Below are 57671 nucleotides of genomic sequence, written 5' to 3' on the forward strand. Positions count from 1 at the left end.
AGCCGTAGAGTGTGTGAAAAGACTTCAGGCAAGAACTATTAAAGTGATTTCACGAAAAGGTGAGCATAAGTTTGAAGATGTAGATTATTACAAAAACTGCGACGTTCTAATCAACGCAACTCCAGTGGGAATGTATCCGGACAATTTGAAATCAGTTATAAAATTGGGGAAGATCAGACCAGAAGCTGTGTTCGATGTGATTTATAATCCGAATAAAACTTCCCTTTTAATGGATTGCGATAGACTTAAAATTCCTAACGACAATGGTTTGCGAATGCTGGTGTATCAAGCTGTCAAAGCGTGTGAGATTTTTACTTCTAAAAAAATAGACGATGATGTTGTAGAAAATATCGTACAGAAAATTAGAACGAAAAATATGAATATTGCACTAGTTGGAATGCCTGGAAGTGGTAAAAGTACAGTTGCTAAAATTATCGCAAAAAACACTGACAAGAAACTTGTGGATATCGACAAAATCATCACGCAAAGATACGGAAATATTAATGATATATTTGCAGTACAAGGCGAAAAATATTTCAGAAAAATAGAGTCTAAAGTTTTGGAGGAATTTTCGAAAGAAAAGAACTTGGTTATCGCAACTGGTGGAGGAGCTGTAACTGTGAAGAAGAATTTTTATTATCTTCATCAAAACTCAGTTGTTTATTGGATTGACAGACCGAACAGTAAATTATCTAGAAAAAACAGGCCGATTTACAAAACAAATACAATGCGTGAGATAAGAAAGAACAGAAATTATTTGTATCGAAGATTCAGCGACAAGTATTTCAACAATTACAACGCAAAAACAACTGCCAAATTAATCGTGGAGGATTTCAATGAAACTATATATTATTAATGGACCGAATTTAAATATGCTTGGCATAAGAGAGCCTGAAATTTATGGTAAGCTGACATTACAAGACATTGAATCCAAGATAAACTTATACTGTGCAAAAAATCAAATAGATGTAGAGTTTTATCAATCGAATCACGAAGGAGAAATCGTAGATATTATTCAAAGTGCTTACAAAAAAGCAGACGGAATAATCATCAATCCTGCAGCATACACGCATACTTCTGTTGCGATTTTGGATGCATTGAAAGCTGTAGATGTAGACACAGTTGAGGTGCATCTATCAGATGTAGATGAAAGAGAGGATTTCAGAAAACTTTCTTATGTATCACTTTTTGCAAAAAAAGTTATCAAAGGAAAAGGAGCAGATGGATATATCGAGGCTATCGATTTTTTCTTAAATAGAATATAATATAGGTATAAAAAATCAAGGAGGAGCAATGGACGAATTACAAAAACGTGGTTTATTTAATGAACACGGAGATATTGAATTATCAAAGAGAAAAATAATTAATGGCAATACTACTAATTTGAACGATTTTAATAACATAAAATACTCTTGGACAAGTGAATGGTACAGACAAGCTATGAATAATTTCTGGATTCCAGAAGAAATCAACTTGAATCAAGATATCAAAGATTACAGAAATTTATCGGAAGACGAAAAGATTGCTTACGACAAGATTTTATCGTTTTTGATTTACCTGGATAGTTTACAAACTGCACAACTTCCAAATTTGGAAGCATACATCACTGCTAATGAAATAAACTTGTGCTTATCCATTCAAGCATTCCAAGAATCTATTCACTCACAATCTTACAGTTATATATTGGATACGATTTGTTCTCCAGAAGAAAGAACAGATATTTTATACCAATGGAAAGATGATGAGTTTTTGTTAGAAAGAAATAGATTTATTGGAGATCAATACAACGACTTTTTTGAAGAAAAGAGCGAACGAAACTTCATGAAAGCTCTCATCGCAAATTATATCTTGGAAGGAATTTATTTCTATTCTGGATTTATGTTCTTCTATAATTTGGGAAGAATGGGCAAAATGCCGGGAACTGTACAAGAAATCAGATACATCAACAGAGATGAAAACACTCACTTGTGGTTGTTCAGATCGATGATTTTAGATTTGAAAAAAGAACGTCCAGAATTATTTACTGAAGAAAAAAATGCCCAATACAAAGAAATGATAAAACAAGGTTCAGAAGCTGAAATTGAATGGGCAAAATACGTTATCGGTGAAAAAATCCAAGGGTTGTCTATCAAAATGGTTGAAGATTACATCAAATACTTGGGTAATTTGAGATCAACAGGACTTGGTTTTGGAGTTATCTATCCAGGTTATGAGAGAGAAATCCCTTCAATGAAATGGGTAAGCGAATATTCTGACCCAAATAAAATCAAGACAGATTTCTTCGAAGCAAAACCATCAGCTTATTCTAAGTCAGCGATAATAGAAGACGATTTATAAAATATACCCGGCATTTTTATACAGGAAATGCCGGATTATTTAATTTAAGCATATGAAAATACAATTAGAAGACAAAAGATATCAAAAAGAGTGCATAGATATTTTTACGATATTTGATTCCAAACAAAATCTAGAATTTGGTAAAAGTGATTTTGTCGTAGGAAAAGATTATGTGAGAAAAGAGAAAACTTATCCATTTACTACAAGATTAGAATTAAAAAGAATACTATACACCATATTTTCAAGAAGATACAATTATACAAATGATTGGGGAATATTAACTGGAACGAAACCCTCTAAGATTTTGAAAAATCATACAGACGAAGAATTAAAACAAATGTATTTGATTAATGATGAGAATTTGAAATTACTTAGAGACATCGACGAAGTTCAGTCTAGCTTAGATTTTGATGAGAAAAACTACAACATTTACATCAATATTCCGTTTTGCCCAAGCAGATGCGATTATTGTTCCTTTCCTACTATTGTTTACAAAAACAACGACAGAAGAGAAGAATACTTGAGGTATCTATTAAAAGAAATAACCGAAGTCTCAAAAAACATAGACAAAAACATAATTAAAACAATTTATGTTGGAGGTGGAACTCCGACTAGTTTAGACTACACAATGCTTGAGAAATTATTGAAAGTTATTGAAAACTGTTTTGTTTCAGAAAACTTGGTTGAATACACATTTGAAGCTGGACGAGAAGATAGCTTGGACTTTGATAAGCTAAAATTGTTAAAAAAGTACAACGTGACAAGAATTAGCTTGAACCCACAAACTTTTAACGAAAAAGCACTGAAAGCTATGGGAAGGATTCAAAATAATGAGAACTTGCTTGATTTGTACACTAAAGCTAAAGACTTGGGATTTGTGATAAATATGGATTTTATACTTGGATTATTGTACGATGATGTGAACAATACAGAAAAAAACCTCGAAATTCTAAGACAGCTACAACCTGATAATATAACTTTTCACACACTGTCGATAAAAAATGGAAGTAAGTACTCACAACAATACGACAAGGGAAATTTTAAAGAAAATATTGCTGAGAAACAAATGCAATTGATAAAAAAATGGACATTTCAAAATAATTACCGTCCGTATTATTTATATCGTCAGAAAAATATTCTGAATAATATGGAAAATATCGGATATTGCAGAGATATTCCTTCCAGATACAATATCGTAATCAATGAAGAATTAGAAAGCATAATAGGATTTGGAATGACTGCTAATTCTAAAATCATAAAAGATGATATAATAAAATACACAAACTACAAAAATTTAAGAGATTATTCAGAAAAATTAGACGAAATAATAAAAAGAAAGGTGGAAATCATCAATGGGTGAACTAAAGAAAAGAGAAGAATTCAAGTCGGATAAAAGTAGAGTTTTCCAAACGATAAAAGATAGATTGTTAGACAATTCAAAACCAACAGGAGTTGAAAATCAGTACGTAATAGATAACTTGGGAGTTACAATGACCTACACTATAAAAGAAATCGTTGAAAACGAAAAAATGTACATCGATTTAAACTCCAAAAGCATAGATGGATATTTGAATTTTGATTTTGGAGATACAAATTCAGGAAGTTTTGTGGATGTTGATATGAAACTTCACAACAAATCATTATTCGGCGGATTGATGAATTTCGTAATGGATGTGGAAAAACTAGAGAATAAATTAGTGTATGAATTGAAAAAGGAATTGGGTGAATTGTAGAACATCAATGTTTTTAATTGAATAATATATGACATAGTCCTCATGATTGTAATTCAAAATTTCTTGTTTTGGATAACTTTCATGGGGATTTTTTCGTTTTATAATGACAATTTATTCTAAATCTAGTCAAAAGTACTTCAAATATTACAAAAATGTAATATTTTAGACTGTTGTACTCAATTAACAAATGAAATTAAAATTTTCTGTAACCTTTTTGTAACCCTTAATTTTCAAGCATTTAACAATTTTAAAATTTGAGCGAATAGATACAAAGAGTTCTAATGAAAACAAATATCGTTTAAATGGGCAAAAATATGTTCCTTTTTCTTGAATTATTTTTCTCGGTTTAATAAAATAGCCGAGTAGTAAAAATTAAACACAAAAAAATCTAAAAAAGAAAGAGGAGATACAAATGAATTTTAGAAAGTTAATTTTAAATTCTTCGGTTGTCATCATGACAAGTTTATTAGCATTTGTACCATCAAATTCACAAGCAAAAGATTTAAATAATGTTAAAGTAGAACAAAAATCAAGTGAAAATATACAATCAAAAAAATATTGGATAAATGATGATACAGATTTGTTTAAGGAAAAAAATGAACATAGTAAAATAATCGAAGGATTGGAACAAGGTGACAATGTAAAAGTTAAAAAAATCGGAGAAGTTTTTGCGAAAGTAAATTTCACAAAAGATGACAAAAAATTCGTAGGTTTTATTTATAAATCATATTTGTCAGAAAAAGAAGTTAAACCAGATCCAAACAAATTTGAAGGATGGGTTAACGAAGAAACTAAAGTTTTCGATTCAAAAGAAAAAGAAGCAAAAGAATTGGGAGTAATCGACAAAGACTCTGAAATCAAAGGTCATATCGATGAAGATAATTTGAGAATTACTTATTTCGGAAGAACTGCTTATATTGTTGCAAAGAATACAACAAAGGAGTCTCCAGCAGATAGAGACAAAAGATTAGCAAAAGAAAGAAAAATCCAAGCTCAAAAACTTGCAGAAAAAAGAAAAAAAGAACAAGAAGAAAGAGCTAAGAAGGAAAAACAACAAGCACAATCAGCTCCTCAAAATGTTTCAGGAAGAACTATCACAATGAGATCTACTGCTTATACTTCAGATCCTGCAGAAAATGGTGGATATTCTACAACTGCAATGGGAACGGCAATTAGATATGGTGTGGCAGCTGTGGATCCTAGAGTTATTCCATTAGGAACTAGATTGTACATTGAAGGTTATGGATACGCTAGAGCAGAAGATACTGGTGGAGCTATTAAAGGGAATAGAATCGACTTAGTATTTGGTTCAAAATCTCAAAGCAACAATTGGGGAAGAAGAACTGTTAGAGTTACAATTTTAAATTAATTAAATATTATTACTACGATTAATGAAGGCGATGAATTTCATCGTCTTTTTTGATTGACAAATACATAAGATATGATATAATAAAAAGTTTTGTTATTGAATTAAGTTTGTGATTAAGCTATAATATATAGTGAGGTGATAGTATGTTTAAAATAGGCGATAAGATTGTTTATCCTATGCACGGTGCAGGCATAATTACCGAAGTACAAAATAAAGAGGTCTTGGGAGTTAAAAAAGATTATTATATTTTGAAAATGCCAATGGGGGAAATGAAAATCTCGATACCTGTAGATAAGATAAATGATATGGGAATAAGATTTGTTGCAGAAGAAGAAACTATTCATTCTTTAAGAGATATTTTAAAGAATAGCGAAGTTGATTTTCCTTCAAATTGGAATAAAAGGTACAAAGAAAATCTCGAAAAATTGAGAACGGGAGATATAAAAGAAACTGCTATTGTGTATAAGGGTTTGTATGAACTAGATTATTCAAAAGGCCTATCCATGATTGAAAAGAAAGTACTTAATACCTCCAGAAAAATGCTTATTAGCGAAATAGCAAGTGGTTTGAATATTAAACCATCAGAAGCTGAAAGTATGGTGAACGAATTAATCGATTTAGATTAAAATATTTGTGAAAGGAGAAATATTTTGTTCAGACGAGGGATGTCAATACTGATATCTATCATCGGGGCTATTTTAGGAATTATATTTACTAATGTTATTTTCAGTAATTTTATTGAAAAATCAACTAGTGTTATTATTAAGATAGTCGCTATGATTGTAGCGGCAGTCGTATTTGGATTTATATTTTATGCTTTGGCTCCGAAATTCATATCAGTAGAATTAAAATTGATAGAATCTATTGAAGATTCTCTTAAAAAGTTCTCTCTGGTCGATATTGTTATAGGGACAATTGGTCTTGTGGTAGGGCTTATACTAGCATTTTTGATATCGCAACCATTGTTAAAATTAAATATTCCAGGGATAGGAACTGTATTGACTGTTATTTTTGAGATAGTGTTCTATATTGGAATGGGGTTTTTGGGTACAAAGCTTGCTCTTAATTATCATGATGATTTTCTCGCATTTTTCGATAGAATCAAAACTAAAGAAAAATCAAATCTCAAATTTTCAAGCAAAGATAGCAAAGTTAGACCTAAAATCGTAGACACTTCTACTATTATTGACGGTAGGATTATAGATATATTGAAGACGGGATTTTTGGAAGGAAATTTAATAATTCCAATATTTGTCATCGAAGAACTTCAACATATCGCAGATTCGGATAATTATTTGAGAAGGCAAAAAGGAAGACGTGGATTGGATATTTTAAAAACTATGCAAACTGAGTACAAGGACAAGGTTAAAGTGGTTGACAAGAGATATCCTAATATTGACAAAGTCGATTCAATGCTTGTGAAAATGTCAGAAGAATTGAATGCAAATTTACTTACGAACGATTATAATTTGAATAAGGTCGCAGACTTGCAGGAAGTTTTCGTGTTCAACATAAATGATTTGGCAAATGCTATGAGACCTGTTTTTGTAGCAGGTGAGCCGATTAATGTGTCAATCATCAAAGAAGGACGTGAAAATAATCAAGGTATAGGCTACTTAGACGATGGTACCATGATTGTAGTTGAAGATGGCAAAAAATATTTGGGACAAGTTATTGAATGTACTGTTACAAGTGTTCTTCAAACTTCTGCAGGAAAAATGATTTTTGCAAAGAAATCTGAGGGAAAAGATTAGTAGTTATAATATTTTATTTATTATTTGAACTTATTAGAGAACTATTTGTGTAGTTCTCTTTTTTATTGCAATGGCAAATCTTTTTAATTAAATTGATTTTTTGATATAATAATAATGAGGTGTTATATGGATAAATATATTTCAGCTATTATAACTGCGGCTGGATCCTCTCAAAGAATGAATAAAAAAATTCCAAAACAATTTTTGAAAATAAAAGACAAAATGATTTTGGAGATGACTTTGGATGTGTTTCAATCAATTGACGAAATTAAAGAATTCATTCTTGTAATTAGAGAAGAAGACGAAGAATTTGTACGAAATTTTATAAAAGATAAAAATTACAGAGATATAGTAATCGCTATCGGTGGAGACACAAGAGAAAAATCTACATACAATGGCTTGAATAAAGTAAATGAAAATTGTGATTTGATAATAAGCCATGATGCAGCAAGACCGTTTATTAGACGTGAAAAAATACTTGAAGCCATCGAATCTATCGGCGACTATGATGGACTTGTTGTGAGCGTTGGAGCTAAGGATACCATAAAATATGTTGACGATGATATGAGAGTTGTTAACACTCCTAATAGATCACACTTGTATATGGCGCAAACTCCACAAGTTTTCAAGTATAAGTCTATCAAAGATGCATACAAATTAGTATTTGACGAAAAAATAAATGTGACAGACGATTCATCTTTACTTGAAATCGTCGGTAAAAAAGTTAAAATAATTAAGGGCGATTATTCCAATATCAAAATAACAACACAAGAAGATTTGCTATTTGGAGAGTTAATTGCTAGAAAGAGAGAAAACGAATGAGAATAGGTTTTGGGTTAGATGTACACAAACTTGTTGAAGATAGAAAATTGATATTAGGCGGAGTTGAAATTCCACACGACAAGGGACTTTTGGGTCACAGCGATGCTGATGTTTTGATTCACGCAATAATGGATTCGATCTGTGGTGCACTTTGTTTGGGAGATATCGGCAAATTATTTCCAGACACTGATATGAAATACAAAGACATTGATTCCAGAGTTTTGCTCAGGAAAGTTTTTGAAATCATGGATGATATGGGTTATGAAGTTGGAAATATTGATTCTACGATTTCTTGCCAAAAACCTAAACTTAGAGATTACATTGATACAATGCGTGAAAATATTGCACAAGATTTGCACACTAATACTTTTAACATTTCAGTCAAGGCAACTACAACAGAACAACTTGGCTTTGAAGGCAGATGTGAAGGCATTACAGCTAACAGTGTCTGCATATTAAATAAAAAAGCTTTATAGGTGATAATATGAATTTTCGAAGAAAAATAGCAATAGATTTGGGAACTGCGTCTGTTCTTGTGTATTTACCAAACAAAGGTGTCGTATTGAATGAACCTTCAGTTGTGGCGATGAATAGTTTTAATTCCAAAATAATATCTGTTGGAAAAGATGCTAAGAAAATTTTGGGGAGAACTCCAGGAAATATTGTCGCTAAGAAACCACTAAAGGATGGCGTGGTCGCAGATTTTAATTCAACAGAAAAAATCATTTCTTATTTGCTCAGAAAAACTTTGGGCAAATCACTAATCAGACCAGAAGTTTTGATTTGTGTTCCAAGTCAAATCACACAAGTTCAAAGAAGAGCTGTCATTCAAGCTTCAAAATACGCTGGAGCATATAACACATATTTAATAGAAGAACCGTTAGCAGCAGCTATAGGCTCTGGAATTGATGTAACAGATGCAAGAGGTAATATAGTCGTAGATATCGGTGGAGGAACAACAGATGTGGCAGTGATTTCTATGGGAGGAATTGTAATTAATAAATCAATTCCTGTTGCAGGCGATGAATTTGACAAAAAAATTCAAGATTTTGTCCAAACAAAATACAATATGATAATTGGGGAATCTACTGCAGAAAAAGTTAAGATAAATGTAGGCAGCGCATATCCTAGAGATGATGGAGAGTTGTACGAAATCAAAGGTAGAAATCTGGTAAATGGATTACCAATGCACATCTACGTTTCGTCAAAAGATATTTCAGTTGCATTGAAAAAGCCAATAGATAAAATTGTAGACACTGTTCAAGAAGTTTTGGAACAAACTCCAGCTGAATTAGCGGCAGATGTTTACGAAAGAGGAATCATCATGAGCGGCGGTGGATGTCTACTGAAAGGATTGGATAAATTAATTTCTGAAAGAATTGGTGTGAACGCTAGAATTGTAGATGGTCCAATCACGGCAGTTGTTAGGGGAACTGGTAAATCATTAATGTGGATGGATAAATTAAAAGAAGACAGTGATTCTCATCAAGATTTGAGAAGAAAAGTAATTGTTAGCAGAATGAGATAAAATTGTAATTATTACAAATTGTATTCATTGTTTGTTAACGATGTGATATAATATATGTATAAAATAAAATAGGGGGTATTTTGATATGAAAATGATGACACAAGCAAATTTACAATCAGCATTTGGAGGAGAATCTCAAGCAAGAAACAGATACAACATTTGGGGGAATAAAGCTGAAAAAGACGGTTTTAAAAATGTTGCAAGATTGTTCAACGCTACAGCTGACGCTGAAAAAATCCACGCTGCATTACACTTTGATGCATTAAAAGATGTTCACGGTGATTTCGCAGTAACTAGCATGGCTGGTTTCGGAATTGGAAGCACTTCTGAAAACTTAGAAGGAGCTAGAAACGGAGAAATCTTCGAAGCAACTGAAATGTACCCAGCTTACATAGAAGTAGCTGAAATGCAAGAAGAAAAAGAAGCAGTAAGAGCTATGAGATTTGCTGTAGAAGCAGAAAAAGTTCACGCTGAAAGATTCGGAAAAGCAAAAGAATTCGTTGACGGTGGAAAAGACTTAGAAGTAGAAGAAATATTACTATGCCCAGTTTGCGGATACATAGGATTTGAAAAAATCGATGCATGTCCAATTTGCGGATGCAAATCCGAAAAATTCATAGAATATTAATTTTTTGATATAAGCCGGGTAATACCGGCTTATATTTTTAAAATCTGGAGGAAATTATGGTAGAGAAAAAGGTTTGTATAACAAACGAGATAGGACTTCACGCAAGAGCTGCATCCAAATTTTTGAATGAAGCAGTAAAATACAATTCTAATATTGAATTCATAAAAGACAATAAAACATACAGTGCTAAAAGTATTATAAGCATTTTGTCATTATCAGCGCACAAAGGATGTGAGCTTATTTTAAGATGTGATGGTGAAGATGAGCAATCAGCACTTGAAAAATTAAGCGAATTAATTGAAAACGGATTGGATTATTAAAATATAGTGTGAAAATGTTTTTACGAATAAACAGTGCTATAATCGTTTAATTTTGCGAAAAATTAGTGATAATTTATGGTATCATATAATTAAAGAAGCATAGATGGGAATGATTAATTTGGTTTTTTTGGATAAATTTTTTAATATGATCAATACACTAAGATTTTTGGATATCATAGATATCGCTATAGTTGCGGTCTGTATTTATAAATTATATATGATGATAAAAGAAACAAGGGCTGAACAACTCGTAAAAGGATTAGTTATCATATTTATTTTTGTAAAAATTAGTGATTCGTTGAAATTATACACTGTAAATTGGGTTTTGGAGAACATGATGACGGCTTTGGCTATTATGATAATAGTGGTATTCCAGCCTGAACTTAGAAAAATTTTGGAAACAATAGGTAGAAGTAATATTTTGACCAAATCATTTGCAGATATCAGAGGAGAAAAAGTGGATAAGTGCGTGGAAGAAATTGTACACGCTGTATTTTCACTTTCAAGACAAAGAATTGGTGCATTGATTATTTTCGAGAGAAGTACAGGTCTTGGAGACGTTGTAGAAACAGGCACAGTTTTAAATTCTGCGATTTCTAGCGAACTTTTGATAAATATATTCATACCTAATACTCCACTTCATGATGGTGCGGTTGTAATCAAAAATGATACTATCAAAGCGGCGGCATGTTTTTTGCCATTGTCCACAGAACAATCCATATCCAAGGAATTGGGAACAAGACACAGGGCAGCTATAGGAATGAGTGAAAAAAGTGATTGTTTGGCACTTATAGTTTCAGAAGAAACAGGTGGTATTTCAATAGCTGAACACGGTAAAATCAACAGATACGTTGATGAACCAACTCTAACAAAGATTCTGACAAAATTATACAATGATCAAGATTCTTATATTTTCAACAGAAAGGAAATAGAAGATGAAAGATAAAATAAAGAATAATTCATACTTAAAAAATATTGACTTCAAAGGATTTTATTCAAATAATCTTATAATCAAAATAGTCTGTCTTTTTTTGGCGATATTTTTGTGGTCTTTTGTAATGGGAAATAAAAACCCCGTAGTAACAAAAGATATTCCAGTAATAAACGTTGAATATCGTGGCGTAGATAAGTTAAGAGAAAATGGAAGAGTGATAATATCGCCGAAAACTCCTACAATATCTATGCGTGTGGAAGGAAGAAGAAACACAATCACTAAAATGAAAAATTCGGAAATAAAAGCTTTTGTAGATGTTAAATCTATAAAAGTTGATTCTGAAACATTACCCGTAGAGATAAGCCTTCCTCAAGGAGTTAACGTAGCAGATCAATCTGACGAAACTATTTTGGTGAAGACAGAAACAGTTGATACTGTTAAATTTCCTATAAGAATCATGAAAGTAGGAGATTTGCAGGAAAATGTAGAAATTGATTCTATTAAATTAGATCCAAAAGATATAAAAGTATCTGGAGCTAAGACGTATCTCAACTCAATTGATTACGCATCAGTCAAAATTGATCAATCAAATATTGACAAGGATATCAACTTAGATTTACCGATTAATCTAAGCTTAAAAGACGACACTGCAAGATCATACTTGACTAAATCATCTGAAAGCTGCAAAGTAATAATCGATGTATTGCTAAAAAAAGATGTTGAAATCAAACCAGTTGTGACTAATATTCCAGACGGATTGAAAATTAAGAAAGTTACATTCAGTAGACCGACAATAAAGATAAAAGGACAAGATGATGTTATAAAATCACATTCAAATATAACAACAAAAGCCATAGATTTAAAAGGTTTTAAAGAGGGAGAAAACACAGTTGATGTGACATTGGACTTGCCACAATCAATTGTACTTGCAGAAGGCTCCAACGGAAGAATCACAGCAACAGTTGTCCTGGAAAAATAATATGAAAATTAAAAACGAAACTACATTGATAACAAGTGTACTAGGTGCAATTCTAACAATAATTTCATTTTATGTGGAAAAGTTGCTGAAACTTCATCAGACTTATCAAAATTATTAAGCCAAGTAATATTTTTCTCATTGCCAATAACATCTTTTATTGGTGTGTACTTTTCATATAAAACTGAAACTTTTAAAAACTTAATAATAAACACATTGTTCTTGTTACCGATTACAAGTTTTATGTTTATAAAAAAGCGAGTGCAAACTCGTTTTTTTATTTGAAAAAGATGCACATTTTAATTGATTTTTACATTATGTGTTATAATTAGATTATAAAAATAGAGGGGGATATTGATGGGAAAATATTTCGGAACTGACGGTATAAGAGGCGTTGCAGGCGAAGATTTAACTGTTGAATTAGCTTATAAGCTTGCGAGAGCAGCTTGTTATAAATTAAAAGATGTAGATAATAAATTAATTGTTATAGGAAAAGATACTAGAATTTCTGGGGATATGTTGGAAGCGGCTTTGATTAGTGGAATTACTAGCATGGGTTTTGATGTGTACAGATTAGGAGTAATTCCTACACCAGCTGTGGCGTATTTGACTAGATTTTACAATGCTTGTTGCGGAATTGTAATTTCTGCAAGCCATAATCCTTACGAATTTAATGGAATAAAATATTTTTCGAATGAAGGTTTCAAATTAAAAGATAGTCTTGAAGAAGAAATCGAATATTTGATTGATCATCAAGATGAAATCGACGTAAAAATTACAGGAGAAAAAGTAGGTAGAGTTTATGAAGAAGAGTGTGCAAAGGATACATATATCAATTATCTTTTGAGCAGGGTTGATTTGGATTTGACTGGTGTGAAGGTGAGCTTGGACTGTGGTTATGGAGCTACTTCTGAAATCGCACCAATTATTTTCAATAGATTAAATGCTAATGTGACTGTTACAAATACAGAATACGACGGAAAGAATATTAACTTCAAATGCGGTTCAACAAATCCTGAAGTTATAAGTAATTTGGTAAAAATTTCTGAATCTGATATGGGATTTTCGTTCGATGGAGACGGGGATAGGTTGATTGCTTGTGATGAAACTGGTGAAATAATGGATGGAGATCATGTTATTTGTGCAGTTGGACATTTCTTAAAAGAAAACAACAAGCTTAAGAATAACGCAGTTGTAGGAACTGTTATGACTAATATCGGTCTTATAAAAAGCTTGAAAGAAATTGGCGTGGATGTTATCAAAACACAAGTTGGGGACAGATACGTTCTTGAAGAAATGAGAAAAAATGGCTACATTATTGGTGGAGAACAATCAGGACACATTATTTTCATAGAAGATAATACTACTGGTGATGGAATCTTATCGGCGATTAAATTAGCGGAAATAGCCGTGAAATCAAAACAAAAACTTTCGGAAATGAACAAATTGATGACTAGTTTCCCACAAGTTTTGGTGAATGCAAAGGTTAATAATGAATACAAAAAAGTGTATAAAGATGATGAAGTAATCAATCAAAAAATAGCTGAACTTGAGCATGAATTCAAAGATGAAGGCAGAGTTTTGATAAGACCTTCTGGAACTGAGCCTTTGATTAGAGTTATGATTGAGGGGGAAAACCAAGAATATTTAGAGAAAAAAGCTATTGAATTAAAAGATTTGATAGAAGAAAGATGTGAGCTAATATGAAAACAATAGCGATTATTTCGGCATTAGAAAGTGAACAAGAGTATTTCAGAGAACAATTTAAGCCGGTTAAAAAGGACAAGTTCAATCACTATGAAATATATGTTTCGGAATTTGAAGACAAGAAAATTATAAATTGCGTTTGTGGAATTGGAAAAGTAAACTCAGCAGCTTTAACACAAAGAATTATCGATATATACAATCCGGATTTGGTAATAAATTGTGGTGTGTGCGGTGGATTGGACAAATCTCTTACTTTTGATGAGGTAATACTTGCGGACAAATTAAAATACCACGACATAAATTTGGATATTTTTAGCGACAATATTCCTTACACTGACACCTTTGAAGCTGATAGTGAAACTTTGAAAAAATTGGATGAGATTATGACACAAGAAAATTTGAAGCATAGGATAGGCCTTATTGTAACTGGAGATCAATTTATCTCAACGACTGAAAAGCAAGAAGAGTTATTTGAAAAATATCACGCGTTGGGAACGGAAATGGAAGGCTGCTCCATTGCTCATACGTGTTATCTTAACGATGTGAAGTTTTTGGTTATAAGAAGTTTGTCCGACTTTGCAGATGACGATGCGGATGATGAATTTTACAATGATTTAGAAACAAAAACAAAGAAGGCTGCACATAGTGTAGTTGTATTGATTAAAAATATGTAGAAAAGAGCGTAGGATGAATGAGAATTTGTCCTGCGTTTTTATTTTGCTTAAAAATGGGCAAAAAAATACATCTGTACAAAACAGATGTATTTTTTCATAATATCAATAACAAAAGGAAACAAAAAAATCACAAATATAATTTGTGATTATGGTCGGGGTGAGAGGATTTGAACCCCCGGCCCCATGGTCCCAAACCACGTGCGCTACCGGACTGCGCTACACCCCGACGTTTTTATTACTTGCTTATCTCAAGTACTTTATTAGTATACGATAGATTTAGATTTATGACAAATCCATTTATCGATAAATAAACGGAGATAAAAGAGATTACTTTTAATAATCATATTTTATCTCCGTTTTATTAAGATTTTAAATTTTTTTATTTTTTATTTACATTACTTTAATATTCGTAGTAATACTTGAATAATTCGTAGATATATTCGTTATCTTTGCATCCGCCTAATTCTCTTACTGAGTGCATTGACAAAATTGCATTTCCAATGTCTATAGATTGAATGTCCAAGTTAGATACAGTGATTGGTCCAATTGTAGAGCCTCCTCTTTTATCTGATCTGTTTGTGAATTCTTGGCATGGAATATTTTTATCCAAGCATAATTTTTTAAATATTGAAGAGCTAACAGCATCCGAAGTGTACGCTCCGTTTGCAGCGTATTTTATAACAGGACCGTTGTTGATTAGTGGTCTGTTAGTAGGATCTGCCATTTCTGTGTAATTTGGATGCAAACTGTGTGCTTGGTCTGCGCTTATTAGATAAGAATTGTGCAATACTTCGTAGAAGTTTTTATTGTTATCTTCTACGATTTTTTTGAAACAATCGCTAAGAAGTGTGCTGCCTGCGCCTTGTTTTGTTGAAGAACCTATTTCTTCATTGTCAAAAACCATAGCTAAGGCTAATGTGTTTGTAACTTCGGAATCTATTAAGGATTTGATAGAATTAAATGCCATTCCCAAATTATCGATTCTTCCTACTGAATAAAATTCGTCGTTTTCTCCAACAAATTCTCCTTTTTGTCTGTCGTACAAGAATAAATCAAAATCTAAAATGTCTTCTGAATTTATTCCGGTATTTCTTGCCAAAATTTCTTCGAAAGAAATCTTTGAATCTTTTTCTGATAATGCTAAAAGTGGCAATGTGTCCTTTTGTGCATTGAATTTGTATCCGTTATTTACATCTCTGTTCATGTGGATTGCAACGTTAGGAATTATTAATAAATTTTTGTCTACATTGATATGTTTGATTTCAGGTTTGAAAGGATTATCTGATTTCAAAACAACTCTCCCAGCTACAGATAATGGACGGTCGAACCATGTGCTTAGTATTGGTCCACCGTAAACTTCAGTATTTAAAGTCAAAAATCCGTCTTTGTTTACGATAGAATTTGGTTTTATTCTAAAAGTTGGGCTGTCTGAATGAGACCCAATCAATCTGATATTATCGAAATCAGAACTTCCTTTAAAAGCGATAATTGATGAATCGTTATTTGTTACAAAATATCCTTTGCCATTTTCGATTTTCCAATTATCCTTAAATTTTAATTCAGTAAACCCGTCTTCTGTTAGTGTTTTTTTAAAATTATCGATAACGTGAAAAACAGATGGACTGTTATCGATAAAACTCATTAATTCTTTTGTTATGTTCATAAAATCACCTCAATAATAGTATACCCAAAAATAAAAATACTTAATAGCAAAAGTTTACAAAAAATATACTTAGTGGTATAATGAAGTTACTTCAGGGCGAGGTTGATTTCCTCACCGGCGGTTATAGTCCGCGAGCATTATGCATGAATTGGTGTAATTCCAATACCGACAGTAAAGTCTGGACGAAAGAAGTAAATGTAATAATTAACATTTAGCCCTAAATATAAGGGCTTTTTTATTTGCCCTTGAAAATCTTAGGAGGTAGGTTATGGAAACCACAAGAAAAAATTCTAGTACTCAAACTATGGTGAAAATCAGTATTTTAGGGGCAATAAGTGCATTGCTTATGATTTTTAAATTCCCTCTACCATTTGCACCACCATTTATGACAGTGGACATAGGAGATTTGGGAGTATTAATTTCAGGATTTGCACTAGGACCTGTAGCAGGTGTATTGACTTCTGCAGTTAAGATTTTGTTGAACTTTATAATTAACGGAACAACTACTGGTGGAGTTGGGGAATTATCTAACTTTATATTATCATCAGTATTTGTTGTTGTAGCAAGTTCAATTTACAACAAAGGAAAAAGCAAAAAATCAGCAATCACTGGATTAGTTTTTGGTGTATTGGCGTACACAGTAGTTGCTTGTATTTCTAACTATTTTGTAATTTTCCCATTGTACGGAATTAACTTGGTTGATTTTACAAAAGAGTTTGCAAAAGTAAATTCATTGGCAGGCACTCCATTGATGTTCGTGCTTTTCAGTATCGTGCCATTTAACATTGTAAAAGGTATCATCGTATCTGCAGTTACAATCGCACTTTACAAGCCAATTTCAAGATTTTTGAAAAAATAATCAATAACATACATGTAAAAATTCATAAAATATACAATGACTCATTAATCTAAGATAATGGGTCATTTTTGTTGTTGTTCAGTTGTGATATAATTTATTTGGTGATATTTATGGAATATATTTTAAATGATTTAAAAGATACTGAAAAATTTGGACAGCTTTTTGCAAAAGCTTTAAAAAAACAAGATGTTATATCTTTGATTGGTGATTTGGGAGCCGGAAAAACTACTCTTACTAAATCTATTGCAAAAAGTTTTGGGATTGAAGAAAGTGTAACAAGTCCAACTTTTTCATTGGTAAATACATACTACGGTGATGTTGAATTAAATCATATTGATTTGTATAGATTAGAAGATGAGATGGAGATAGAATCCTTGGATATAGATGAGTTGTTGTATCCAGAAGGAATTACTATCATTGAATGGGCAAGTCAAGCACAGTCTTATATGCCTAGAAATTTAATTGAAATTTACATTGAAAAAACTGGTGATGTTTCCAGAAAAATTAGGATTGACGGGAACAACAAAAGAGAAAAAGAAATTATAGAGGAATTAAATGAAAATTTTAGCGATTGATACTTCAACTATGATTAGCTCTTGTTCTTTGATGGAAGATGGACTAATCGTTGGAGATTATAATATAAATCAAAAGAAAACTCACAGCGAAACTTTGGTTTTGATGATTGAGCAAATGCTTGAAAAATTAGATACAGAAATTGAAGATGTGGACGTGTTTGCGGTGTGCAAGGGACCTGGATCTTTTACTGGTCTTAGAATTGGAATGACCACTGCAAAGACTTTTGCGCAAGTTTTCGATAAAAAAATCGTCGGCATATCTACTTTGGAAGCTTTGGCTAATATGATTAGCACTGACAAAATCATTATTCCTATTTTGGATGCAAGAGGTGGGAGAGTTTACTACTCGATGTTCACTAACGATTCAAAATTAGAACGTTTGATGGATGATGATTTGATTTATTTTGAAGATTTGGTTGAACAACTTGACGATGATAAGGAATATATTTTTGTGGGAGATGGAGTGTATTCTTTCTTAGATGAAATCAAATCTAAGAAGAACTTCCACCTTGCAAATTCTTCGTTGAATAATTGTATTACAAGGTCGATTTGTGACTTGGCAAATAAAACCGAAACATTTGATAGCTATTACACTCTTAGTCCAGATTATGTGAGAAAATCACAAGCACAACGAGATTACGAAAGAAGACACAGTAATGATAATTAGACAGATGGATTCCTTTGATTTGGATGATGTTGTAGAAATTGAAAGGGAAAGTTTTTCAGATGCTTGGAGCAAAATAGGATACGAAGCTTGTTTGAAAAATGAATGTAATCATTATTTTGTCGGAGAAAAAAATGGCAAAATCGTGGGAATTATTGGATTTTCAATAGTTGTTGATGAAGCTGAATTACAAACAATTTCTGTGAAGAAAAGTTGCAGAAACTCTGGGATTGGAACTGAATTTATAAAATTTATGTTAGATTTTTGCAAAAAGGAAAATGTCAAAAATATTTTCTTGGAAGTTAGAGAGTCTAACTTTGAGGCAATTAATCTTTACACGAAATTTGGATTTCAAAAAAACGGTAGAATTAACGGATATTACGAAACTCCAAAAGAGGACGCATTGAGGATGATGTTGAATATGGATGATATTAAAGAAAATATAATTACACTTGCGATTGAAACGTCTTGCGATGAAACAAGCGTTGCGATTGTAAAAAATGGAAGAGAAGTGTTGAGTAATGTGATTTCTTCTCAAATAGATGTACACAAAAGATATGGCGGGGTGGTTCCGGAAGTTGCGAGCCGTCTTCACTTGGAAGCGATGAATTCTATCTTGCAACAATCTTTGGACGAAGCAGGTTTATCATTGAAAGATATTGATGTAATTTGCGTTACAAAAGGTCCCGGACTTATTGGAGCACTATTAGTTGGGATTTCTTGTGCAAAATCATTGAGCTATTGTTTAAAGAAGCCTCTTGTAGGGGTAAATCACATGCAAGGCCACATTTGTGCAAACTACATTAGCCACAAAGAATTAGAACCGCCATTTATTTCGTTGGTTGTATCTGGTGGCCACACTTATTTAATAGATGTTGTGGATTATCAAGATTACGAAATAATTGGGTCTACAAGAGATGACGCTTGTGGAGAAAGCTATGACAAGGTTGCACGTGCGTTGGGATTGGAATATCCAGGTGGGCCTGTTATTGACAGGCTCGCAAAACAAGGAAATCCAACAGCGATAGATTTTCCAAGAGTAATGCTTGAAAAAGACAGCTACGATTTTAGTTTTAGTGGATTGAAAACAGCTGTTCTAAATTATTTGAACAATAAAAATCAAAAAAATGAAGAAATAATAAAAGAAGATGTTGCAGCATCTTTCCAAGAAGCTGTCATAGATGTTTTGGTTGAAAAATCTTTTAGATTATTAGAAGAAAAAAATCAAAAAACTTTCGTACTAAGTGGTGGAGTAGCAGCAAATTCTAGATTAAAAGAGAGAGTTTTGGAAAAAGCAGAAGAAAAAGGAATACAAGTGTATTTTCCAGATAAAATCTTGTGCACAGATAACGCTGCAATGATTGCAACTGCGGGATACTATGATTATATCAACGGAAAACAAGATGGACTTGATTTGAAAGTTTATCCTAATTTAGAATTATAAAATGTAGCTATAAAATTAAATATTAACATTAAAAAAGGAGTTCTCACTTTAAAATGAGGACTCCGTATTTTTTATTCAACTGTTACTGATTTTGCTAAGTTACGTGGTTTATCTACATCTAAGCCTTTTTTTAAGGAAGTATGATATCCCAACAATTGTTCAGGGACTACTGAAAGTATTGGATACAATAATTCTAAAGTTTTAGGAATGAAGATGATTTCTTCTGAGAAATCTTTCATATTGTCATTTCCTTCAACTGTGATTGTGAATACTTTCGCTCCTCTTGTCACAACTTCTTGAACATTTGAAATTGTCTTTTCAGCTAATTTTGATTGTGTAATAACTGATAATGCTGGAGTGTTTTGTTCTATCAAAGCGATTGAACCGTGTTTTAATTCTCCTGCAGGGAATGCTTCAGTGTGAATGTAGGAAATTTCTTTTAATTTTAAAGCTCCTTCTTTTACACTCAAGAAGTCCAATCCACGTCCGATAAAGAACATCGATTTATCTTCCTTGATAGCTTCAGCTATTTTTTCAGTTATTGATTCTGATTTTAGTGTTTCATCTATTTTTTCAGGCATTGTTTTTAATTCTTCGATGTATTTTGAATATTCAGAATCTTCAATTGTGCCTAATTTCTTTGCAAAATCCAAAGCCAACATTATCACTGTAACCAATTGTGAAATGTATGCTTTAGTACTGGCTACTGCAATTTCTGGACCTGCCAAAGTGTAGATAACCTTGTCAGCTTCTCTTGCTATTGATGAGCCAACTACGTTTGTAACTGCCAAGATTTTTGCACCTTTGTTTTTGGATTCTCTAAGAGCTGCCAATGTATCAGCAGTTTCTCCTGATTGAGAAATCAAAATCACTAGAGTGTTTTCATCGATAAATGGATCGTTGTATCTGAATTCTGATGCGATATCAGTAATTACAGGTATTTTTGCCAATTTTTCAATAGCAACTTTACCAACTTCACCTGCATGATAAGCTGTACCACATGCAACGATGTATACTTTGTTTATTTTTGATAATTCTTCTTTAGTTAATGAATTTTCTGCAAAATCTATTACGTTATTTTTTACATTAACCTCCAAAGTCTTCTTAACAACTTCTGGTTGTTCGTGAATTTCTTTTAACATAAAATGCTCATAGCCACCTTTACTAGCTTGATCAATTGTCATGTTTACAGTTTTAACTTCACGATCTACTTTTTCGAAATCTTTATCGTAAATTGTGTAATTTTTCTTATCTATTTCTACGATGTCTCCATTTTCCAAATACACGATGTCTCTTGTGTATTTTAAAACAGAAGGAATATCACTTGCTAGAATTATTCCGTCGTCACATTTTCCTAAAATCAACGGAGATTCTTTTCTTACAGCGATTAGTTTGTCTTTTTCGTATTCTGAAACAATTCCTAATGCATAAGCTCCCTTTAATCTTTTGATTGTAGATTTTACTGCTTCTAATAAATCGTCTTTATAGTACTGGCTAATCAATGCAACAACAATTTCTGTGTCTGTAGTTGATTTGAAAGTGTAGCCATTATCTTCTAATTCTTTTTTTAATTCTTTGTAATTTTCGATAATACCGTTGTGAACAACTGAGAATTTACCATCTTCACTTACTTGTGGGTGAGCGTTAATTTCATTTGGTTCACCGTGAGTTGCCCATCTAATGTGACCGATTCCGACACTTGCGTTGTTGTCGATTTCATCGATAGAATCTATTAAATTTTGCAATTTTCCTTTTCTTTTTACTGTTTCGATTTTATCTGTTACTACAGAAATACCGCTTGAATCATAACCTCTGTATTCCAGAGATTTTAATCCGTTTAATATGATTTCTACGGCTGATTTTTCGCCGTTATAACATACTATTCCGCACATATATTTACCTCCAAATTTTTTAGAGATACACTTCATTATTTTTGTTTCAAAATTGCTCTTGAACTTTGTTAAATGCTAAGGCTGTGTTACCTATAGAGCTCCCGCCGAAAAATTCGATAACTCTATCCCTCGTTAACCGTAAAGGTCTGGCGCTTTTTTGTTTTTATCTCTTGAGATATTATATCAAATATAAAATGTAGTGTAAATTTTATTAGCAAATTGCAATAATTTTGTAACAAATGAAAAAATAATAATGATTTTCACTTGACATTAATACTCTTTATCAATATAATATCAATGTAATAGATTTAAACGTTTAAATGAGGGTGATTAAATGAATTTGGCATTAGTGCCACTCAATGAAGATTTTGAAATCGTAAAAATAAAAAAAATAAAAAATGATTCACAAAAAAAACTGTTGAATAATATGGGCTTTGTTGAAGGGGCGCTCGTGAGTGTTGTTTCAGAAAGCCACGGAAATTTGATAGTTAAAATCAAAGGTTCAAGAGTGGCTATAGGAAAAGATATAGCTATGAGAATTATGGTAAATCATATTTAATGATATTTTATCAAGGAGGATACATAAAGTGGATAACGAAATGAATCTTAAGCATGCCGAAGTAGGAAAATACTACAGGATTGTTAAGATTTTAGGAAAAGGTCCTGTTAAAAGAAGAATAATGGATATGGGTATTACAAAAAATGTAGAAATCTATATCAGAAAAGTAGCACCGTTAGGAGATCCAGTTCAAATTAATTTGAGAGGATATGAGTTGAGTCTTAGAAAAGATGATGCAGAAAATATTTTAATAGAATTGATAAATAAATAATTAGGAGGACTTATGTCAATTAGAATTGCTTTAGCAGGTAACCCTAATAGTGGTAAATCTACTATGTTTAACGCATTGACAGGATCCAATCAATATGTTGGTAACTGGCCAGGCGTTACTGTAGAAAAAAAAGAGGGAACCTTAAAAAATAACAAAGATATTAAAATTACCGACTTACCGGGAATTTACTCGCTTTCTCCATATACTTTGGAAGAAGTTGTTAGTAGAAATTACTTAATAAACGAGAAACCAGATGTAATTATTGATGTTGTGGATGCTTCAAATATTGAAAGAAACTTGTATCTTACAACACAATTATCTGAAATTGGAATTCCAATGGTTTTGGCATTTAATATGATGGATGTCGTTAAGAAAAATAACGATAAATTAAACACAAAACTAATATCTGAAAAATTGGGAATTCCAATAGTTGAAGTATCAGCACTTAAAAAATTAAACTTGGATGAATTAATTGAAGTTGCACAAAAACAAGTGAAATCTCATCATGAATCGATAAAATCATTTAGTGATGAAATTGAAAATGTGCTTACTGAAATAGAAAATAGTGTAGAATCCATTAAAAATTCTGAATCAAAAAGATGGTTTGCTGTAAAAGCTTTGGAAAGAGATGAAAAAGCATTACAAGCTGTTCATATCACTGATGAAGAAAAAGCAAAAGTTGAAGAAATTGTTTCGAAAATTGAAGAAGAATACGATGATGATGGTGAATCCATAATTACAGATGAAAGATATACATTCATTACTTCAGTAATTTCAGATTCTGTACAAAAAGGAAGATCGGGATTAACAACTAGTGATAAAATCGACAGGGTGGTTACTAACAGATTTTTGGCATTACCAATTTTCGTATTGATAATGATAGCCGTTTACTTTATTGCGGTAAAGGTTGTTGGTGGTCCTCCATTCCACGATTGGTGGGCAGATACTGTGATGGGAACTGCATTAGCTGATTTAGCTACAAAAGGATTAGAAGCAATCGGAACTAGCGAATGGGTAACAAGCCTTGTTGTTGATGGTATTGTTGCCGGCGTTGGTGCAGTATTGGGATTCTTGCCTTTGGTTGCAACGTTGGAATTATTGTTAGCTATTTTAGAAGATATAGGATACATGTCAAGAATCGCATTTATGTTGGATAGAATGTTCAGAAAATTTGGTTTATCTGGTAAATCATTTATTCCAATCTTAATTGGTACTGGTTGTTCAGTTCCAGGAATTATGGCAACAAGAACTATTGAAAATGAAAACGACAGAAAAATGACTATCATCGTTGCATCATTCATGCCTTGCGGTGCAAAAACAGAAATCATAGCATTATTTGCAGCAGCGATTTTCGGTCAATGGTGGTTTGCTCCATTATTGTATTTTACAGGAATTTTGGCAGTAATAATCAGTGGCCTTATTTTGAAAAAGACAAAAGCTTTTTCAGGAGAACCTGCACCATTTGTAATGGAACTTCCTGAATATCACAAACCAACTGTTTCAAATGTTTTGCGTGTAACTTGGGATAGAACTAAATCATTTATCATAAAAGCAGGTACAATAATCTTAGTTGCATCAATTTGCGTTTGGATTTTACAAAATATTTCTGTTAAGGGAGAATTTGTTCATTTCGCTGATGATAGTACCGATACTATATTGGCGTTCATCGGAAAAATATTCGCGCCATTATTTGCTCCATTAGGATTCGGAAATTGGACTGCAACTGTAGCTTCATTCTTAGGAACTGTTGCTAAAGAAATGGTAGTCAGCGTTTACGGAATAGTTTCTGGTGTAGGTGATGATACAGCTAAAATAGCTGATTTGGTAAAAAGTAACTTCACTATAGCATCTGCTTTGAGTTTCTTGGTATTCAACCAATTAACAGTTCCTTGTTTTGCGGCAGTTGGTGCTATAAAAGAAGAAATGAATTCTTCTAAATGGACAGCATTTGCGATTATTTATCAAATTATATTTGCTTATCTAATTGCATTCATGGTATTTCAATTCTTAAATGTGTTGGTAGTAAAACAACCATTTACAATAATGACAGGAATAGCACTTGTAGTATTTGTTGGAATGTTGTATTTGATATTTAGAAAAGATAAATACAAAAACAATCAATCAAAAAGAGCAGTAGAATAGAGATAGAATTTAAAAGAAGGTGATTTTTTGAATATTGCAGATATAATAATATTAATAATAATTGCGACGGCAGTTGTTTTTGCAGTGCGTCGTATTATTAAAAAAGGTGGCAGCTGTGATTGCGGCTCCAGTTCTTGCCCTCATTCTAATAATTACAATAAACAATAAAAAAAAGCGTGGCCTTAATATAGGTCACGCTTTGTTATTGTTCTAAACTTTTTAGGTGTAATTTGTTTTATATTTTTGAATTGTTGACAAAAATATGAATCAGATTGAAACCCAACTTCCTTTGAAATCTCGCTAACGGATTTGTCGGTGTAAGTCAAAAGCAGTAGACTTTTTTCTATTCTAAAAGTAGTCAAAATATTTGGAAGATTGCTTCCCGTGTTTTGACAAATCAATGTCGACAAATAGCTTTTTGACACGTGCAAGTGATCAGACAGAATATCCAGAGAAATCTTCTGCTCACTGTTATTGTAAATGTAATCCAATGCCCTTCTGATTAATGGGTTTTCACAACCCTTTGTAAATATATTTTGGTTTGTAGTGTAATATTCTACGATTTCGTGAAGTATTTCACTGGTGTTTTCAGATTCATTATTTTCTACTTTATATAATAGTTTGTTTTTTTCATTTTCACAATATTTTAAACTTTGAGAATCGTTTATATTTTTCATCTGATTCCATGAAAATATCGCTAATAACTGAATAATTGTGTTCTTTTGGGATCTAATATTAGTTTCAGAATCTTCCCAATTTTTTAGTATTTCTTCAGCTAAATCATGTGCTTTTTTGTTTGATTTTATCTGAACAGCCTTTATTAACTTTGATTCCAATTCGAACATATAAAATTCCTTTCATTTTTTGAGTGTTACGAATTAATTATATAACTAATTTGCTTGAAATTGCAAGAAATGATACATTTTTGCAATTTGATTTGATTTTAATATATAATTAATGGAGAGGTAATTATGAAAAGAATTTTAATTTTGTGTATGTGTTTGTTGTTTTTATCGACAAAATCACTAGCGAATACGGATGTAGTTCTGGATAAAATAATTGAGAAAGACTGTTCCGATTTGTCAGAAAAATTGACAGAGGAAGTTTACGACAAAAACGCAAACTTAGTCATAGTAAATGAAAAAAAGGAAAGCGACATAATTTCAGCCCTAAGTTTTGCATATAAGAATAAGGCTGCGATTTTGCTTATTCAAAATGATGGAGCATATATAAAGAAAGAAAGTCCGATATTAAATGAAGCTAATAGGTTAAAAGCGAAAAATGTTTATATAATTGGCGGCCCCAAATCAGTTTCAGAAGAAATCTCTGATAATTTGAAATTGAGCGGTTTGTTGGTTACAAGAATTGATGGAAGAGATCGCGTCGAAGTGTCCAAGAATGTAATCAAAGAAAACACGAATTTGAATCCTACGGATACTTTAGTTATTAGCGATTTGTCCAATTTCAATTTTATTCAAGCGAAGATGGGCTATTATTTAAAGAATGGATACGCGATTACATTTGTGCAAGGTAAGAAATTTGAAGATTCAATTACAAAGTTTGCTATTGATAAGGGAATTTCAAATATTTTGATAGATCAACCTACATCGATTATAAGTAGTGAATACGACGAGAAGCTAAAGCAAAATGGCTTCAAGGTTACACGAAATGATTACAAATCGGTCTATGATGCAAATTATGTTCAAAACAGTGATATTAAGTATTCTAAAATTATATTTACTGAATACAAAGATATTAGAACATCTTTATTGGCATCGTATGTTAGTCTACAAAAAAATTACGTAAATATTTTAGTAAATGAAGGCAATGTAGACAAGACTACCAATAAACTTCTTACGACATCTATACAAAATGGTATATATATCGGGAAAAAAGAAGAAAATTTCGAAAAATTAGCAAATAAATTGGATTTATACTACAAAGTTGAACAAAAATAACAGTTTTTTAATCATTTTAGCTAAAAAACTTTAAAAAAAATGGTATTTAGGGTATAATATTAGCTGGAATTTCTATTTTAAGTGAAATTAATTTAAGTTTTAAATAAAAATTAGGAGGAAAGTATGAGCGCAGTGCTTGTAAGTAAAGAAAATAATCAAGCGGTATTCACATGTGAAATACCTGCAGAAGATTTCAATAACGCAATTGAGGAAAGTTATAAAAAGAATAGATCTAAATTTAGTTTAAAAGGATTTAGAAAAGGTAAAGTTCCAAGAAAAATGTTGGAAAGAGCTTATGGTGAAGGTTTATTCTACGAAGATGCTGTAAATCTATTATTACCAGGAATTTACGAAAAAGCTATCGAAGAATTAGAATTAGAACCAGTTTCACAACCAGACATCGATCTTGATGACATTACTGAAAACAATGATGTAAAAGTAAAATTCACTGTTGATTTGAAACCAGAATTCGAATTAGGTGATTATTCTAATCTTTCAGCTGAAATCGAAGAATACAAAGTAACTGATTCTGATGTTGATTTGAAAATCAATCACGAATTAGAATCAAACGCAAGAGTTCAAGAAGTTGAAGGAAGAGAAGCTAAGGAAAATGACACTGTTTCTATCAACTTTAAAGGTTTTGTAGATGATAAAGCATTTGATGGTGGGGAAGCAGAAGATTACGAATTAGTTTTAGGTTCACACACATTTATTCCAGGATTTGAAGAACAAATCGTAGGTCACAATGTTGGAGATGAATTTGACGTTAATGTTAAATTCCCAGAAGATTACCACGAAGATTCTTTAAAAGGACAAGATGCTAAGTTTGAATGCAAAATCAATTCAATCAAAGAAAAAGTATTACCTGAATTAGATGATGAATTCGTAAAAGATGTTTCTGAATTCGATACTCTTGACGAATACAAGAAAGACATCAAAGAACACTTAGAAAAAGACAACGAACAAAGACAATTAGTTGAAAAACAAAACAAATCTGTAGAAGCTTTGATTGATGCTACTGAAATTACAGTTCCAGAATCAATGATTGAGAACGAAGTTAATCGTCAATTCCAAGATTTTGCAAGAAGAGTTCAACAAATGGGCTTAAATACAGATCAATACTTCCAAATCACTAACACTTCAGAAGAAGATGTTAAAAACGAATTAAGAGCTAACGCTGAATTAAAAGTTAAAGGTGATTTGGTATTAGAAAAATATATCGAAAAAGAAGCAATCGAATCAACAGAAGAAGAATTAGATGAACAATTAAAAGAATTTGCAAAAGTATATGGACAAGATGATGAAGAAAAATTCATCGAAGAATTCAAAAATAGTCCAAACGTAGAATTCTTAAAAGAAGACATCAAGAGAAAAAAAGCTTTGGAAAAATTAGTAGAAAATACTAAATTTGAAACAAAGAAAGCTGAAGAAACAAAAGAAGATAAATAATATTTCAATATATTAGAATTAATAATAGGAGGTTATTATTATGCCATCTTTAGTACCAATGGTTGTAGAACAAAGTAATAGAGGCGAAAGATCTTACGATATTTTCTCTCGACTTTTAAAAGAAAGAATTATTTTCGTCACAGGCGAAGTTAATGATCAGATGGCGGATCTTGTTATAGCTCAATTATTGTTCTTAGAAAGTGAAGATCCAAAAAAGGATATTCAATTATATATCAATTCACCAGGAGGTTCTGTAAGTGCAGGATTAGCGATATACGATACTATGCAATACGTTAAACCAGATGTTTCAACAATCTGTGTAGGTATGGCTGCTAGTATGGGAGCAATCCTTCTAACAAGTGGTGCAAAAGGAAAAAGATATGCACTTCCAAATGCAGACACTTTAATCCATCAACCACTTGGTGGAGCACAAGGACAAGCTAGTGATATCGAAATTCACGCTAAGAATATTTTGAAGAAGAGAGAATTATTAAACAAGATATTATCTGAAAGAACTGGACAACCTCTAGAAAAAATTGAAAGAGATACAGACAGAGATTTCATACTAACAGCAGAAGAAGCAAAAGAGTATGGATTGATAGACGAAGTTATATATACTTCTAAATAAGGAAATATTTATGCCAAAGAATGAAAATCAATATAAATGTTCTTTTTGCGGTAAATCACAAGATGAAGTCAGAAAATTAATTGCTGGACCTGGAGTATTTATTTGCGATGAATGTGTTTCATTATGTAACAGCATAATAGAAGAAGAATTCAAAGATATAGATAATACCCAAGAAAGAATTGATTTGCCTAAGCCAATCGAAATCAAGGATGTGCTTGATGATTATGTAATCAAACAAGAAGAAGGCAAGAAAGCCTTGGCTGTTGCAGTATATAATCATTACAAAAGAATTAATTCTAATCTAATGAATAATGATGTAGAATTACAAAAATCAAATATTTTATTGGTGGGTCCAACTGGAAGCGGAAAAACACTTTTAGCTGAAACTTTAGCCAAGATATTGGATGTTCCTTTTGCTATAGCCGATGCAACTAGCCTTACAGAAGCTGGATATGTCGGAGAAGATGTAGAAAATGTAATTTTGAAGCTTATTCAAGCGGCGGATTACGATATAGAAAAAGCAGAACAAGGAATCATCTACATTGACGAAATCGACAAGATTACTAGAAAAAGCGAAAATCCTTCCATCACTAGAGATGTTAGCGGTGAAGGTGTACAACAAGCTTTGTTAAAAATAGTTGAAGGTACAATTTGTAATGTACCGCCACAAGGTGGAAGAAAGCATCCTAATCAAGAATATATTCAAGTTGATACAAAAAATATTTTATTCATTGTCGGTGGAGCATTTGACGGCTTAGAAAAAATAATCGAAAAAAGAACAGAAACAAAATCAATAGGTTTTGGGGCAGATTTGGGAGAAAATGAACACAAGAGAATTTCTGAATTGTTCAAAGATATTAGGCCAGAAGATTTGATTAAATTTGGTTTAATTCCTGAATTTGTAGGAAGAATTCCAGTTTTAGTTACACTTGATGAACTAGATGAACAAGCTTTAATTAAAATACTTTTGGAACCTAAAAATGCAGTTATCAAACAATATCAAGAATTATTCAAAATGGATGATGTTGAGTTGGAATTTGATGAAGAAGCATTGAAAGCTATCGCCAAGTTAGCTTACGATAGAAAAACAGGTGCCAGAGGTTTGAGAACAATAATAGAAAAATCTTTGATGAATATTATGTTTGAGCTACCATCAAGACAAGACATTTCCAAAGTAATTTTGACAAAAGAAAGTGTACTAGAAGGAAAAGACCCAAAACTTGTTTTCAAAACAAATAATAAATAACACAAATAGCTCACTTTAGGTGAGCTATTTTTATCAATAGATTAAATTCGAAAGAGGAGTTTGATGAAAGAATACTATACAATATCAGAAAAGAAACTTCCAATAATCGCGTTGCGTGGTTTGTGGTTGTTTCCAAATAATATCCAACATTTTGAAGTTGGAAGAGAAGTTTCATTAAATGCTTTAAATGCTAGTTTGCTCAGAAATTCTGAGATTTTTATTTGTACGCAAAAAGATCCAATTGTAGAAAACATCACAAAAGAAGATTTTTATCATACAGGAGTTCTTGCAAGTATCAAACAAACTATTAAAATGCCAAACGGAAATGTCAGAGTTTTGGTTGAAGCTTACGACAGAGCAAAAATCGTAGACTTTGTTGAAAACGACAGTTTCTTAGAAGCAAACGTTGAAGTTATGGAATACGATAAAACAAAATATCATCCTACGGATAAATCACTGACTATGATTAGGATGATTATTTCTTCGTTTGAAAGCTTGGCAGAAATTATCAAAAAACCATTACCACAAGATTTGCTTGGGGGACTTTTAAACGAAGAAGATCCAAGTTCTTTGATAGATACAATTTCAATGCTAATTTCATTAAACGATAAGGATTCAATTTTATTATTGGAAACTTTGGATATGGATGAAAGAATTGAGTTGGTGTACAAATTTGTAATAAAAGAAATTGAATTTTTGAAGATAAAAGAAGATATCGAACAAAGAACAAACAAGGAAATATCTGACACACAAAAAGAGTATTTTCTTCAAGAACAATTGCGTCAAATCAAGATGGAATTGGGTGAAGAATACGACATTGAAGACACAGATGATTATGCAAATAGAGTAAAGAAATTAAAACTTAAAAAAGATTCTGAAGAACACGTTTTAAAGGAAATCAATAGATTATCTTCGATGAATCCAAATAATCCCGAAAGCACAGTGATTAGAAATTATATCGATCAAGTATTGGATATTCCTTGGAACAAAAAATCAAAAAGTTCGATTGATTTAAAAGTTGCAGAAAAAGTTCTAAATGATGGTCATTTTGGATTAGAAGATGTAAAGAAAAGAATTTTGGAATATTTAGCTGTTAAGAAGATGACTGGATCATTAAAAGGACCTATCCTTTGTCTAGTTGGCCCTCCAGGGGTTGGTAAAACTTCAATTGCAAGATCTATAGCTGAAGCAACTAATAGAAAATTCGTATCCATGAGACTTGGTGGCGTACGTGATGAAGCAGAAATCAGAGGCCACAGAAAAACTTACATCGGAGCAATGCCAGGAAGAATCATAACTCAATTGCAAAAAGCTAAGAAATTAAATCCAGTTTTCTTATTGGATGAAATTGACAAATTAGCATCTGATTTTAGAGGAGATCCTGCAAGTGCTTTGTTGGAAGTTTTAGATCCGGAACAAAACAGTGAATTTACAGATAATTACATCGAAATTCCAGTTGATCTGTCAGATGTATTATTTATCACTACTGCAAATTCACAAGAACAAATTCCAGATGCATTGTTAGACAGAATGGAAGTTATCAGAGTTACAAGTTATACAGATTATGAAAAATTTGAAATAGCTAACAGATATTTGCTTCCACGTCAATTAAAAGAAAATGGAATGGACAAATCCCAATTCCACATCACAAGAGATGCTATCTATACGATTATAAACAACTACACAAGAGAAAGTGGAGTAAGAGAGCTTGAAAGAAATATTGGAAAAGTTGTCAGAAAAGCTGTCGTTAAAATCGTAAGAGATGATGTTAAAAAAGTTGTCGTCAACAATAAAAATCTAGAAAAATTCTTGGGATCAAAATTAGTTTTAGATGATGTAATTCCAAGGGAAGACACAATTGGAGTTGTGAATGGGTTAGCGTGGACACAAGTTGGTGGAGTTATCCTGACAATTGAAGCGAATGTAATGGACGGTACAGGCAAAACGCAACTTACAGGAAAACTTGGAGATGTAATGAAAGAATCTGCAATGGCTGCAATTTCATACATCAGAAGTAACCAAGAGGATTTGGGTATAAAAGGAGAATTCTACAAAGAAAAAGATATTCATATTCATGTTCCAGAAGGTGCTGTTCCAAAAGATGGACCGTCAGCGGGTGTTACAATGGTTACAGCGCTAGTAAGTGCATTGACAGGAAGAAAAGTAAAACACGATTTTGCAATGACTGGAGAAATCACACTTACAGGAAGAGTATTGGCAATTGGTGGAGTTAAGGAAAAAGTATTGGCTGCTCATAGATACGGAATCAATAAAGTATTCTTGCCAAAGGAAAACAAAAGAGATATCCAAGACATTGATCCTAAAATTAGACAAAAAATCAAATTCTATTTTACAAATAATGTAAAAGAAATTTTGGATGAGGTATTAATATAATGAAAATAGGTGTAATAAGCGATACACATGGCTCTTTAGATAATACGAAAAAAGCTTTGGATATTCTAAAAGATTGCGACACGATTTTTCATTTGGGAGATGTTTTGTATCACGGACCACGCAATGCTCTTCCAGAAGATTACAATCCAAAAGATTTGGCAGTTATTTTCAAATCTATGGATAATGTGATATATACAAGAGGAAACTGCGATAGTGATGTGGATCAAATGGTTATTGAACACGATTTGACACAAAAACATAGAATCATAAATATTGGCAAATTTAGAATTTTCACAATTCATGGATATGAGGAAGATGAAGAAAAGAGAATTAGAATTGCTAAGGCCAATAATTGTGATATCGTAATAACAGGACACACTCATGTAAAAGTTTTGGAAGATAAAGAAGGCGTTATTTTGTTAAATCCAGGTAGTCCTTCTATTCCAAAAGACGGTGTAAAATCAGTTGCAATAATAGATGATGATGAAATCAAACTTATAGATATAGACTCAAACAAAGTTTTGTCATCTTTGAAAATATGAAGTCAATTAACTCAGAATTGAGTTGATTGACTGTTTAGTTAGGAAGTGAAAAAATGATTCTAATAGGTGCAAAAGACATAGAAAAATCTTTCTTAGATAAAAGTATCTTAGAAAATGTTACTTTTAATATTAACGACAATGATAAAATTGGAATCATAGGAATAAATGGTGCGGGTAAATCCACTTTGTTTAATATTTTGACAGGAGAATTGTCTAAAGACGGTGGAGACTTGTTCATCAAAAATGATATGAAAATAGGATACTTGAAGCAACATAATTCATTTGATTCGACTAATACTTTGTACGAAGAATGCTTGAGCGTTTTTTCAGAAGTATTGAGATTGGAGAACAAACTTCGAGAATACGAAAATCAAATGAAGGATACCGAAGATTTGGAAGATTTGATGAACAAATACCACAGAGATTTGGAAAGATTTGAATCAATGGGAGGATATCTCTACGATTCTGAAATCAAAGGCACACTAAAAGGTTTGGGATTTTCGGATGATGATTTGGATAAAAATGTCACTAATTTCAGTGGTGGTCAAAAATCTCGAATAATGCTCGCAAAACTTCTTCTACAAAAATGTGACGTATTGTTACTAGACGAGCCTACCAACCATTTGGATATCAAAGCTATCGAGTTTTTGGAAACTTTTCTGAAAAATTACAAGGGCGCTTGTGTGATAATTTCTCACGATAGATATTTCTTAGATGGAATTGTAAATAGGATTTTTCATATGGAAAATAGAACCATCAAAACGTACGAGACAGATTACACTGGTTTTATGAAACAGAGAAAAATCTATATGGATATCCAACGAAAGACTTACGAAAATCAACAACGTGAGTATAAGAGACAACTTGAAATCGTTGAAAAATACACTAGCACTGATAATGCTAAGAAGAATAAACAAGGACAATCCAGAAAGAAACTCTTGGATAAAATGAAGCTTATGGATAAGCCAACGTATGATGATGGAACTTTTGGAATTAAATTCAAAATATCTTCACCAAGCGGCAAAGACGTTTTGATGGTTGAAGATTTGTCCAAAAAAATCGACGACAAGCTTATTTTTGAGAACTGTAACTTAGATATATATAAGGAAGAAAGAGTTGGACTTATTGGAGCAAATGGAGTTGGAAAAACGACTTTATTCAATATTATAACCAAAAAATTAAAACCAACTTCTGGAAAATTCAGGTTAGGTTCCAATGTAAACATCGGATATTTTGACCAAGAACAGATGTATTTGAACGATAAAAACACAATTATAGATGAAATTTGGGACGAATATCCTAAAATGACTCACTACGAAATCAGAAGTGCCCTTGCTATTATGAATTTCGTGGGAGACGATATTTTCAAACTTATTGAAGATTTGAGTGGTGGAGAAAAGGCGCGTGTATCTTTGCTGAAGTTGATGCTTTCAAAATCAAACTTTTTGTTACTGGACGAACCTACTAACCACTTGGACATTGACTCAAAGGAAAGTTTGGAAGATTCTTTGATAAATTACGAAGGTACTGTTTTTGTAATTAGCCACGATAGATACTTCTTGAACAGAGTTTGTGATAAAATCATTGTGTTGGAAAAAGATAAAACGACTACTTTCCTTGGAAATTACGATTATTATCAAGAGAAAATCAATGATTTAAAAGTGGATAAAACAGAGGAAAGTTTGAACAAAACTGCAGCTTTGAAAGAAAAGAAAAAACAACGTGCTATCACAAATAATCTTAAAAAACTGAGAAAACAAATTGAAACGATTGAATCGACTATAGATAAAATTGACGAACGAATCAAAGAAATTGAAGACCTGTTTTGTCAAAATGATATTTACGATGATCCTCAAAAAATTCTTCAATTAAATGAAGAACTGGAACATCTTAACGCTGACAAAAATTCTTTGTATTCAGATTGGGAAGATAAACAATTGGAATACGAAGATTTTGATAAAAATTAAGGAGGGAAAACTTGGATTTTTTAGAAAAAAAATTTCGTCTATCTGAGAGGAAAACAGATGTAAAGACGGAATTAATGGCTGGATTTACTACATTTATGACTATGAGTTATATCTTGGCAGTCAATCCTCAAATGTTGAGTCAAACTGGAATGGACAAGGGTGGAGTTTTTACTGCTAGTGTAATTGCAAGTATTGTTGCCATGGTTTGTATGGCTTTCTTAGCCAACTTGCCATTTGGTTTGGCACCAGGTATGGGGCTTAATGCATTTTTTACATTTACAGTTGTTAAAACACTAGGCTATACTTGGCAATTTGCTTTGACTGCAGTATTTTTGGAAGGTATTGTATTTTTAATTCTTTCATTATTTAAAGTAAGAGAAATGATTTTTGATGCGATTCCAATTAATTTAAAAAAAGCAGTTAGCTGTGGAATTGGACTTTTCATAGCGCTAGTTGGTTTGGTAAATTCAGGAATTATTTTGCAAGGTGAAGGTACTGTTTTACAATTGGGAAATCTCTTGAGCAGAGAAAGCGTAGTATTTATTGTAGGATTATTCATTATCGCTTTACTTTTGGCTAGAGAAATCAAAGGTGCGTTGATGTATGGAATTTTGGCTTCTACGATTTTAGCTTTAATTTTGGGAGTGTCAAAATACCAAGGCGGATCTCCAATAACATTGCCACCATCATTAGCTCCAGTAGCTTTTAAAATACAATTCGATAAAATATTTACTTTCGATATGTTCACTGTAGTATTCACATTCTTATTTGTAGATATTTTCGATACAGTAGGAACTTTGGTTGGAGTTAGTGCAAAAGCTGGTATGTTAGATGAACAAGGAAAATTAAAAGAAGCATCTCCTGCATTATTAGCAGACGCGATTGGAACAACAATGGGAGCTCTACTTGGTACAAGTACAGTAACTACATTTGTTGAATCGGCATCAGGAGTTGCAGAAGGTGGAAGAACTGGTCTAACAGCTTTGTCAACAGCATTCTTTTTCTTCCTAAGCTTATTCTTGTTCCCTGTATTTGGCATGATTCCTGCACAAGCAACAGGACCTGCATTGGTAATCGTAGGATTATTTATGCTTAGCTCAATCAAAGAAATCGACTTTTACGATTATTCAGAAGCAATTCCTGCATTTATAACAATAATTGCGATGCCATTTTGTTATTCAATTGCAGAAGGAATTTCTTTTGGAATGATAAGCTACGTTTTAATAAAATTATTAGCAGGAAAAAGAAAAGATATTTCTATTTTGATGTATATCTTGGCAATAGTATTCGTTTTAAGAATAATTTGGCCTTTATTTTAAACATTAAGTAAAAATAGTAGTGCATGAAAAATGTGCTACTATTTTTTTGTCCAAAACTATTTCAAAATTTAAAATTAAGTGTTATACTTTTATTGTAAACGATAACATAATTACAGAGAATACATAGATTTATGAAATTAATTGTTATAAAATCAAATAATTTAGGCAATAAAAAGAAGAAAAATAAAATAAGGAGGTTATAAATATAAGTAAAACGTCTTCTTTTTAAAAATAAAATCAAAGGAGTAAAAATATGAAGAAATTTAGCAAAAAAATATTAATGCTTTTAATGGCAATCGTAGTTTTAGTAACACCTACTTTTACAGGCGCAGTAAGACAAGAAGTACACAACGATAGAAACTATAATTGGTACATAGATCAAGGAAACACTGGCTGGGCTAGTAACTCAAATTGTGGTCCATCTTCAAGTGTAATGGTCGAAAAATGGTTCAATAGAAATACAATCGCGACAGCAGCAGGAGCAAGAGATCGTTATCCTATGCAAGGTGGATGGTGGTCAACAAACACTGTATCACAATATTTGAATGATCAAAGAATTCCAAATCGTACAATTGTATACAATGGAGAAGATACTTTGACAGATATATTGGATAATGGAAATATTGCAATTGTTTGTGTGAATACTGGATTTATTTCATTTAATAATAACAACAATTCAAATATTGGTAGATTTTACAACTACCAAGGAGGACATTTCTTAGTTGTAAAAGGATACACTCATATCAATAATAGATTGTATTTTGAAGTTTACGATCCAAACAATTGGGGAGAAATGTACTTTAATGGACAACCAAAAGGAAAAGACAGATTATACGCTGCAAATGAATTGTCACAATCAATTTTTAGATGGTGGGGAAATATTATAGTAATAGGATAAGAATGAGAGCCTTGAAATTAATTTTTCAAGGCTTTTTTTAATTCACATTTTATTTATAGATTTTTTCTATAAGTAACGCTTGATTTATTGAATAATCCTATAAATCATAAAAAAGTTTTTTTTGATGTTATAATGAAGATGGTGATAAATATGTATTATGTAGGAATTGATATAGGTTCAACTGCTTCAAAGGTAGTTGTTTTAGATGATTCAAAAAAAGAAATTCTTTTCAAAAAAGTTATGCCAACGGGCTGGAGTTCTGTTGAAACAAGTAAAACTATAAAAGAATGGCTAGAATCAAATGGAGTAAACGAAGATAATAGTAAAGTTGTCGCTACAGGATACGGGAGAGTTTCTGTTCCATTTGCGGACAAAGTCGTTACAGAAATAACATGCCACGCAAAAGGCGCAAGTTTTTTCAACGATACTGATATGACTATTATCGACATTGGAGGACAAGATACAAAAGCCATAAGTTACAAAAATGGTATGGTAGAAGATTTCATAATGAATGATAAGTGTTCTGCTGGTACTGGGAAATTTTTGGAAGTAATGGCAAATCGTCTTGGTGTTGGACTGGACGAAATGTTTGATTTGGCAAGAACTGGAAAAGATGTCAAAATTTCTTCGATGTGTACGGTTTTTGCTGAAACAGAAATCATTTCATTAATTGGAAAAGGTACACCAAAAGAAGATATTGCATGTGGTGTAATTAATTCCATTATTAATAAAGTAAAGACTTTGGTTCACAGACTTCCTGCTACAGATTATTATTTCTTAACTGGAGGTTTTTCGGGGAATGATTATATGACAGAACACTTGTCACAACTTCTGTCGGCAACCGTAGAAACAAATGAAAACGCAAGATTTGCAGGAGCAATAGGAGCAGCAGTCTTGGCAAGATAATGGATTATTTAGATATTAGAAAAAACGCATATATTGATGCACTCACTTTGAGAGAATCAACAACTGTTGTTTCATTATGGGGCAGAGTTCCATGGGAAATTGTTGAGAGTTTTGGAGTTACAACAGTGTATTCTTATGGAATGGACAGAGAAGTCACAGAAGATTATACAGATAATAATTACTGTGATATGTTGAATTCTTCTTTTGCTTATTTGGAACTTGGAAAATGTCCTTTTATGTTTAGTTCATCGTTTTTCATAGTAGATGATAGTTGCAAAATTCGCTACGAAACTTTGAGAAAGAAAACTGACAAGGATGTTTTCGTGTACAAATACAGGAATTATAAATCTTTGATTGAGTATCTGGAAGACAAATTAGACAAAAAATTTGACGAAGAAAAATTTAATGATTTAATTGAAAAATCCAGAGAAATTTCATCTCTTATATACAAACTCAGACAGTGCGATGTCGATGAGAAAAGAATATACGAAGTGGAATACTTCTCAAAATTTATCTTCGACATCGACAAAAGAATTGAGTTTATTAAACGACATATAGATGATTCTTTTAGGGACAAATCATCTGTAAAACTTCAGGCAGCAGCTGGAGTGTACAAAAAATTTGATCAATTAATCAAAGAAGGCTATTTTTGTGAAGGCGAATATCACGATATTTTTACAAAAAAAGGGTTTGAATACATAGATGAAAAGTACAAGCAATTCGATTTCAAACCAGATTATGTTATTAATAACTGTAGCCAATTTGATTATGATGATAATGTAATTACTTACTAGGGGGTATAAAAATGGCAGATTACAGAAAAATGTGGGAAGATTTAGGAATGGATGTCGATCAACACGACGTTTTGTGTGAAGTTTTACCACAAGCATTTGGTGATGTATATTTATCACAAGAAAATAGACCAGAAAAAATGGATTATTTCAACATGGTTGTTGCAGAAATCCACGGGATTAGACCAGCTGAATTAATCGAATTCCAAAAAAACGGCGGAAAAGTTGTAGGAACATTCTGTATTCATGTTCCTGACGAAGTAGTATTTGGATGCGGAGCTATCAATACTGGTTTGTGTTCAGGATCTCAATTCTGGGTACCAGGTGGAGAAAAATATCTTCCAACTGCTACATGTCCACTAATCAAGGCATCTTTAGGTGCTAGATTTGAAAAAACTTGTCCATTCTTTAGACTTGCAGATTTATTCGTCGGAGAAACAACTTGCGACGGCAAGAAAAAAGCTTGGGAAATCATGTCAAAAGATGCTCCAATGTACATCTTTGATTTGCCACAAATGAAACGAGACAAAGACGTTGAATTCTTTAAAGATGAAGTTTATAGATACATCGACAGAATCGAAGAATTAACTGGCAACAAATTAACTCCAGAATCTCTTCATGATGCAATTGTTTTAATCAACAACAAAAGACGTGCAATGCAAAGATTGTGGGAATTCCGTAAATTAGACAATGTTCCAATCAGTGGTAAAGATTGTTTATTGATTTCTCAAATCGCATTTTATGATGATCCAACTAGATTTGCACAAAAAGTAAATGAATTGTGCGACGAATTGGACAAGAGAAAAGAACAAAACGTAAGCGTATACAAAAAAGGCGCTACAAGATTAATGTTAACAGGAACTCCATTGTCTATTCCAAACTGGAAACTACACCACATCATTGAATCAAGTGGAGCAGCTGTTGTATGTGAAGAAATGTGTACAGGTTCAAGATATTTTGAATTAACTGTAGATGAATCTGGAAAAACTATGGATGAAATGGTTGATCACCTAACAGATAGATACATGAAAGGTATCAACTGCGCATGTTACACTCCAAACACTGAAAGAGTTGACGACATCATCAGACTAGCAAAAGAATACAACGTTGATGGTGTAATCGACGTTAACTTAAAATTCTGTAACATTTACGATACAGAAGGTCACATTGTAGAAAAAGAACTTAAAGACCACAACATTCCAGTATTGGGAATTGAAACTGATTATACTGACGAAGACAGCGAACAATTGAAGACAAGAATTGAAGCATTCGTTGAAATGATTGAAAATGGCAGATAAAATGAACTACATCTTGTTCAAAGATGTGGCAAACGGACAAAAACTTTACGATTTAATCAAAGAAAATTCTATAAAAGCTACGATTGCACCAACACCAAGAGTATTGGATGTGTGTTGTGGGATTTCTATATTGTATGATAATTTGGAAGACAAACCCAAAATCGAAAAAATCATAGAAGAAAACAACATCGAAATCAAGGGCTTTCACGAAATAGAACGAGACATTAATCCTAACAGGATGAAGTTTCTGTAAATTGTAAAATCAAAAGAGCACACGCAGTGCTCTTTTTTGATGCTTGTGAAATGCTTAAATATGGTAAAATAGTAGTAGAAATAAAAAGGAGAATAAAATGAGAGCTGGAATTTTTCAATTTATGAATGATGCTGTTAAATTAATTAATAGTCGTTACAAATTCATAAACTTTGTTGCAGAAGAAACAAAAGAGTTTTTTAGTAAAGTTTTTGAAACGAACGAAGATGTTATTAATATTAACGCACGTGTAAAAAAAGAAGACAGCATCAAAGAAAAAATACTAAAACAAAATTATTATATAAAATGTAAAGACGTAGAGGAAGTGTTCAATCTATTTCCAGATTTGATTGGAGTTAGAATAGAATGTCGATTCAACGAAAATGAAAAAGATTTGTACGAATATTTGAAAAGACTTTTTTATTACAAAGATGAAGACGGCTATTATTATTCTAAGTATGATATGAGAATCAGACTTAACCTAGATCAACCACAACCACAAAAACAAAAAAACGGGTTTGAAATTTATAAAATTGACGCTATTTTTGTGGAAAACGACGATATGAAAATCAATTTTGAAGTGCAAATCAAATCCATGGTTAATGTGTTCTGGGGAGAGGTAGATCATTCGATTTTATACAAAAATTCAAACTACGTTATGACAGAAGATTTGATACGTGATGTAATGTATTCAATCAAAAACAACCTTACAATTATCGACAAACAACTCAACAGTGTTTACAAAAAAATGATGACAGTAGAATCCAACGAAGATGATGCTACAAGACAACAATTTAAAAGCATCATAACAAAAATGATTCACGATGGATACATGCTTAAATTAAAATACAATTTAGGTTTTGTAATAGATATGAGAAATATTGCAAATGTAGTAAGCGATTATTTGTTTTCAATAATGGATGTTTTGGAGAAAAAACAATACGAAGAAAGATTGATCGACATATTAAACAAGGTCAATGCCATAAGTAACAAGCCAATTAGTTTTGGTGAATTGTATGATTTTTCAGATATGGAATTTGGAGATTACATTCACACTTCATTTGCACAGGGACTTAACAGCAGATTGGACAAGGACTTCAACTGGAATTTCTGTTTGTCGATATTATTTGCCCTTGATGACAGAGAAAACAACGAAATTTTTATGGATTTTGTGTATTATGTGATATATTCCATAAAAAAAGTCATCGAAAAAGAAATCAGCAACTGCAACATCAATCAAACTTACCAAGATATTTTGACGGATAAATTAATGAAAGAAAGCATAAAATATTTGTCGGAATCATATAATATTAATAATTTTTCACAAAATTCATTCGAAATAATAGGAGAAATCGTAGAAGAATTCGTAAAAGATGTGGAAAGCGTGGAAGACATTGAAAAACTAGACTTTTTAGCATTGAGAAACAAATTCTTGGAAAAATTTGAAGGAATCAAAAATGAAGATTAGATGTGGAACTGATATTCTAAGAGTTTCACGAATTGAAAACATAAAAAATCTGGATAAATTTATGAAAAAAGTCTTTACTGAACGAGAAATTTCATACATTGAATCGAAAAATCGTAATTACGAGACGATTACAGGGATGTTTTGTATTAAAGAAGCAGTGTCAAAAGCTTTGAAGACAGGAATTGGTAAAATGAGTTTTATGGATGTGGAGTCTATACATGATGACGGTTTAGTTGTAAAATTAAATACAGATAAATTTCCAAAAGTTTTAGATATTGATGCATCCATTTCTCACGATAAAGAATACGCAATAGCAATGTGTGTGTTGATGTTGGAGGATTAAAATGGATTTTACAATAAAAAAACGCGACCCTTTTTCCAATAAAGGAAACTACGGAAGAGTCTGCATAGTTGGTGGTTCGAACGGAATGTGTGGAAGCGTCTACTTGGCAAGCATGGCAGCACTTCGTTGTGGTAGTGGATTGGTGTACACAATTGTCCCTGAAATTATCTCGGAAATCATGCAAATTAAATCCGTTGAAAATATAATACTTCCACTTGAATGTGACGACAAAAAATTGAGTGATAATTCTATTTCTCAAGTTCTAGAATATATTTCCAATAAAAACTGTGTCGCAATTGGTTGTGGCATGGGAAAAGATGAATTAAATTATGAATTGATAAAAGCCGTACTCAAAAACTTCCATAAACCAATTTTGATAGATGCTGATGGATTAAACTCAATAAAAGATTTCTGTGAACTAGAATTTGAAGATTATTCAGTTGCCATAACTCCACATCCATTGGAATTTAGTAGACTTTCGGGATTGGATGTAGATTATATCAATCAAAATCGTGAGGAAGTAGCTACGGATTTTTCAAAAAAACACAAATGTATAGTAGTTCTCAAAGGCCATCACACAATCGTCGCCAAAAATGACGAAATTTATGTAAACAATACAGGAAACGCAGGAATGGCAACAGCTGGAAGTGGGGATTGTTTGTCTGGAATTATTGCAAGTTTTATGCACAACACAGATGTGTTCGAAGCTTGTAAATTGGGAGTGTATATTCACGGACTAGCTGGAGATTTTGCAAAACAAAAAATAGGAGAGGACAGCATTATTGCATCGGATATTATTAGAAATTTACCGGAGGCGATTAATGCTTGTAAGGAGAAATAATGTTTAAATATCAAAGTTATTTGAAGGTTGATTTGGACAAATTAAAACACAATTACAAAGAAATCAAAAACATAAGCAATTTAGTCAAAATGTGTGCCGTAGTTAAGGCCAATGCTTATGGACAAGGCGCAGCATTTATTACAAAAGAATTGGAATATTTGGGAATAGATTACTTTGCAGTGTCCAATATAAATGAAGCCTTGGAACTTCGCAAAAATGGAATATTCAAACCAATTATGATTTTAGGATATATTTCCAATGAAAACATTGAAGTCGCAATCAAAAACAATATCGAATTAACAGTTTACGATTATGAAACTGCAGTTGAAATCAACAACGTTGCAAAAAGTTTGAATAAAATATGCAAAGTTCACATCAAAATCGACACAGGAATGACAAGATTAGGGTTCCAAGTTAGACTTGACAAAGATAAATGCTTGGAAGAAATATTCAAAATTTATAAAATGGATAATGTAGTGTTGCAAGGAATTTACAGTCATTTTTCAGATGCTGATAGCGAAGATTATTCCTATACCAAAGAACAATACAATACATACATTGGTTTTATGATTGATGTGGAAAACAGAGGAATAACTGTTCCAATAAAACACATAGCAAATGATGCTGGAGCGATAATTCACGGATATTTCTTGGATATGATAAGATGTGGAATAGGACTTTACGGATATCATGCATCAGATTATGTAAGAGAAAATTCTAGGCTAAATCTGGAAGAAATATCTTCGCTTTACACAACAGTGTCAATGATTAAAACAGTTCCAAAAGGAACAGACATCGGATACGGAAGAACATTCACGACAAACTCTGAAACAGTAGTTGCAACAGCGACAATAGGTTATGCTGACGGTTATCCTTTGGAATTATCCAACAAAGCATATGTGATTATCAACGGCAAAAAAGCAAAAATTTTGGGAAAAGTCTGCATGGATCAAATCATGATAGATGTATCTTTCATTAGAGATGTAAAAGTTGGCGACAAAGTTTTGTTGTTCGGAAAGGATGACATGGGAGAAATATCATTGTATGATTTGGCAGAAATGGCAAACACAAATGTCTATGAGCTTTTGTGTAGAGTTACAATGAGAATTCCTAGAATTTATACTAGAAATGGAAAAGTCGTAGAAGTGTGTGACTATTTACAAAAAATCAACTAATCTTAGCCCAGCTTTTAAGTTGGGCAAGTTTATTATATTGATTTCTTGAAGTGTTTTGGATATAATAAAAATAGTTCTTAAAATAGCGAAGAGTTTATAGGGTGAGTTTATGAAAGTAAAAAGAGGAGACATATTTTACGCAGACTTAAGCCCTGTTGTTGGATCTGAGCAGGGTGGTGTAAGACCTGTCGTTGTTGTTCAAAATGATGTGGGAAACAAATACAGTCCAACCGTAGTCATAGCAGCTATTACTTCACAAATAAATAAAGCGAAATTACCAACACATGTTGCAATAGAACGATCCAAGTACGGTTTACCGAAAAATTCAGTTATTTTAGCTGAACAAATAAGAACTATTGATAAAAAAAGGCTTCGTGAAAAAGTAGGTAGCTTTGATGATAGAGTTCTGATAAAGTTGGATGAAGCTTTAAAAATATCTGTGGGTATATAATCTAAACTACATATTTTATAAAAAAGTTATCAAATTTGATTTGGTAGCTTTTTTTGTATATAATTTAAGCTATGGAAAATTACGATATTTTTAGATTAAACAACTTTTTAATATACAAAAAAACAGGAACAGATGGGCTAAGCATCTACGATTGGAACAAAAAGAAGTTCGTATTCAAAAACGAAAATAGCGAACAAGAGCTTCTTAAAATTAACGACATATACATCAACGACAGAAACAGTGACATCGAACTAATCGATTTAGTTGAACGTGAACAAGAAAATTCATTTTCTTCAGTTGTGAATTACTACAGCGATATGAGCGAAGTACAACTTCATAAAAAGACGATACTATATCTCATAAAAGACAAAGATTTTGATATGTTACAAGATTTGTTCGACAAAATCGAAGATGATCAATCATATTCCTATCTATACGTATACGCAATCAAAAAACTCATACAATATGGGAATAGTCCATCGTTATTAAAAGGAAAAATCCAATTAACAGAAGAAAACCAAGAAATAGTCACTACCTTATCCATAAGTATGATATCAGATGTATTGTTAAAATATTTTGATTATTTCAAGAAGTTTTTCATCTTCACATCCAATTACGTGTTCACAATAGATGTCAGAACGTATATACTTATGAATTACATGACTAAATTCATAGCAAAATGGAGAGAGTTTCTATACAAATACTCAAAAGTCGACGACAAAGAATCCACATTCAAATTAATCAACGATTACGTAATCATGCTTTCACAAAGCTTGGACAATGATAATTACTCAATTGAAATGGAAAAAGAAATCATATCAGAAACCAAGAAATATTTGAACGAAGAAGATTATACGAATGTGTTCAAAAACTTGTCATCAATACATGATTCGTATTATTTTATACTATTCGTAGAAGAACTTATCAAACAAGACAAAGACAAAACATTTGAAAAAGTTTGGGAAATTTATCGAAAAAAACTAAAAAGCACATATAAAGACAAGAAATACATGAATATTGTCATGGAAATCAAATCCTTCGAAGCTAGAAACGATGACTTGTACCAATATTTGAAGAAAAACATAGAGAAAACATTCAAAAAAAGAACAAAGCTATTAGAAATATTAAAATTCGTAGATAAATTGGATTTTAAATAAAATATTAGAGCAATCTTACAGGGACATTTAGAAAAATATGTCCCTGTTTTTTATGTCATAATATAATTTTAAAAAAATAGTTTGTTAAAAAAAACAAATACTTATAGATTTTCCAAATAAATGAAATAACTTAGCAAAAGTGGATAATATGTATGTTTGAGTGTTAACAAGAATTAATTTCATATCAAAAGAACAAAAATTAAACAGTATCAATCTTTATATATTAGAACATCAAATAAATAAACTGTTGACAAAAAAATCAATAAAAGATAATATGAATTAATAGCAAGACTTTTATTTAAATATTATGAAAACGTTACGCGGTTTAATTCTATACTAAAAAAACAAAAAAATATTATTTAAACTAATATCGACAAATTAGAAGTCAAATATCAAATAAATTGCAAATTTTATGTTTTAATATCAAAAGGAGTGAAAATTATGGTGAAAAACAATAGGGAAAGAGAACACATTTGTATAAGTTATAAAAAGAAAAAATTAATTAGCTTTATTACTAAAACAATACTTAGTTTAATTTTCTTAACTTTTTGCTCAGGATTTACATATTCAAATAATGTACAAGAAGTACCTTATTATATACATAAAAATATTAAAGAAGGAAATATCAATTCAGAAGACAAAATTACTATTGACTCAAAAAGCAAAATATCACAAGAAGAATATGAAAAAACTATAAAAGATGTAGAAAACTTTTTGAAAGAAAATCATGTTATTTTTAATAATACGTCCAGAGAGGAATTTTCGACAGAATGCGACAAATTTATTAAAAATAGAAAAGAACATACAATAGTAAATACTATATTAGATTTGAAGATACTGACATCTAGCTTAAAACAAGGTCATGTTGGGATTAAAGATAATTATTTTACAGAAATTTTGCCAATAAAACTATTTAAGTATTCTGATGGAGTGTTTATTACTGATTGTCCTAAAAATTATACAGATATACTAGGAAGCGAACTTTTAGCAATAAATGATATTTCAATAGAAGAAGTTAAAAGTAAATTATTTAAGTATGAGTATGGAGAAAACCAAAATTTTAGAGATATAAGTGCAACTTTTTACTTAGTGAATCTTGATATGTTAAAGAGAGAAAGCATAGTAAAAGGACAAGAAGTACAATTAAAAATGAAGAAAAATGGTAAAATATTATACAAAAATATTAATCCATTAAAAATTGAAGATTGGCAATATGGTAAAGTTGATTCAGATTATTCGGGCATGTACTTTATAGATGTAAAAAAAATGAATGAAAAGATGAAAAACATTGATCATACAACTATTAGACCACTAAAGATAATAAATCAAACTGAAAAAAATTTTTATGCTACAGTAAAAAATAAAAATTTAATAATTTATTATAATTTATGTTCGGATAATGCAGAATTCAACATGCACAGTTTTTCAAAAGAAATAAATGAAAAATTACATAAAATTAAGCCTTCAAAAATCATTATTGATTTAAGATTTAATGGAGGAGGAAGAAGTGAATTATATCATCAAATATTAAAAGAATTGGAATTTTATCAAATATTAAATCCAGAGACGAAAATAAAAATATTAGTAGGTAACTTCACATATTCGGCATCAGGATTTGCGACAATAGAAACAATGAGAACACTAGATAATGTTGAAATAATAGGTGGAGATTCAGGATTTACAATTAAAACTACTACTGGAGTTGATAGTCTGTTTTATATAAAAAATCTTAGAACTTATTGCCAGTATGCTGCAAGATTCATAGATGTTCAAAATTACGAGAAGGAAGATGTATTTAAGCACAATTACAAAAATTATGATTACAAGAATGATATGCTTACACCAGATTTCTACGCAGAGCAATCTTTTGCAGATTATATGATAGGAAATGACCCTGCGATGAATTACGCGCTTAGAGATGAAGGAGATAGTTCTTTATTTAATAAAATAAAGGGATTTTTATGTTCTAAAAATTAAAAAGTTTTTATTAGGATAACATTAGCTAAATATAAATTTATTTTAATAGGAGAAAAGGGATGAAGTTATTACTAGATGGAAGAAATCCTGTAGTAGAAACAAACAATAACGATGTCGGCAGTATTACTGAATCTAATTGTGGTAATTTAAGTTGCAATTATTTCGGGATAAATTGTGAAAATTGCAGGATAAAATTGTTTAATGAGAAAATGAATTTTAAAAATAAAATTATTAACCTATTAGTAGTTATCATATTTATCATGACTACTACTGGTTTTAAATACATAGATAAATTTGATGAAGATACTACACGCATGTATATTTCAAATGAGAATATTAATAAGCTGGAAACTGTGGACATAAATCCACAAGATAAGATAGATATAGAAGAATATAAACAAATCATGAAAGAATTCAGAGATTTTATGGTAGAAAACCATATTTTGTTTGATAATATTTCAAGAGAAGAATTTAAACGTGAATGTAATAATATTATCAGGAATGCGAATACTAAATCATTATTAGATATGCAGTATGATATGAAATTACTTATGGCAAAGCTTGGACAAGGACATGCACAAGTTATATCCGATTATGAAAATTCATATTCAAATATTATATTAGAGAAATTTCGTGACGGTTATTATGTATTTGCAAGTTCACAAAATGATATTATCGGAAGTAAAGTAGTGGAAATAAATGGAATTAATATTGATGAAGTAATTAAACGAATATCTAACTATGTATCTGGTGAAAATGAATCATTTCGTAATAAAGTAGCATGCCAGAATATAATAATGATGAATTTATTGAGAAAAGAGAATATAACAAAAGACCATAATATAAGGTTAACTTTAAAAAAAGACAATAATAAATACAATTATGATATAAAATCAAGTGATTTCCCCAAAATTAAAGTAAACAAAATAGAAATAAATAATAAACAATTCTTTACATTCAATATTGGTGAATTTTATTTTAATAATTTAAAAGATGAATTCATTAAAATCAGACCAATACCAAAAAATAAATCAAAAAATAAATTATATTACAATGAAATTAAAAATAATAGTCTAATAGTGCATTATGATTCAGCACTTGAAAATGAAAACAGCAGTATTTATGAGTTAGAAAAAGATTTTAATGAAAAATTAATTAGCAAAAATCCTAAATGTATAGTTATTGATTTAAGACTAAATGGAGGTGGGTCTGATTATCTTTTCGAGCAGATAATAATGAAAATAATGCAATATCAATCAAAAAATAGAAATGTAAAGATTAAACTTTTAATAGGAAGAAATTCTTATTCTGCAGCAGGTGATAATGCATTAAGCATATTAAAAGTATTAGATAATGTAGAAGTCATCGGAGAAAACTCAGGATTTCCTGTGAGAATGGCATCGGGCGCTTTGAATTTATTTTATGTAAAAAGATTTCAAGTATTAGGAACATATTGTCCTAAAGTCTTTAGTAATGATTACATGCTTAGTGATGTATATAACCATAATTATAAGAATTACGATTATATACATAATACAATGACACCAGATTTCCACGCAGAACAATCATTTGCAGATTACATGATAGGAAATGATCCTGCGATGAATTATGCATTGAGAGATGAAGGAGACAATTCCTTGTTTGATAGAATAAAAAATTTGAAAAGATAATATCAGGAAATATTGAAAGGAGTATTTTATGAAAATCATTACAGAAAAGGGATACAAATCAAAAATGATAAATAAGATCAAAAAAATGAGCGCTGCTATAATCATAGTTATAGCAATAGCTTTTTCGAATATTTCATATTCTGATAACGAACTTGATAATATAGAGGTGCTTACATTCTCTGCAGATAGCATATATAATAAAGGAAACTTGGACACAAACAAGGAAAAACATAAAAAACTTGGGGAGATAGAATTAAATAGAGTTTTATCAAAAGAAGATTACATCAAAGATGTTAATAACTTTAAAAGCTTTTATATTCATGAACAAGGCTATCTTGGAGGATACACAAAAGAACAACTAGATTCGGATATTGATAAATTACTACAAAATCCAACAGGAAATACAGTTGGAGATTTGAATTTACAGCTTAGTAAAATAATATCTAACATGAACGATAGACACACAACTGCTATGTGGCATTTGGGGACAGAGCAATTCCCGTTCATAATAAAAATAATTGGCGACGAATTCTACATCATAAATACAACGGAAAAATGCAAGGACTTATTGTATTCTAAAATCGTAAGCATTGAAGGTGTAAAATCATCTGAAATATTGAAAATAGTGTGCAAATACATTTCTGCAGAGAATGAAACTGGAAAGAAAAATATTTTACATTATGGTTACATGTTATACACAGATTTACTTAAAAAAGAAAATATAATAAAAGGAGATAAAGTACATTTACAAATTTTGCAAAATGGAAAAATCGTTGATAAAATTGTAGACACCATTAAAACTGATAGTATTGGAATATACAAAAATTATTACGATGATGAAAGCTACAATCAAATAATGTATGAAACTAGTGAATTAAAATGGGATGCATATACAAATTGGGGAAAAGAACAATTCACAGAAAATAAACCATTTTACTTCTATAAATCAAACAGAAATCTTGTAATTAAATATAATTATTCTTACGATATGAATAAAGATAACGTATTAAAAGATATGATAACTAAAATGCAAAATGAAATACAAGCAAAAGATATTGACAACATCATATTAGACATCAGATATAATGGTGGTGGCATGTTTACAAACACAAAAGAATTAGAGTTTGCGATAATGCAATATCAATTATTAAATCCAAAAATCAATATTAAAGTGTTAATTGGTGAAGATACTTTTTCAGCTGGGATAAGAATGATAGATAGTGTAAAAAGGAACTTAGAAAATGTACATATGATTGGAACAAATACTGCGGGAGCTTCAAATCATAATATGTCTGGAGGAAATATTGTATATCTCGGGAAAAGCAAACTATTCATATACACATCAGGAGAAATGAGAAGATATGATTATAATTACAAAGATGTTATACACTCTTCGAATTTAAACAAAGGTGATGGATCAACCTGGTATCCTGATATGTTTATCGAAAATCAAATCGAAGATTACGCGGTTGGAAATGACAAGGTTATGAATTATGTGCTGAGAGATGAAGGAAACAATTCTTTGTTTGATAGAATAAAGGGAATATTTAATTAGATATTTCTATGGAATATGAGAAGCTTCAAAGACCACATGAATTGAAATTCAATTTTGTGGTCTTTTTGCTTGTTGATAATTATTTTTTATTACTTTATTTCCTGTTGATTTAAATTTAATGATGTTTTAATACTACATATTATTGTAATATTTATTAAAATATATGTTAAAATATAGATAAGAGTTAATGAGGTAAAAAACTAAAACGTAAAAAAAGTAAGAAAGCAATCACTGTGAAACACTTGTAATTACTTTTAGTGAAATACCAATAACAGGAGGAAACTATGCTTAAATATTTACATAAAAAACTAATCAGAAACAAAACTTATTTTTTCGTGATTTTATTATCGTTAATAATGTGCTTTGCGACTCTTTTCATACAAATGCAAAAATCACCGTATTTTGAGCTGGATAGAATTAAAGAGATGGAGTCAAGTACGGATAGTTTAATAGCGTATTTTCTTAAATCCAAAAGAAGTGGCAATAAGATAAATACAAAGTTAACTGTTGAAGAGAATGAAAAAATCTATGCTACAGAATTAAAGTATTATGGGAAATTATCGGATAATTTGTATGAAATAGATAATTTTATGTCTACAAATACGAACAAGTCATCATTTGAACAATACAGTAGAAAATACGATGCCAAAGCAATCTATACTCACGAACAAAAGGTTTTAGAACTTTTAGATGAATTGGATTCTCACATAAATTACGAAAAGATAAAATTAGATGAGGACTACGTTAGTTTTATTAAACATAGGAATTCTGATAATTCTACAAAAACAAATGGAGTTATAAATGAGTATAAACAGTTGAATTTTGCTGCGATTATTTCGAAACAGTCGTATGTTTTATTCGGTGCAGTTCCGGCGATATTTTTAGCTATATTTCTAATCATATCCTTCGAAAATGACGATGTGTTGAAGAAGTTACCATTTAAAAACATCTTAATTACAAAGAATAGATTTTTTATGAGTTTATTAATTTACATTATGTATATTGTGTCAGTTTTATTATTCTTATTGTTAATTAGCACAGTATTTTTGGATGGATTAGGTAAATTTGATTATTATCACATATCTGCACTTGAAAGATACAAATTCTTAACTGAAAAACAGAACTTAGGATTTGTAAAGTTAGAGTATTTGAAACCTTACGAAATCTTGTTGCGAGCGATTGTAACTTTGGTTTTATCTTCTACTTTTGTATTTGGAATATTATCATTTGTTAAGAAAATTTTCACATCAAAAACGATGGAAATGATTTGTTCTATTATTGTTATTGGTGGTTTTGTTGGTGATTTGTTATTGTTCAATCACAGATTCAATCCACTATTCATAAATAAATATTTTTCTTGGATGCAAATGGTATGCTTGTTGTTGATGGATATAATTATTTTAGTTTGCTGTTTCAGTGTCAAGGATAGAGCGAAAAAAGAAAAAGTATCCTACAGAAAAGTTGACACGACTAGTGTGAAGGGGTTGGTGTTAACTAATATAATTTCCAAGCAAATGGTTGTATTTATTTTAATATCAGTTGGTTTGTTTTCGTTATTTACGGCTTTTAAAACCGAAAAATACAATAAATTACGTGAAGAAGGAGAGCAAGTTTACAAGAATTACATAGCTTTTGGTCAGTCTTATAAGGCAAAGATTTTAAATGATCCTTATTTGACAGAGGCGGAAATTAATCAAAATCTTGAAAATTTCGAAAAAGAATTTGAAGGCGGAATTAAGGAATACAGAGTGTATATCAATAGAGAAAAATATCCAGATAAATTCTACAATTTTTATCAAGATAAATTTACATCAGGAGATTTGAGGTTTGATCAAAGTAGTGGATATATGGATAAGAGCGATTCTTTGAGTATGTACACGAAACGATATATGTACGATAAGCTTGAAATATTAAAAAAGATGAAAGTAATTCCTTCTAATAGATTATACGATGGAATATATAATGTGGATTACAATCCTGAAGATGGAGTTAAGTATTTGAAGATAAAAGACAGGACATTTTCCTATTTGTTTAATGGAAGTAGTGAGGGTATTACAGGAATAAATCTGTTGTACGATTTGTTCTACACAAAATTCAATATTATTGTTACATTATTGTCTGCTTGTTTGTTTGGAAGTTTGTTATCTAGAAATAAGAAGATTATAGAAATACAAAAACTAACGCCAATTAACAAAAATTCTATTTTTAGAAGAAATGTATTATCAAGTGTTTTCAGCACAATAATAGGATTCTTGATTGTTTTGGCAATTATATTTGCAATTGGAACAATGATTGGTGGAATTGGTAATTCACAACTTCCAACAATGAGAATATCAAACATAATGTTTAGTGCAGAAGTTATGAGATACAGGGAATTTATTATCAAAAGTGTGATATTGTCGATACTAGTGTGTGCTTGTATATCAATGGTTATAAACCTTACAAAACTATTTATAGATAATAGAATGTCCAATTTGGTTATTGCAATGATTGTAATTTTATCAATAGGATTACCTTATATGGTGAAAATAGTTCCAGCATTTTTACCTTTATCTTATATAGATAGTTCTGCTGTGGCGAATGTATTTATGTCATTTCATCAACAAAATGGATATTTAAATTTCACGTTTGGAGTGATATCTATTATTTTATGGACTATAGTGTTGTATTTTATTAGCAAGAAGAAATTTGAAGAAAAGAGGAAATAAATGTTACAAGTTATTGATTTAGAAAAGAAATATGGAGATAAAACTATATTAGATAAAGTCAATTTTGGATTGGAAAAAGGACAGATTAAAGCATTGGTTGGACCAAATGGATCGGGAAAAACGACACTGATGAATAGCATATCCAATTCCATAAAAATAGATGGTGGTAAAATAGTAATAGATAATGAACAGTATGATGATGAAAAAATCTTCAATAAGTTAACTTTTTTCAGAGATGAAACTATCTTAGATTTTAATATGAAAGGTATAGATTACTTGGAATTAATCAAGAATGCCTATAAAAAATCTACAGAAGATGTGAATAATATATGCAAAAAATATGAGATAGAGGGATTTGCACATAAAAGGGTTGGAGAGTATTCATTAGGAATGAAAAAAAAGTTAATGCTTGCAATGTCTTTCTTGCCAGGAAATGATTATGTTTTGTTAGATGAACCGTTAAATGGTTTGGATCCAACAAGTGTTATAAAAACGAAGAATTTATTGAAAGAGATTGCCAAACAAAATGTAGGAATTATTATATCAAGTCATGGGTTGAATGATTTGGATGATATAAGCCGTGATATTTTGTTCTTGAAGGATAAGAAAATATTGGAAGAAAAACTAGAATCTGTAAAATATTTGAATCTCTCAACTTCTAATGATGAACTTGTCAAAAAAACTTTGATGAACAACGGATATGAATACGAAAATAAATTGATTATACTAAAAGATGAAAATATTAAATCAATTTTGAAGATTTTATCGCAATTGGATGTAAATATTTATAGTATAGACAAGAAATCAAAATCTTCTCAAGAAAGATACATGGAATTGTTTAAAATATAATTTACACATGAAAGTCGAAGGATATTTTTAAGAAACTTAATTATAAGTTTGGTTGATTGGGTGTTCTTATCCACGATACTTATACGAATAAAGACCACATGAATTGAAATTCAATTTTGTGGTCTTTTTGCTTGTGGATGTTTATTTTTGAATTATTAATTTGTCAACTGGTCTGTCAAACTCTTCTGGATTTAAATCATCAACTAATTGAAAATCGTACACTATGGATACTTTATACGAATCTTCGCCGATTTTGTCGATGAATCTGTCGTAGAATCCTCCACCGTAGCCGATTCTGTATTTGTTTTTGTCAAAGCATAGTCCAGGTACTAACATGAAATCAAATTTAACGTCTGATTCAACTGGATTTTTAGGTTCTAAGATTCCGTAAGCTCCAGGAGCCAAATCGTCCATGCTTTTGATTTCTACTGCAATCATGTGTCCTTTTGATTTTATATATGGAACGTACACTTTTTTTCCTTGTTCCAACAAATCTTTTATGAGCTTGTGTGTGTTAAACTCAGATCCAAAGCTTACATACACAAAAAAGTTTTCGGAATTTTTGAATTCTTCTAAGTTTTCCAATTCTTTTAAAAGTTCATCGTCGATTCTTTGCTTATCAGAGATGGAGTCTCTTTGTTTTAACATTTGTTTTCTAATTTCTTTTTTGTTCATTTTCATCACCTAAAATATATATACCCTAAAAAGATTTAAATATCCAGTTGTTTAAAAATTTAAAAAGACTGTGATATAATTAGGTTTACGAGGTGAAAAATGTTAGAATTCGTTCATGTCGATAAGACATATAAAAATAAAGTGTGCGCACTAAACGATTGCAATTTTAAAATTGAACAAGGTGAATTTGTTTTTTTGATTGGGCCAAGCGGTGCGGGCAAATCAACTATTACTAAACTTATACTTAAAGAAATAAATCCAGATAGGGGTAAGATTTACCTTTACGGTGAAGACATAACCAGATTAAAAGCACGAAAGGTTCCTAAATTAAGACAAAGTATAGGAATGGTGTTTCAAGATTTTAAATTATTGGAGAATAAAACTGTGTACCAAAACATAAAATACGTTATGCAAATTTTGGGGAAAAGCTCTTCAGAGATAAAATCTACGATTGATACTGTGCTTGATTTGGTAAATTTGAAAGACAAAAAGAATGCATATCCACACGAATTATCCGGTGGGGAAATGCAAAGAGTGTGCATTGCACGTTCAATGGTTAATAAACCTAAACTACTTATTGCAGACGAACCTACGGGGAATTTGGACCCAGTCACAAGCATGGACATAGCCAATGCTTTGGTTAGAATTAATGAACGTGGCACGACTGTTTTGATGATAACTCACGAGAAGGATATTGTTAACAAATTACAAAAAAGAGTAATTCAATTGGACAAAGGAATTATTGTTAGAGATGAAGAAGGTGGAATGTATGAGAAGAATTAGAGTTATGATATCCACTTTGAAGGAAGGATTTGTAGGTATTTGGAAAAACAGATCGATGGGACTTGCATCTTTGACGACGATATCTCTGGCGCTTTTGATTTTGGGATCTGTAATTATATCTATGTTGACGATGAATCAAGCTGTAAAAGACATAGAAGGAAAAGTTAATCTTGTCAATGTGTACTTGGAAAATGGAATTCAAGAGGACAAGACGAAAAAGATTGAACAAATTATCAAACAAAAAGATGGAATTAAGGATTTGAAGTATGTTTCCAACAAACAAGCTATGAAGAATTTCTCCAAGTCTTTAGATGATAAAACTTTGATTGAAGGAATGGAATCAGCTTTTCCTGCATCATTTGAAATTACACTGAAGAATGTAAACGATGCTGAACAATACGTCAGAGAATTTCAAAAAATAGATGGCGTTGAAAAGGTAAGTTTTTACAAGGATTTAATTGCGAAAATTTCAAATGCATCTAGAATTGTAAAATACGCTGGATCAATCGTAGTTGCAATATTAGTGATGATTTCAATAATAAATATTTCAAATACGATTAGATTAACTGTGTATGCCAGAAGAAAAGAAATTGCCATTAAGAAAAATATTGGTGCATCGAATTTGGTAATATCTGCACCGCTTGTTGTTGAGGGAATATTTTTCGGAATAATTGGCGCTGTGGTTGCGTTTTTGGCTTGTTATTACTTGTACAGATATGGATATTTGAGGTATAATAAGACTGTGTATGGATTGATATCAACTTATTTGGTTCCACCAGTGATGATTAGGTGGGATTTATTGAAGATTTTTATCAGTCTAGGTATCGGAATTGGAGCATTCGGTTCCGTATTAAGTAGCAAAAAATATCTCAAAATATAAGGAAGGAATTATGAAGAAGAAAATTGTCGCATTAGCCTTGTGCATGATGCTTATGACTAATGCAGTGTATGCAGACAAATTAACCGAATTAAATAACGAAAAAAAAGCAAAAACTTCGGATTTAAACGAATCTAAATCCAACCTAAATAAATTAAAAGATGATAAAGACGCTGAGTTGGAAAAGTTAAAGAATATCAATTTAAAATTAACTCAAACTCAGTCAGAACTTGCTATTCAGCAACAAGAATTGGCAAAAATTAACAAATCAATAGATGACACTAAAAAAGAAATCGAAAATTACAAATCTAGTATCAGCCAAAAAACAAAAGAATTTCAAAAAAGATTAAAAGGAATGTACATATCAAAAGACGGCGCAAAGGTCGATGTGCTTTTCGGATCTGGAAATTTGAATGATTTATTGAACAACGTAAGTTTGATGAATTACATTGCTAGATTTGACAAAAATCTATTGAATGATTTGAAACACGAAAAAATCTCATTAGATTACAAACAAGACGAACTAAAATCCAAGATGCAAACAATGGAAATTGTAAAAAAGAATTTGGAATTAAAAGTCGTAGCATTAAATGATACATTGGCAGAACAACAAAAGTTAATAGACGATATTTCAAAAAATGTCAG

The 57671-nt window shown here is 31.1% G+C and carries 57 protein-coding genes, 1 tRNA gene, 1 pseudogene and 1 riboswitch (2 of these 60 running past the window's edge); of the genes and pseudogenes, 53 read left to right on the plus strand and 6 right to left on the minus strand.

The window, feature by feature from the left end:
- The 15 genes from DES33_RS00445 to DES33_RS00515 form a co-directional block, all read left to right on the plus strand.
- Positions 1-856 carry the 3' portion of a shikimate kinase gene (locus tag DES33_RS00445; RefSeq protein ID WP_110057797.1) on the plus strand. It extends 356 nt beyond the left edge of the window, so 856 of the gene's 1212 nt are visible here — the last part of the coding sequence; its start codon lies beyond the left edge, outside the window; the stop codon is at positions 854-856.
- A complete protein-coding gene (aroQ, locus tag DES33_RS00450) occupies positions 837-1265 on the plus strand; it encodes a type II 3-dehydroquinate dehydratase (protein WP_094207468.1) in 429 nt (142 codons plus the stop codon). Before DES33_RS00445 ends, aroQ begins: the two co-directional genes overlap by 20 nt.
- Positions 1266-1293: 28 nt before the next feature.
- Complete coding sequence (locus DES33_RS00455; protein ID WP_035109109.1) at positions 1294-2337, plus strand: ribonucleotide-diphosphate reductase subunit beta; 1044 nt, start codon at positions 1294-1296, stop codon at positions 2335-2337.
- Between the two features lie 52 nt (positions 2338-2389).
- Positions 2390-3697 (plus strand): coproporphyrinogen III oxidase, encoded by a 1308-nt coding sequence (locus DES33_RS00460; RefSeq protein WP_094224992.1) that lies wholly within the window; start codon positions 2390-2392, stop codon positions 3695-3697.
- Complete coding sequence (locus DES33_RS00465; protein ID WP_002835162.1) at positions 3690-4070, plus strand: hypothetical protein; 381 nt, start codon at positions 3690-3692, stop codon at positions 4068-4070. Before DES33_RS00460 ends, DES33_RS00465 begins: the two co-directional genes overlap by 8 nt.
- Positions 4071-4482: 412 nt before the next feature.
- On the plus strand, positions 4483-5439 hold the full coding sequence (locus tag DES33_RS00470; protein ID WP_110057798.1) for a 3D domain-containing protein: 957 nt from the start codon (positions 4483-4485) through the stop codon (positions 5437-5439).
- Between the two features lie 143 nt (positions 5440-5582).
- On the plus strand, positions 5583-6065 hold the full coding sequence (locus tag DES33_RS00475) for a CarD family transcriptional regulator (protein ID WP_094207464.1): 483 nt from the start codon (positions 5583-5585) through the stop codon (positions 6063-6065).
- A 24-nt stretch (positions 6066-6089) separates the two neighbouring features.
- On the plus strand, positions 6090-7193 hold the full coding sequence (locus tag DES33_RS00480; protein WP_094208948.1) for a PIN/TRAM domain-containing protein: 1104 nt from the start codon (positions 6090-6092) through the stop codon (positions 7191-7193).
- Between the two features lie 126 nt (positions 7194-7319).
- Positions 7320-8015: a 2-C-methyl-D-erythritol 4-phosphate cytidylyltransferase gene (gene ispD, locus DES33_RS00485; RefSeq protein ID WP_094207462.1), complete on the plus strand. Its 696-nt coding sequence runs from the start codon at positions 7320-7322 to the stop codon at positions 8013-8015.
- Positions 8012-8491, plus strand: coding sequence for a 2-C-methyl-D-erythritol 2,4-cyclodiphosphate synthase (ispF, locus tag DES33_RS00490; protein WP_110057799.1), 480 nt, complete (start codon positions 8012-8014; stop codon positions 8489-8491). The genes ispD and ispF overlap by 4 nt, the downstream gene beginning before the upstream one ends.
- Positions 8492-8499: 8 nt before the next feature.
- Positions 8500-9543 carry a rod shape-determining protein gene (mreB, locus tag DES33_RS00495; protein WP_094206067.1) on the plus strand — a complete coding sequence of 348 codons (1044 nt, stop codon included), beginning with the start codon at positions 8500-8502 and terminating at the stop codon, positions 9541-9543.
- An 85-nt stretch (positions 9544-9628) separates the two neighbouring features.
- A complete protein-coding gene (locus DES33_RS00500; protein WP_094206066.1) occupies positions 9629-10171 on the plus strand; it encodes a rubrerythrin family protein in 543 nt (180 codons plus the stop codon).
- 56 nt (positions 10172-10227) lie between these two features.
- On the plus strand, positions 10228-10491 hold the full coding sequence (locus tag DES33_RS00505) for an HPr family phosphocarrier protein (RefSeq protein WP_094223703.1): 264 nt from the start codon (positions 10228-10230) through the stop codon (positions 10489-10491).
- 103 nt (positions 10492-10594) lie between these two features.
- Positions 10595-11437, plus strand: coding sequence for a diadenylate cyclase CdaA (cdaA, locus tag DES33_RS00510; RefSeq protein ID WP_002835149.1), 843 nt, complete (start codon positions 10595-10597; stop codon positions 11435-11437).
- Positions 11427-12404 (plus strand): CdaR family protein, encoded by a 978-nt coding sequence (locus DES33_RS00515; RefSeq protein ID WP_110057800.1) that lies wholly within the window; start codon positions 11427-11429, stop codon positions 12402-12404. Before cdaA ends, DES33_RS00515 begins: the two co-directional genes overlap by 11 nt.
- A 20-nt stretch (positions 12405-12424) precedes the next feature.
- On the opposite strand, the gene DES33_RS00520 is transcribed toward DES33_RS00515, so the two are convergent.
- Positions 12425-12616 (minus strand): hypothetical protein, encoded by a 192-nt coding sequence (locus DES33_RS00520; RefSeq protein WP_227930632.1) that lies wholly within the window; start codon positions 12614-12616, stop codon positions 12425-12427.
- 142 nt (positions 12617-12758) lie between these two features.
- Here DES33_RS00520 and glmM point away from each other — a divergent pair, with 142 nt between their 5' ends.
- Positions 12759-14108 carry a phosphoglucosamine mutase gene (glmM, locus tag DES33_RS00525; protein WP_110057801.1) on the plus strand — a complete coding sequence of 450 codons (1350 nt, stop codon included), beginning with the start codon at positions 12759-12761 and terminating at the stop codon, positions 14106-14108.
- Entirely contained in the window at positions 14105-14782 is a 678-nt protein-coding gene (locus DES33_RS00530) for a 5'-methylthioadenosine/adenosylhomocysteine nucleosidase (protein ID WP_110057802.1), read from the plus strand. The genes glmM and DES33_RS00530 overlap by 4 nt, the downstream gene beginning before the upstream one ends.
- A 149-nt stretch (positions 14783-14931) precedes the next feature.
- Here the strand turns inward: DES33_RS00530 and DES33_RS00535 are convergent.
- Positions 14932-15008 (minus strand) — tRNA-Pro (locus DES33_RS00535).
- 174 nt (positions 15009-15182) lie between these two features.
- Positions 15183-16445 carry a M18 family aminopeptidase gene (locus DES33_RS00540; protein ID WP_110057803.1) on the minus strand — a complete coding sequence of 421 codons (1263 nt, stop codon included), beginning with the start codon at positions 16443-16445 and terminating at the stop codon, positions 15183-15185.
- 83 nt (positions 16446-16528) lie between these two features.
- A riboswitch (FMN riboswitch) is annotated at positions 16529-16643 on the plus strand.
- Between the two features lie 70 nt (positions 16644-16713).
- Here DES33_RS00540 and DES33_RS00545 point away from each other — a divergent pair.
- The 5 genes and pseudogenes from DES33_RS00545 (at position 16714) to tsaD (ending at position 19987) form a co-directional block, all read left to right on the plus strand.
- On the plus strand, positions 16714-17304 hold the full coding sequence (locus tag DES33_RS00545; RefSeq protein WP_094203992.1) for an ECF transporter S component: 591 nt from the start codon (positions 16714-16716) through the stop codon (positions 17302-17304).
- Between the two features lie 110 nt (positions 17305-17414).
- Positions 17415-17879 (plus strand): tRNA (adenosine(37)-N6)-threonylcarbamoyltransferase complex ATPase subunit type 1 TsaE, encoded by a 465-nt coding sequence (gene tsaE, locus DES33_RS00550; protein WP_002835142.1) that lies wholly within the window; start codon positions 17415-17417, stop codon positions 17877-17879.
- Positions 17860-18546, plus strand: coding sequence for a tRNA (adenosine(37)-N6)-threonylcarbamoyltransferase complex dimerization subunit type 1 TsaB (tsaB, locus tag DES33_RS00555; RefSeq protein WP_094206057.1), 687 nt, complete (start codon positions 17860-17862; stop codon positions 18544-18546). Before tsaE ends, tsaB begins: the two co-directional genes overlap by 20 nt.
- Before the next feature lie 4 nt (positions 18547-18550).
- Positions 18551-18943: pseudogene (gene rimI / locus DES33_RS09765) on the plus strand (ribosomal protein S18-alanine N-acetyltransferase); the annotation flags it as partial.
- A gap of 21 nt (positions 18944-18964) precedes the next feature.
- On the plus strand, positions 18965-19987 hold the full coding sequence (gene tsaD / locus DES33_RS00560) for a tRNA (adenosine(37)-N6)-threonylcarbamoyltransferase complex transferase subunit TsaD (protein ID WP_227906154.1): 1023 nt from the start codon (positions 18965-18967) through the stop codon (positions 19985-19987).
- Between the two features lie 71 nt (positions 19988-20058).
- Here tsaD and glmS read toward each other — a convergent pair whose 3' ends face one another.
- The gene (gene glmS, locus DES33_RS00565; RefSeq protein ID WP_110057805.1) at positions 20059-21879 is read right to left on the minus strand and encodes a glutamine--fructose-6-phosphate transaminase (isomerizing); all 1821 of its coding nucleotides are present in this window, start codon (positions 21877-21879) and stop codon (positions 20059-20061) included.
- A 334-nt stretch (positions 21880-22213) separates the two neighbouring features.
- Between glmS and DES33_RS00570 the strand changes: the two genes are divergently transcribed.
- The 4 genes from DES33_RS00570 to DES33_RS00585 are packed head-to-tail and all read left to right on the plus strand — an operon-like array spanning position 22214 to position 25019.
- The gene (locus DES33_RS00570; protein WP_094203987.1) at positions 22214-22438 is read left to right on the plus strand and encodes a FeoA family protein; all 225 of its coding nucleotides are present in this window, start codon (positions 22214-22216) and stop codon (positions 22436-22438) included.
- 40 nt (positions 22439-22478) lie between these two features.
- Entirely contained in the window at positions 22479-22709 is a 231-nt protein-coding gene (locus tag DES33_RS00575) for a FeoA family protein (RefSeq protein WP_012290900.1), read from the plus strand.
- 12 nt (positions 22710-22721) lie between these two features.
- The gene (gene feoB / locus DES33_RS00580; protein ID WP_094203986.1) at positions 22722-24851 is read left to right on the plus strand and encodes a ferrous iron transport protein B; all 2130 of its coding nucleotides are present in this window, start codon (positions 22722-22724) and stop codon (positions 24849-24851) included.
- Between the two features lie 27 nt (positions 24852-24878).
- Entirely contained in the window at positions 24879-25019 is a 141-nt protein-coding gene (locus DES33_RS00585; RefSeq protein WP_110057806.1) for a FeoB-associated Cys-rich membrane protein, read from the plus strand.
- A gap of 14 nt (positions 25020-25033) precedes the next feature.
- On the opposite strand, the gene DES33_RS00590 is transcribed toward DES33_RS00585, so the two are convergent.
- Entirely contained in the window at positions 25034-25696 is a 663-nt protein-coding gene (locus DES33_RS00590; protein ID WP_094203984.1) for a helix-turn-helix transcriptional regulator, read from the minus strand.
- Between the two features lie 126 nt (positions 25697-25822).
- Between DES33_RS00590 and DES33_RS00595 the strand changes: the two genes are divergently transcribed.
- From DES33_RS00595 to DES33_RS00710, 24 genes are all read left to right on the plus strand, one after another.
- The gene (locus tag DES33_RS00595; protein ID WP_110057807.1) at positions 25823-26809 is read left to right on the plus strand and encodes a cell wall-binding repeat-containing protein; all 987 of its coding nucleotides are present in this window, start codon (positions 25823-25825) and stop codon (positions 26807-26809) included.
- A 123-nt stretch (positions 26810-26932) separates the two neighbouring features.
- Positions 26933-28258, plus strand: coding sequence for a trigger factor (tig, locus tag DES33_RS00600; RefSeq protein ID WP_110057808.1), 1326 nt, complete (start codon positions 26933-26935; stop codon positions 28256-28258).
- Positions 28259-28298: 40 nt separating this feature from the next.
- Entirely contained in the window at positions 28299-28886 is a 588-nt protein-coding gene (clpP, locus tag DES33_RS00605) for an ATP-dependent Clp endopeptidase proteolytic subunit ClpP (RefSeq protein WP_002835127.1), read from the plus strand.
- Positions 28887-28896: 10 nt separating this feature from the next.
- Positions 28897-30132 (plus strand): ATP-dependent Clp protease ATP-binding subunit ClpX, encoded by a 1236-nt coding sequence (gene clpX, locus DES33_RS00610; RefSeq protein ID WP_094224977.1) that lies wholly within the window; start codon positions 28897-28899, stop codon positions 30130-30132.
- Between the two features lie 63 nt (positions 30133-30195).
- Positions 30196-32526, plus strand: coding sequence for an endopeptidase La (gene lon, locus DES33_RS00615; protein WP_110057809.1), 2331 nt, complete (start codon positions 30196-30198; stop codon positions 32524-32526).
- Positions 32526-33068, plus strand: a complete 543-nt coding sequence (gene yfcE, locus DES33_RS00620; protein ID WP_094224976.1) for a phosphodiesterase — start codon at positions 32526-32528, stop codon at positions 33066-33068. Before lon ends, yfcE begins: the two co-directional genes overlap by 1 nt.
- A gap of 53 nt (positions 33069-33121) precedes the next feature.
- A complete protein-coding gene (locus DES33_RS00625) occupies positions 33122-35035 on the plus strand; it encodes an ABC-F family ATP-binding cassette domain-containing protein (RefSeq protein ID WP_110057810.1) in 1914 nt (637 codons plus the stop codon).
- 11 nt (positions 35036-35046) lie between these two features.
- A complete protein-coding gene (locus DES33_RS00630; RefSeq protein ID WP_094224974.1) occupies positions 35047-36354 on the plus strand; it encodes an NCS2 family permease in 1308 nt (435 codons plus the stop codon).
- Between the two features lie 253 nt (positions 36355-36607).
- Positions 36608-37252 carry a cysteine peptidase family C39 domain-containing protein gene (locus DES33_RS00635; RefSeq protein WP_094207442.1) on the plus strand — a complete coding sequence of 215 codons (645 nt, stop codon included), beginning with the start codon at positions 36608-36610 and terminating at the stop codon, positions 37250-37252.
- Between the two features lie 150 nt (positions 37253-37402).
- The gene (locus DES33_RS00640) at positions 37403-38158 is read left to right on the plus strand and encodes an acyl-CoA dehydratase activase (protein ID WP_035109100.1); all 756 of its coding nucleotides are present in this window, start codon (positions 37403-37405) and stop codon (positions 38156-38158) included.
- Positions 38158-38952, plus strand: coding sequence for a 2-hydroxyacyl-CoA dehydratase family protein (locus DES33_RS00645; RefSeq protein WP_110057811.1), 795 nt, complete (start codon positions 38158-38160; stop codon positions 38950-38952). Before DES33_RS00640 ends, DES33_RS00645 begins: the two co-directional genes overlap by 1 nt.
- A gap of 11 nt (positions 38953-38963) precedes the next feature.
- Positions 38964-40247: a double-cubane-cluster-containing anaerobic reductase gene (locus tag DES33_RS00650; protein ID WP_002837167.1), complete on the plus strand. Its 1284-nt coding sequence runs from the start codon at positions 38964-38966 to the stop codon at positions 40245-40247.
- A complete protein-coding gene (locus tag DES33_RS00655; protein WP_002835117.1) occupies positions 40237-40500 on the plus strand; it encodes a putative Se/S carrier protein in 264 nt (87 codons plus the stop codon). Before DES33_RS00650 ends, DES33_RS00655 begins: the two co-directional genes overlap by 11 nt.
- Positions 40501-40597: 97 nt before the next feature.
- Positions 40598-41965: a GTP pyrophosphokinase gene (locus DES33_RS00660; protein ID WP_102163702.1), complete on the plus strand. Its 1368-nt coding sequence runs from the start codon at positions 40598-40600 to the stop codon at positions 41963-41965.
- Entirely contained in the window at positions 41955-42308 is a 354-nt protein-coding gene (gene acpS / locus DES33_RS00665) for a holo-ACP synthase (RefSeq protein ID WP_110057812.1), read from the plus strand. Before DES33_RS00660 ends, acpS begins: the two co-directional genes overlap by 11 nt.
- A 1-nt stretch (position 42309) precedes the next feature.
- Positions 42310-43149, plus strand: coding sequence for an NAD(P)H-hydrate dehydratase (locus DES33_RS00670; protein ID WP_110057813.1), 840 nt, complete (start codon positions 42310-42312; stop codon positions 43147-43149).
- Positions 43149-44324, plus strand: coding sequence for an alanine racemase (gene alr / locus DES33_RS00675; RefSeq protein ID WP_110057814.1), 1176 nt, complete (start codon positions 43149-43151; stop codon positions 44322-44324). Before DES33_RS00670 ends, alr begins: the two co-directional genes overlap by 1 nt.
- 109 nt (positions 44325-44433) lie before the next feature.
- Positions 44434-44775: a type II toxin-antitoxin system PemK/MazF family toxin gene (locus DES33_RS00680; protein ID WP_002835111.1), complete on the plus strand. Its 342-nt coding sequence runs from the start codon at positions 44434-44436 to the stop codon at positions 44773-44775.
- Positions 44776-44846: 71 nt separating this feature from the next.
- On the plus strand, positions 44847-45932 hold the full coding sequence (locus tag DES33_RS00685) for a phage tail protein (protein WP_110057815.1): 1086 nt from the start codon (positions 44847-44849) through the stop codon (positions 45930-45932).
- A 441-nt stretch (positions 45933-46373) separates the two neighbouring features.
- Entirely contained in the window at positions 46374-47909 is a 1536-nt protein-coding gene (locus tag DES33_RS00690) for a S41 family peptidase (protein ID WP_227930633.1), read from the plus strand.
- A 59-nt stretch (positions 47910-47968) separates the two neighbouring features.
- A complete protein-coding gene (locus DES33_RS00695; protein WP_110057816.1) occupies positions 47969-49579 on the plus strand; it encodes a S41 family peptidase in 1611 nt (536 codons plus the stop codon).
- A 28-nt stretch (positions 49580-49607) separates the two neighbouring features.
- Positions 49608-51134: a S41 family peptidase gene (locus DES33_RS00700; RefSeq protein ID WP_227930634.1), complete on the plus strand. Its 1527-nt coding sequence runs from the start codon at positions 49608-49610 to the stop codon at positions 51132-51134.
- A gap of 284 nt (positions 51135-51418) precedes the next feature.
- Entirely contained in the window at positions 51419-53842 is a 2424-nt protein-coding gene (locus tag DES33_RS00705; RefSeq protein ID WP_110057817.1) for an ABC transporter permease, read from the plus strand.
- A complete protein-coding gene (locus DES33_RS00710) occupies positions 53843-54691 on the plus strand; it encodes an ATP-binding cassette domain-containing protein (protein WP_002842378.1) in 849 nt (282 codons plus the stop codon). It begins immediately after the preceding gene.
- A 141-nt stretch (positions 54692-54832) separates the two neighbouring features.
- Here DES33_RS00710 and DES33_RS00715 read toward each other — a convergent pair whose 3' ends face one another.
- Entirely contained in the window at positions 54833-55366 is a 534-nt protein-coding gene (locus DES33_RS00715; RefSeq protein WP_110057818.1) for a 5-formyltetrahydrofolate cyclo-ligase, read from the minus strand.
- A gap of 99 nt (positions 55367-55465) precedes the next feature.
- On the opposite strand from DES33_RS00715, the gene ftsE reads away from it, so the two are divergent.
- The 3 genes in view from ftsE to DES33_RS00730 are tightly spaced (at most 10 nt apart) and all read left to right on the plus strand, a layout consistent with a single transcriptional unit that may run on beyond the window.
- A complete protein-coding gene (gene ftsE, locus DES33_RS00720; RefSeq protein WP_002835102.1) occupies positions 55466-56149 on the plus strand; it encodes a cell division ATP-binding protein FtsE in 684 nt (227 codons plus the stop codon).
- Positions 56136-57029, plus strand: coding sequence for a permease-like cell division protein FtsX (gene ftsX, locus DES33_RS00725; RefSeq protein ID WP_110057819.1), 894 nt, complete (start codon positions 56136-56138; stop codon positions 57027-57029). The genes ftsE and ftsX overlap by 14 nt, the downstream gene beginning before the upstream one ends.
- A 10-nt stretch (positions 57030-57039) precedes the next feature.
- Positions 57040-57671, plus strand: partial view of a murein hydrolase activator EnvC family protein gene (locus DES33_RS00730; RefSeq protein WP_110057820.1) — the 5' portion only. 592 nt of this gene lie beyond the right edge of the window; 632 of the gene's 1224 nt are visible here — the first part of the coding sequence; the start codon lies at positions 57040-57042; its stop codon lies off the right edge, out of view.

The sequence above is a fragment of the Finegoldia magna genome, from assembly GCF_003182075.1.
GTDB classification, from domain to species: domain Bacteria; phylum Bacillota; class Clostridia; order Tissierellales; family Peptoniphilaceae; genus Finegoldia; species Finegoldia magna.

Coding starts and splice junctions, on each gene's coding strand:
- aroQ (WP_094207468.1), top strand. CDS start 837: ATGAAACTATATATTATTAATGGACCGAATTTAAATATGCTTGGCATA.
- DES33_RS00455 (WP_035109109.1), top strand. CDS start 1,294: ATGGACGAATTACAAAAACGTGGTTTATTTAATGAACACGGAGATATT.
- DES33_RS00460 (WP_094224992.1), top strand. CDS start 2,390: ATGAAAATACAATTAGAAGACAAAAGATATCAAAAAGAGTGCATAGAT.
- DES33_RS00465 (WP_002835162.1), top strand. CDS start 3,690: ATGGGTGAACTAAAGAAAAGAGAAGAATTCAAGTCGGATAAAAGTAGA.
- DES33_RS00470 (WP_110057798.1), top strand. CDS start 4,483: ATGAATTTTAGAAAGTTAATTTTAAATTCTTCGGTTGTCATCATGACA.
- DES33_RS00475 (WP_094207464.1), top strand. CDS start 5,583: ATGTTTAAAATAGGCGATAAGATTGTTTATCCTATGCACGGTGCAGGC.
- ispD (WP_094207462.1), top strand. CDS start 7,320: ATGGATAAATATATTTCAGCTATTATAACTGCGGCTGGATCCTCTCAA.
- ispF (WP_110057799.1), top strand. CDS start 8,012: ATGAGAATAGGTTTTGGGTTAGATGTACACAAACTTGTTGAAGATAGA.
- mreB (WP_094206067.1), top strand. CDS start 8,500: ATGAATTTTCGAAGAAAAATAGCAATAGATTTGGGAACTGCGTCTGTT.
- DES33_RS00500 (WP_094206066.1), top strand. CDS start 9,629: ATGAAAATGATGACACAAGCAAATTTACAATCAGCATTTGGAGGAGAA.
- DES33_RS00505 (WP_094223703.1), top strand. CDS start 10,228: ATGGTAGAGAAAAAGGTTTGTATAACAAACGAGATAGGACTTCACGCA.
- cdaA (WP_002835149.1), top strand. CDS start 10,595: ATGGGAATGATTAATTTGGTTTTTTTGGATAAATTTTTTAATATGATC.
- DES33_RS00515 (WP_110057800.1), top strand. CDS start 11,427: ATGAAAGATAAAATAAAGAATAATTCATACTTAAAAAATATTGACTTC.
- glmM (WP_110057801.1), top strand. CDS start 12,759: ATGGGAAAATATTTCGGAACTGACGGTATAAGAGGCGTTGCAGGCGAA.
- DES33_RS00530 (WP_110057802.1), top strand. CDS start 14,105: ATGAAAACAATAGCGATTATTTCGGCATTAGAAAGTGAACAAGAGTAT.
- DES33_RS00540 (WP_110057803.1), bottom strand. CDS start 16,445: ATGAACATAACAAAAGAATTAATGAGTTTTATCGATAACAGTCCATCT.
- DES33_RS00545 (WP_094203992.1), top strand. CDS start 16,714: ATGGAAACCACAAGAAAAAATTCTAGTACTCAAACTATGGTGAAAATC.
- tsaE (WP_002835142.1), top strand. CDS start 17,415: ATGGAATATATTTTAAATGATTTAAAAGATACTGAAAAATTTGGACAG.
- tsaB (WP_094206057.1), top strand. CDS start 17,860: ATGAAAATTTTAGCGATTGATACTTCAACTATGATTAGCTCTTGTTCT.
- tsaD (WP_227906154.1), top strand. CDS start 18,965: ATGGATGATATTAAAGAAAATATAATTACACTTGCGATTGAAACGTCT.
- glmS (WP_110057805.1), bottom strand. CDS start 21,879: ATGTGCGGAATAGTATGTTATAACGGCGAAAAATCAGCCGTAGAAATC.
- DES33_RS00570 (WP_094203987.1), top strand. CDS start 22,214: ATGAATTTGGCATTAGTGCCACTCAATGAAGATTTTGAAATCGTAAAA.
- DES33_RS00575 (WP_012290900.1), top strand. CDS start 22,479: ATGAATCTTAAGCATGCCGAAGTAGGAAAATACTACAGGATTGTTAAG.
- feoB (WP_094203986.1), top strand. CDS start 22,722: ATGTCAATTAGAATTGCTTTAGCAGGTAACCCTAATAGTGGTAAATCT.
- DES33_RS00590 (WP_094203984.1), bottom strand. CDS start 25,696: ATGTTCGAATTGGAATCAAAGTTAATAAAGGCTGTTCAGATAAAATCA.
- DES33_RS00595 (WP_110057807.1), top strand. CDS start 25,823: ATGAAAAGAATTTTAATTTTGTGTATGTGTTTGTTGTTTTTATCGACA.
- tig (WP_110057808.1), top strand. CDS start 26,933: ATGAGCGCAGTGCTTGTAAGTAAAGAAAATAATCAAGCGGTATTCACA.
- clpP (WP_002835127.1), top strand. CDS start 28,299: ATGCCATCTTTAGTACCAATGGTTGTAGAACAAAGTAATAGAGGCGAA.
- clpX (WP_094224977.1), top strand. CDS start 28,897: ATGCCAAAGAATGAAAATCAATATAAATGTTCTTTTTGCGGTAAATCA.
- lon (WP_110057809.1), top strand. CDS start 30,196: ATGAAAGAATACTATACAATATCAGAAAAGAAACTTCCAATAATCGCG.
- yfcE (WP_094224976.1), top strand. CDS start 32,526: ATGAAAATAGGTGTAATAAGCGATACACATGGCTCTTTAGATAATACG.
- DES33_RS00625 (WP_110057810.1), top strand. CDS start 33,122: ATGATTCTAATAGGTGCAAAAGACATAGAAAAATCTTTCTTAGATAAA.
- DES33_RS00635 (WP_094207442.1), top strand. CDS start 36,608: ATGAAGAAATTTAGCAAAAAAATATTAATGCTTTTAATGGCAATCGTA.
- DES33_RS00640 (WP_035109100.1), top strand. CDS start 37,403: ATGTATTATGTAGGAATTGATATAGGTTCAACTGCTTCAAAGGTAGTT.
- DES33_RS00645 (WP_110057811.1), top strand. CDS start 38,158: ATGGATTATTTAGATATTAGAAAAAACGCATATATTGATGCACTCACT.
- DES33_RS00650 (WP_002837167.1), top strand. CDS start 38,964: ATGGCAGATTACAGAAAAATGTGGGAAGATTTAGGAATGGATGTCGAT.
- DES33_RS00655 (WP_002835117.1), top strand. CDS start 40,237: ATGGCAGATAAAATGAACTACATCTTGTTCAAAGATGTGGCAAACGGA.
- DES33_RS00660 (WP_102163702.1), top strand. CDS start 40,598: ATGAGAGCTGGAATTTTTCAATTTATGAATGATGCTGTTAAATTAATT.
- acpS (WP_110057812.1), top strand. CDS start 41,955: ATGAAGATTAGATGTGGAACTGATATTCTAAGAGTTTCACGAATTGAA.
- DES33_RS00670 (WP_110057813.1), top strand. CDS start 42,310: ATGGATTTTACAATAAAAAAACGCGACCCTTTTTCCAATAAAGGAAAC.
- alr (WP_110057814.1), top strand. CDS start 43,149: ATGTTTAAATATCAAAGTTATTTGAAGGTTGATTTGGACAAATTAAAA.
- DES33_RS00680 (WP_002835111.1), top strand. CDS start 44,434: ATGAAAGTAAAAAGAGGAGACATATTTTACGCAGACTTAAGCCCTGTT.
- DES33_RS00685 (WP_110057815.1), top strand. CDS start 44,847: ATGGAAAATTACGATATTTTTAGATTAAACAACTTTTTAATATACAAA.
- DES33_RS00690 (WP_227930633.1), top strand. CDS start 46,374: ATGGTGAAAAACAATAGGGAAAGAGAACACATTTGTATAAGTTATAAA.
- DES33_RS00695 (WP_110057816.1), top strand. CDS start 47,969: ATGAAGTTATTACTAGATGGAAGAAATCCTGTAGTAGAAACAAACAAT.
- DES33_RS00700 (WP_227930634.1), top strand. CDS start 49,608: ATGAAAATCATTACAGAAAAGGGATACAAATCAAAAATGATAAATAAG.
- DES33_RS00705 (WP_110057817.1), top strand. CDS start 51,419: ATGCTTAAATATTTACATAAAAAACTAATCAGAAACAAAACTTATTTT.
- DES33_RS00710 (WP_002842378.1), top strand. CDS start 53,843: ATGTTACAAGTTATTGATTTAGAAAAGAAATATGGAGATAAAACTATA.
- DES33_RS00715 (WP_110057818.1), bottom strand. CDS start 55,366: ATGAACAAAAAAGAAATTAGAAAACAAATGTTAAAACAAAGAGACTCC.
- ftsE (WP_002835102.1), top strand. CDS start 55,466: ATGTTAGAATTCGTTCATGTCGATAAGACATATAAAAATAAAGTGTGC.
- ftsX (WP_110057819.1), top strand. CDS start 56,136: ATGAGAAGAATTAGAGTTATGATATCCACTTTGAAGGAAGGATTTGTA.